At 64.5% G+C, this 56,568-nt stretch carries 50 protein-coding genes (2 of these 50 running past the window's edge); 32 read left to right on the top strand and 18 right to left on the bottom strand.

Annotated elements, in window-relative coordinates; translation table 11 throughout:
• Positions 1-436, top strand: partial view of an MmcB family DNA repair protein gene (locus tag AB7290_RS42225; RefSeq protein ID WP_085404069.1) — the 3' portion only. Its footprint begins 56 nt before the window's first position; the window shows 436 of its 492 coding nt (coding positions 57-492); its start codon lies beyond the left edge, outside the window; its stop codon occupies positions 434-436.
• A 126-nt stretch (positions 437-562) separates the two neighbouring features.
• On the opposite strand, the gene AB7290_RS42220 is transcribed toward AB7290_RS42225, so the two are convergent.
• Positions 563-1,117, bottom strand: coding sequence for an ActR/PrrA/RegA family redox response regulator transcription factor (locus AB7290_RS42220; RefSeq protein ID WP_014491094.1), 555 nt, complete (start codon positions 1,115-1,117; stop codon positions 563-565).
• 102 nt (positions 1,118-1,219) lie between these two features.
• Positions 1,220-2,542 (bottom strand): ActS/PrrB/RegB family redox-sensitive histidine kinase, encoded by a 1,323-nt coding sequence (locus AB7290_RS42215; RefSeq protein ID WP_085404068.1) that lies wholly within the window; start codon positions 2,540-2,542, stop codon positions 1,220-1,222.
• A 106-nt stretch (positions 2,543-2,648) separates the two neighbouring features.
• Between AB7290_RS42215 and AB7290_RS42210 the strand changes: the two genes are divergently transcribed.
• The 4 genes from AB7290_RS42210 to AB7290_RS42195 all read left to right on the top strand — a co-directional run bounded on the left by AB7290_RS42210 (position 2,649) and on the right by AB7290_RS42195 (position 6,774).
• On the top strand, positions 2,649-3,452 hold the full coding sequence (locus AB7290_RS42210; RefSeq protein ID WP_085404067.1) for an ABC transporter ATP-binding protein: 804 nt from the start codon (positions 2,649-2,651) through the stop codon (positions 3,450-3,452).
• The gene (locus AB7290_RS42205) at positions 3,449-4,267 is read left to right on the top strand and encodes an ABC transporter permease (RefSeq protein ID WP_085404066.1); all 819 of its coding nucleotides are present in this window, start codon (positions 3,449-3,451) and stop codon (positions 4,265-4,267) included. The genes AB7290_RS42210 and AB7290_RS42205 overlap by 4 nt, the downstream gene beginning before the upstream one ends.
• A 121-nt stretch (positions 4,268-4,388) precedes the next feature.
• The gene (locus tag AB7290_RS42200; protein WP_063980052.1) at positions 4,389-5,717 is read left to right on the top strand and encodes a polyhydroxyalkanoate depolymerase; all 1,329 of its coding nucleotides are present in this window, start codon (positions 4,389-4,391) and stop codon (positions 5,715-5,717) included.
• A gap of 217 nt (positions 5,718-5,934) precedes the next feature.
• The gene (locus tag AB7290_RS42195) at positions 5,935-6,774 is read left to right on the top strand and encodes a M48 family metallopeptidase (protein WP_063980051.1); all 840 of its coding nucleotides are present in this window, start codon (positions 5,935-5,937) and stop codon (positions 6,772-6,774) included.
• A 372-nt stretch (positions 6,775-7,146) separates the two neighbouring features.
• Here AB7290_RS42195 and AB7290_RS42190 read toward each other — a convergent pair whose 3' ends face one another.
• On the bottom strand, positions 7,147-7,812 hold the full coding sequence (locus AB7290_RS42190; protein ID WP_085404065.1) for a hypothetical protein: 666 nt from the start codon (positions 7,810-7,812) through the stop codon (positions 7,147-7,149).
• A 414-nt stretch (positions 7,813-8,226) separates the two neighbouring features.
• The gene (locus tag AB7290_RS42185) at positions 8,227-10,443 is read right to left on the bottom strand and encodes a transglycosylase domain-containing protein (RefSeq protein WP_085404064.1); all 2,217 of its coding nucleotides are present in this window, start codon (positions 10,441-10,443) and stop codon (positions 8,227-8,229) included.
• A 168-nt stretch (positions 10,444-10,611) separates the two neighbouring features.
• On the opposite strand from AB7290_RS42185, the gene AB7290_RS42180 reads away from it, so the two are divergent.
• Positions 10,612-11,037 carry a DUF1330 domain-containing protein gene (locus AB7290_RS42180; protein WP_028149366.1) on the top strand — a complete coding sequence of 142 codons (426 nt, stop codon included), beginning with the start codon at positions 10,612-10,614 and terminating at the stop codon, positions 11,035-11,037.
• 177 nt (positions 11,038-11,214) lie between these two features.
• Here AB7290_RS42180 and AB7290_RS42175 read toward each other — a convergent pair whose 3' ends face one another.
• From AB7290_RS42175 to AB7290_RS42165, 3 genes are all read right to left on the bottom strand, one after another.
• Positions 11,215-12,441, bottom strand: coding sequence for an ABC transporter substrate-binding protein (locus AB7290_RS42175; protein WP_085404063.1), 1,227 nt, complete (start codon positions 12,439-12,441; stop codon positions 11,215-11,217).
• Positions 12,442-12,714: 273 nt separating this feature from the next.
• Positions 12,715-13,956 (bottom strand): ABC transporter substrate-binding protein, encoded by a 1,242-nt coding sequence (locus AB7290_RS42170; RefSeq protein WP_085404062.1) that lies wholly within the window; start codon positions 13,954-13,956, stop codon positions 12,715-12,717.
• 147 nt (positions 13,957-14,103) lie between these two features.
• On the bottom strand, positions 14,104-14,460 hold the full coding sequence (locus tag AB7290_RS42165; RefSeq protein ID WP_187388035.1) for a DUF1304 domain-containing protein: 357 nt from the start codon (positions 14,458-14,460) through the stop codon (positions 14,104-14,106).
• A 97-nt stretch (positions 14,461-14,557) separates the two neighbouring features.
• On the opposite strand from AB7290_RS42165, the gene AB7290_RS42160 reads away from it, so the two are divergent.
• On the top strand, positions 14,558-15,088 hold the full coding sequence (locus tag AB7290_RS42160) for a methylated-DNA--[protein]-cysteine S-methyltransferase (RefSeq protein ID WP_085404061.1): 531 nt from the start codon (positions 14,558-14,560) through the stop codon (positions 15,086-15,088).
• An 8-nt stretch (positions 15,089-15,096) separates the two neighbouring features.
• On the opposite strand, the gene AB7290_RS42155 is transcribed toward AB7290_RS42160, so the two are convergent.
• Positions 15,097-17,886: a [protein-PII] uridylyltransferase gene (locus tag AB7290_RS42155; protein WP_071909009.1), complete on the bottom strand. Its 2,790-nt coding sequence runs from the start codon at positions 17,884-17,886 to the stop codon at positions 15,097-15,099.
• 188 nt (positions 17,887-18,074) lie between these two features.
• Here AB7290_RS42155 and AB7290_RS42150 point away from each other — a divergent pair, with 188 nt between their 5' ends.
• The 7 genes from AB7290_RS42150 (at position 18,075) to AB7290_RS42120 (ending at position 25,400) form a co-directional block, all read left to right on the top strand.
• A complete protein-coding gene (locus tag AB7290_RS42150; protein ID WP_014491109.1) occupies positions 18,075-19,046 on the top strand; it encodes an aliphatic sulfonate ABC transporter substrate-binding protein in 972 nt (323 codons plus the stop codon).
• A gap of 226 nt (positions 19,047-19,272) precedes the next feature.
• Positions 19,273-20,118: an ABC transporter permease gene (locus AB7290_RS42145; RefSeq protein ID WP_085404060.1), complete on the top strand. Its 846-nt coding sequence runs from the start codon at positions 19,273-19,275 to the stop codon at positions 20,116-20,118.
• 4 nt (positions 20,119-20,122) lie between these two features.
• Entirely contained in the window at positions 20,123-20,908 is a 786-nt protein-coding gene (locus AB7290_RS42140; RefSeq protein ID WP_085404059.1) for an ABC transporter ATP-binding protein, read from the top strand.
• A 54-nt stretch (positions 20,909-20,962) separates the two neighbouring features.
• The gene (locus tag AB7290_RS42135; protein WP_028149375.1) at positions 20,963-21,472 is read left to right on the top strand and encodes an OsmC family protein; all 510 of its coding nucleotides are present in this window, start codon (positions 20,963-20,965) and stop codon (positions 21,470-21,472) included.
• A gap of 178 nt (positions 21,473-21,650) precedes the next feature.
• Entirely contained in the window at positions 21,651-22,466 is an 816-nt protein-coding gene (locus AB7290_RS42130; RefSeq protein ID WP_085404058.1) for a hypothetical protein, read from the top strand.
• 104 nt (positions 22,467-22,570) lie between these two features.
• Positions 22,571-23,284 carry a GrlR family regulatory protein gene (locus AB7290_RS42125; protein WP_441254483.1) on the top strand — a complete coding sequence of 238 codons (714 nt, stop codon included), beginning with the start codon at positions 22,571-22,573 and terminating at the stop codon, positions 23,282-23,284.
• A gap of 439 nt (positions 23,285-23,723) precedes the next feature.
• Complete coding sequence (locus tag AB7290_RS42120; RefSeq protein ID WP_094184378.1) at positions 23,724-25,400, top strand: methyl-accepting chemotaxis protein; 1,677 nt, start codon at positions 23,724-23,726, stop codon at positions 25,398-25,400.
• A 122-nt stretch (positions 25,401-25,522) separates the two neighbouring features.
• On the opposite strand, the gene mutS is transcribed toward AB7290_RS42120, so the two are convergent.
• Positions 25,523-28,261 (bottom strand): DNA mismatch repair protein MutS, encoded by a 2,739-nt coding sequence (gene mutS, locus AB7290_RS42115; RefSeq protein ID WP_085404055.1) that lies wholly within the window; start codon positions 28,259-28,261, stop codon positions 25,523-25,525.
• A 216-nt stretch (positions 28,262-28,477) separates the two neighbouring features.
• Here mutS and pcaF point away from each other — a divergent pair, with 216 nt between their 5' ends.
• From pcaF to AB7290_RS42085, 6 genes are all read left to right on the top strand, one after another.
• The gene (gene pcaF, locus AB7290_RS42110) at positions 28,478-29,686 is read left to right on the top strand and encodes a 3-oxoadipyl-CoA thiolase (RefSeq protein WP_085404054.1); all 1,209 of its coding nucleotides are present in this window, start codon (positions 28,478-28,480) and stop codon (positions 29,684-29,686) included.
• A gap of 56 nt (positions 29,687-29,742) precedes the next feature.
• Positions 29,743-30,636, top strand: a complete 894-nt coding sequence (locus tag AB7290_RS42105) for a dioxygenase family protein (RefSeq protein WP_085404053.1) — start codon at positions 29,743-29,745, stop codon at positions 30,634-30,636.
• Positions 30,637-30,755: 119 nt separating this feature from the next.
• A complete protein-coding gene (pcaH, locus tag AB7290_RS42100) occupies positions 30,756-31,457 on the top strand; it encodes a protocatechuate 3,4-dioxygenase subunit beta (protein ID WP_071909017.1) in 702 nt (233 codons plus the stop codon).
• Positions 31,458-32,048: a protocatechuate 3,4-dioxygenase subunit alpha gene (gene pcaG, locus AB7290_RS42095; protein ID WP_085404052.1), complete on the top strand. Its 591-nt coding sequence runs from the start codon at positions 31,458-31,460 to the stop codon at positions 32,046-32,048. It begins immediately after the preceding gene.
• 264 nt (positions 32,049-32,312) lie between these two features.
• Entirely contained in the window at positions 32,313-34,004 is a 1,692-nt protein-coding gene (locus AB7290_RS42090; protein ID WP_135215600.1) for a methyl-accepting chemotaxis protein, read from the top strand.
• A gap of 48 nt (positions 34,005-34,052) precedes the next feature.
• Positions 34,053-35,141, top strand: a complete 1,089-nt coding sequence (locus AB7290_RS42085; RefSeq protein ID WP_085404050.1) for a phosphotransferase — start codon at positions 34,053-34,055, stop codon at positions 35,139-35,141.
• A 131-nt stretch (positions 35,142-35,272) separates the two neighbouring features.
• Here the strand turns inward: AB7290_RS42085 and AB7290_RS42080 are convergent, their stop codons facing one another.
• The 3 genes from AB7290_RS42080 to AB7290_RS42070 are packed head-to-tail and all read right to left on the bottom strand — an operon-like array spanning position 35,273 to position 38,484.
• Positions 35,273-36,829 (bottom strand): MDR family MFS transporter, encoded by a 1,557-nt coding sequence (locus tag AB7290_RS42080; RefSeq protein WP_085404049.1) that lies wholly within the window; start codon positions 36,827-36,829, stop codon positions 35,273-35,275.
• 4 nt (positions 36,830-36,833) lie between these two features.
• Positions 36,834-38,009, bottom strand: a complete 1,176-nt coding sequence (locus AB7290_RS42075; RefSeq protein ID WP_085404048.1) for an HlyD family secretion protein — start codon at positions 38,007-38,009, stop codon at positions 36,834-36,836.
• The gene (locus tag AB7290_RS42070) at positions 38,002-38,484 is read right to left on the bottom strand and encodes a MarR family winged helix-turn-helix transcriptional regulator (protein ID WP_014491125.1); all 483 of its coding nucleotides are present in this window, start codon (positions 38,482-38,484) and stop codon (positions 38,002-38,004) included. The genes AB7290_RS42075 and AB7290_RS42070 overlap by 8 nt, the downstream gene beginning before the upstream one ends.
• A 155-nt stretch (positions 38,485-38,639) precedes the next feature.
• Here AB7290_RS42070 and AB7290_RS42065 point away from each other — a divergent pair, with 155 nt between their 5' ends.
• The 7 genes from AB7290_RS42065 to AB7290_RS42035 all read left to right on the top strand — a co-directional run bounded on the left by AB7290_RS42065 (position 38,640) and on the right by AB7290_RS42035 (position 46,908).
• Entirely contained in the window at positions 38,640-39,134 is a 495-nt protein-coding gene (locus tag AB7290_RS42065) for a Fur family transcriptional regulator (protein WP_038943833.1), read from the top strand.
• Positions 39,135-39,168: 34 nt separating this feature from the next.
• The gene (locus AB7290_RS42060) at positions 39,169-40,122 is read left to right on the top strand and encodes a DMT family transporter (protein ID WP_085404047.1); all 954 of its coding nucleotides are present in this window, start codon (positions 39,169-39,171) and stop codon (positions 40,120-40,122) included.
• A 12-nt stretch (positions 40,123-40,134) separates the two neighbouring features.
• Positions 40,135-41,418: a flavodoxin-dependent (E)-4-hydroxy-3-methylbut-2-enyl-diphosphate synthase gene (gene ispG / locus AB7290_RS42055; protein ID WP_085404046.1), complete on the top strand. Its 1,284-nt coding sequence runs from the start codon at positions 40,135-40,137 to the stop codon at positions 41,416-41,418.
• Between the two features lie 193 nt (positions 41,419-41,611).
• Positions 41,612-42,508, top strand: coding sequence for a TauD/TfdA dioxygenase family protein (locus AB7290_RS42050; RefSeq protein ID WP_085404045.1), 897 nt, complete (start codon positions 41,612-41,614; stop codon positions 42,506-42,508).
• A gap of 137 nt (positions 42,509-42,645) precedes the next feature.
• Positions 42,646-45,276, top strand: a complete 2,631-nt coding sequence (locus AB7290_RS42045) for an SUMF1/EgtB/PvdO family nonheme iron enzyme (RefSeq protein ID WP_085404044.1) — start codon at positions 42,646-42,648, stop codon at positions 45,274-45,276.
• 81 nt (positions 45,277-45,357) lie between these two features.
• Complete coding sequence (locus tag AB7290_RS42040) at positions 45,358-45,789, top strand: hypothetical protein (protein WP_063980026.1); 432 nt, start codon at positions 45,358-45,360, stop codon at positions 45,787-45,789.
• 303 nt (positions 45,790-46,092) lie between these two features.
• Positions 46,093-46,908 carry an N-acetylmuramoyl-L-alanine amidase gene (locus AB7290_RS42035; RefSeq protein ID WP_354077347.1) on the top strand — a complete coding sequence of 272 codons (816 nt, stop codon included), beginning with the start codon at positions 46,093-46,095 and terminating at the stop codon, positions 46,906-46,908.
• A gap of 96 nt (positions 46,909-47,004) precedes the next feature.
• On the opposite strand, the gene AB7290_RS42030 is transcribed toward AB7290_RS42035, so the two are convergent.
• From AB7290_RS42030 to AB7290_RS42020, 3 genes are all read right to left on the bottom strand, one after another.
• Complete coding sequence (locus tag AB7290_RS42030; protein WP_094184376.1) at positions 47,005-48,615, bottom strand: Na+/H+ antiporter; 1,611 nt, start codon at positions 48,613-48,615, stop codon at positions 47,005-47,007.
• 46 nt (positions 48,616-48,661) lie between these two features.
• Complete coding sequence (gene bla, locus AB7290_RS42025; protein ID WP_085404042.1) at positions 48,662-49,531, bottom strand: class A beta-lactamase; 870 nt, start codon at positions 49,529-49,531, stop codon at positions 48,662-48,664.
• A gap of 149 nt (positions 49,532-49,680) precedes the next feature.
• The gene (locus AB7290_RS42020) at positions 49,681-50,055 is read right to left on the bottom strand and encodes a nuclear transport factor 2 family protein (protein WP_007598116.1); all 375 of its coding nucleotides are present in this window, start codon (positions 50,053-50,055) and stop codon (positions 49,681-49,683) included.
• A gap of 94 nt (positions 50,056-50,149) precedes the next feature.
• Here AB7290_RS42020 and AB7290_RS42015 point away from each other — a divergent pair, with 94 nt between their 5' ends.
• Together AB7290_RS42015 and AB7290_RS42010 are read left to right on the top strand one after the other, a co-directional pair.
• Positions 50,150-50,578, top strand: coding sequence for a GFA family protein (locus AB7290_RS42015; protein ID WP_085404041.1), 429 nt, complete (start codon positions 50,150-50,152; stop codon positions 50,576-50,578).
• Positions 50,579-50,750: 172 nt separating this feature from the next.
• Positions 50,751-52,559, top strand: a complete 1,809-nt coding sequence (locus AB7290_RS42010) for a caspase family protein (protein ID WP_085404040.1) — start codon at positions 50,751-50,753, stop codon at positions 52,557-52,559.
• Positions 52,560-52,604: 45 nt separating this feature from the next.
• Here the strand turns inward: AB7290_RS42010 and AB7290_RS42005 are convergent, their stop codons facing one another.
• Together AB7290_RS42005 and AB7290_RS42000 are read right to left on the bottom strand one after the other, a co-directional pair.
• Entirely contained in the window at positions 52,605-53,291 is a 687-nt protein-coding gene (locus AB7290_RS42005) for a DUF1345 domain-containing protein (RefSeq protein ID WP_063980020.1), read from the bottom strand.
• A 214-nt stretch (positions 53,292-53,505) separates the two neighbouring features.
• Entirely contained in the window at positions 53,506-54,429 is a 924-nt protein-coding gene (locus AB7290_RS42000) for a polyprenyl synthetase family protein (RefSeq protein ID WP_085404039.1), read from the bottom strand.
• A gap of 161 nt (positions 54,430-54,590) precedes the next feature.
• Between AB7290_RS42000 and mtgA the strand changes: the two genes are divergently transcribed.
• From mtgA to AB7290_RS41985, 3 genes are all read left to right on the top strand, one after another.
• Positions 54,591-55,265 (top strand): monofunctional biosynthetic peptidoglycan transglycosylase, encoded by a 675-nt coding sequence (gene mtgA / locus AB7290_RS41995; protein WP_085404038.1) that lies wholly within the window; start codon positions 54,591-54,593, stop codon positions 55,263-55,265.
• A gap of 169 nt (positions 55,266-55,434) precedes the next feature.
• Positions 55,435-55,617 carry a 50S ribosomal protein L32 gene (gene rpmF / locus AB7290_RS41990; RefSeq protein WP_028149139.1) on the top strand — a complete coding sequence of 61 codons (183 nt, stop codon included), beginning with the start codon at positions 55,435-55,437 and terminating at the stop codon, positions 55,615-55,617.
• Between the two features lie 143 nt (positions 55,618-55,760).
• A complete protein-coding gene (locus tag AB7290_RS41985) occupies positions 55,761-56,396 on the top strand; it encodes a hypothetical protein (protein WP_085404093.1) in 636 nt (211 codons plus the stop codon).
• A 4-nt stretch (positions 56,397-56,400) separates the two neighbouring features.
• Here AB7290_RS41985 and AB7290_RS41980 read toward each other — a convergent pair whose 3' ends face one another.
• Positions 56,401-56,568: the 3' portion of a hypothetical protein gene (locus tag AB7290_RS41980; protein ID WP_085404037.1), read on the bottom strand. The gene runs 93 nt beyond the window's last position; the window shows 168 of its 261 coding nt (coding positions 94-261); the start codon falls outside the window, past its right edge — the gene reads right to left on this strand; its stop codon occupies positions 56,401-56,403.

Here is a 56,568-nt window from a genome sequence, read left to right as displayed (position 1 = left end):
CGAGACGGCGCTTGCGATCGCGCGCGGCACGGCGCGGCTGCTGCGCTCGCTCGGCTTTACCTGCATCAGCGAACTGCCGCTGCCGTCGGGCCGGCGCGCCGATCTGGTGGCGCTCAACGAGCGCGGCGAGATCTGGATCGTGGAGATCAAATCGTCGGTCGAGGATTTGCGTGCCGACCAGAAATGGCACGAATACCGCGCCCATTGCGACCGGCTATTCTTCGCCTTCACGCAGGATTTGCCGTGCGAGATCTTTCCGCAAGACACCGGCCTGATCATTGCGGACGCCTATGGCGCGCATCTGCACTGCGAGGCGCCCGAGCACAAGCTTCAGGCCGCCACGCGCAAGCAGATGACGGTGCGTTTCGCGATGGCGGCAGCGCTCCGGATCAACCGTCTGGTCGACCCGCAGGGCCACGCGGATTTTTGGGAGTAGCGGCGCGGCGAACGCGGACGCCGTAGGGTGGGCAAAGCGAAAGCGGGCCCACCATCCAAGCCGATCAGGATTGAAGTAGAAGCGGTGGGCACGGCGCTACGCGCCTTTGCCCACCCTACGAGACCGCTACCGCGGCGCGCGCTTGGCCAGAATCCGCTGCAACGTACGACGGTGCATATTCAGCCGCCGCGCCGTCTCCGAGACGTTGCGGTTACACATCTCGTAGATGCGCTGGATGTGCTCCCAGCGGACGCGGTCGGCGGACATCGGGTTCGTCGGCAACTCGGATTTCTCCGAGCTGGTCGAGAGCAGGGCGGCGACGACGTCGTCGGCATCCGCGGGCTTCGACAGATAATCGATCGCACCCATCTTCACGGCGGTCACGGCGGTGGCGATGTTGCCATAGCCGGTCAGCACGATGGCGCGGGCTTCGGGGCGCTTCTTCTTCAGCGCGGAGACGACGTCGAGACCATTGCCGTCGCCGAGCCGCAGATCCACCACGGCGAATGCGGGCGCGGCCTTGCCGATCTGCGCGAGGCCATCCGAGACGGTGTCACACGACGTCACCGCAAAGCCACGGGTCTCCATCGCGCGCGACAACCGCTCCAGGAACGGCTTGTCGTCCTCCACGATGAGAAGCGAGCGGTCGGTCTGTTCGTTCAGTTCGGCGATGGCGTTCAAGGTGTTGTCCTCTCTCTGCACATCTACATATGGCGTCGCAATCAGGCGGTGCCAAGGCCGCAAATAGTCGATCGGCCCTGCTGTGCGACGCAAGGTCGCGGCCTATCCTATTGTTTCTTCGAGCGTCTCGATAGTCTCAAAACGCTCTCTCGGCCAATTGATGTGAACCACAGCACCGTGTTCCGGAAAGGTCCGGTTGGTAAACGAGACCTTGGCCCCGGTGCGTTCCAGCAAGGTGCGCGCGATGAACACGCCAAGCCCGAGCCCACGCTGCTCGCCGCCGCCGTCATCCAGATTGCGCCGCCGCGACAAATAGGGCTCGCCGATCCGGTTAAGGATATCGGGCGGAATGCCCGGGCCGTCGTCGGAGATCACGAGCTCGATCGTGTCCTTGTTCCACCATGCATTCACCTCGACGGTGGTGCGGGCGAAATCGACCGCGTTCTCGACGATGTTGCCGACGCCGTAGAGGATCGCGGGGTTGCGCGAGCCGATCGGCTCGGCGAAGGCCGCCACCGCGATCCGCACCTTGATGTCGACGCCGAAATCGCGGTGCGGCGCCACCACCTCCTCGATCAGCTCAGACATTTTCATGCGGTCGAACGGCGCGCCTTCGGAGGAAAGCTGGGTGATCTTGCTCAAGATGTCGCGGCAGCGCTGGGTCTGCTCGCGCAGGGTTTTCAGGTCGGCGGCGAAACTTGGATCCTTCACCGTCTTTTCCAGCTCGCGCGAGATCAGGAAGATGGTCGCGAGCGGCGTACCGAGCTCGTGCGCGGCTGCGGCAGCCAGGCCGTCGAGCTGGGTCAGATGCTGCTCGCGTGTCAGCACCAGCTCGGTCGCAGCCAGCGCGTCGGCGAGCTTGCGCGCCTCCTCCGTCACCTGGAACGAGTAGAGGCTGGTGACGCCGATCGCGAGCACGATCGAGAGCCAGATGCCGATGAGATAAATCGGCGGCAGCACCAGGGGATCGTCGGAATCCCAGGGCAGCGGCAGATGGAAGAAGAACAGGACCGAGGCACAGGCCACCGCGAGCAGGCCGAGGCCGAAGGTGAGGCGGGCCGGCAGCGCCGTGGCCGAGATCAGCACGGGCGCGAGGAACAGGAACGAGAACGGGTTCTGCAGTCCGCCGGTGAAGAACAAGAGCCCCGCCAGCTCCACGATGTTCAGCGCCAGCAGTCCGGCCGCCTGCATCGGCTCCAGCCGTTGCAGCGGATTGGACACGGTCTGGAGTGCCAGGTTGAGCGCCGCCGACAGCGCGATGATGCTGACGCAGGGGACGATCTCGACGTTGAACTCAAGCCCCTGCGCCACGATGAAGATCGCCGCGAGCTGGCCGAGCACCGCCAGCCAGCGCAGCCGCAGGATCGTGTCCAAGCGGATATGCCGCTGTGCGTGGCGGAAGTCGGTATCGGCAGTCTCAGTCATCTCGGCCAATGTGGCGGTGCCTTCTCGGTCACAAACGCGGGGCTCGCGGAACCACCCGGATTACAAGCCTTGCGCTATCCGCTGCAATAGCAGAAGAACGGCTAGCATGACCGGGAACGACAAAGCTTCAAGTCCGCCGACTGTCGCGGAGCGCGGCTCCTCTGCGGCCATTGCGGTCGATCACCTCGTCAAGGTCTACAAGCAGACCCGCGCCGTCGACGATATCTCCTTTTCGCTGCCGCGTGGCAGCATCACCGGGCTTCTGGGCGGCAACGGCGCCGGCAAGACCACGACCATCGCGATGATCATGGGCCTGGTGCTGCCGACCTCCGGCCGCGTGCAGGTGCTCGGGCATCGGATGCCGGAGCAGAGCGCGGCGGTGCTGGGGCGGATGAATTTCGAGAGCCCCTATGTCGACATGCCGATGCGCCTCACGGTGCGGCAGAACCTCACCGTGTTCGGCAAGCTCTATGCGGTGAAGAACGTCTCCGATCGCATCGCCAGGCTGGCCGACGAGCTTGATCTCACCGAATTCATCGACCGCGCCAACGGCAAGCTCTCCGCCGGGCAGAAGACCCGCGTCGCGCTGGCGAAGGCGCTGATCAACCAGCCCGAGCTGCTGCTGCTGGACGAGCCTACCGCCTCGCTCGACCCGGATACGGCCGACTGGGTGCGGGCGCATATGGAGCGCTATCGCAAGGAGAACAACGCGACCATCCTTCTGGCTTCGCACAACATGCTCGAGGTCGAGCGTCTGTGCGACCGCGTCATCATCATGAAGCGCGGCCGCATCGAGGACGACGACACGCCGGAGGCCATCATGGCGCGCTACAACCGCACCACGCTGGAGGAGGTGTTCCTGGACGTCGCGCGCGGGCGGGTGAACGGTGCGAAGGAGGCGGCGCGATGACCGAGCTCTCCCTTCACCTCGGCATTTCCATCCATCGCATCGGCGCAATGATCCTGCGCTACTGGTACCTGTTGATGTCGTCCTGGCCGCGGCTGCTCGAGCTGCTTTATTGGCCCGCGCTCCAGGTCATCACCTGGGGCTTTCTCCAGCTCTACATCGCCGAGAACGCCAATTTCTTCGCGCGCGCCGGCGGCACGCTGATCGGCGCCGTCATCCTCTGGGACATCCTGTTCCGCGGCCAGCTCGGCTTCTCGATCTCGTTCCTGGAGGAGATGTGGGCGCGCAACATCGGCAACCTCATGATGAGCCCCTTGAAGCCGATCGAGTTTCTGCTGTCGCTGATGATCATGAGCATGATCCGGCTCGCGATCGGCGTCATCCCGATGACGCTGCTCGCGCTGTTCCTGTTTCACTTCAACGTCTACGCCCTCGGTCTGCCGCTGATTGCATTCTTCTGCAATCTGATCTTCACGAGCTGGGCGGTCGGCATCTTCGTCTCGGGGCTGGTCTTACGAAACGGCCTTGGCGCCGAGAGCATCGTCTGGACCCTGATGTTCGCGATCATGCCGCTCGCCTGCGTCTACTATCCCGTCAGCGTGCTGCCGGCATGGCTGCAATACGTGGCCTGGTCGCTGCCGCCGACCTATGTGTTCGAGGGAATGCGGGCGCTCCTGATCGAACAGACCCTCCGGATCGATCTGATGTTGCGTGCGTTGGCCATCAATGCGGTGCTGCTGGTTGCATCTTTTGGGGCATTCCTTGCCCTTTTGCGGAGCGCCAAGAAGCACGGCTCGCTGCTCTCGAGCGGTGAATAATCTCACTTTCCCGTGGATTCAGGCTGATTTAGCCGTTCCGGCTCCGTAGATGTACGGAACCATGCATTGACGCAATATTACGCATTCGGCAGTATGTTGCGATGCGAAGAGGATTTTAACGATGCCTATTGGTGAGTTCGGCGGCGCGCCGCCCCTGGCGGCCGAAGGCAGTCCGGTCCTGACGACGCCGATGTACTGGATGTACGAGATGGGGCAGGCCTCTCTCAATCCGGCGCGTGCGGTCACCGATGCGACCAAGCTCCTGTTTCAGAATCCCCTCAATCCGTGGGCGCGCACCGAGGTCGGCAAGTCCGTCGCCGCGGCCTGTGAATTGTTCGAACGCACCACGCGCCGTTACGGCAAGCCGGAATGGGGCCTCAACGACACCGAGGTCAACGGCATCCGCGTTCCCGTCGAGGTCCGCTCGGTCTGGGAAAAGCCGTTCTGCAAGCTGCTCTACTTCGATCGCAAGTTCGCCCGTCCCTTGCGCAGCCCGCAGCCGCGCGTGCTGATCGTGGCGCCGATGTCCGGCCACTACGCGACGCTGCTGCGCGGCACGGTCGAGGCGTTCCTGCCGGCGCATGAGGTCTACATCACCGATTGGGCCGACGCCCGCATGGTGCCCCTGAGCGATGGCCGCTTCGATCTCGACGACTACATCGACTACGTCATCGAGATGCTGCACGTCCTTGGCGGCAACACCCATGTCATGGCGGTGTGCCAGCCCTCCGTTCCCGTCGTTGCCGCCGTCTCGATCATGGAAGCGCGGCGCGACCCCTTCGTGCCGACGTCGATGACGCTGATGGGCGGCCCGATCGACACCCGCCGCAATCCGACCGGGGTGAACAAGCTCGCCCAGGAGCGCGGCATCGACTGGTTCCGCAACACCGTCATCACCAAGGTGCCGTTCCCGCATCCGGGCATGATGCGCGATGTCTATCCGGGCTTCCTGCAGCTCAACGGGTTCATCAGCATGAACCTCGACCGGCATATGGACGCCCACAAGCGCCTGTTCGCCAATCTGGTGAAGGGCGACGGCGACCTCGTCGACAAGCATCGCGACTTCTACGACGAATATCTCGCGGTGATGGATCTCTCCGCCGAGTATTATCTGCAGACGGTCGACACCGTGTTCGTGAAGCACTCGCTGCCGAAGGGCGAGATGACCCATCGCGGAACACGCGTCGACCCCTCGAAGGTCACGCGCGTGGCGCTGATGACGGTCGAAGGCGAGAACGACGACATCTCCGGGCTCGGTCAGACCGAAGCAACACACACATTGTGCAGCTCGATCCCCGATCACCGCCGCGTTCATTACGTCCAGAAGGGCGTCGGGCATTACGGCGTGTTCAACGGCTCGCGCTTCAAGTCGGAAATCGTGCCGCGCATCCATGACTTCATGGTCTCGGCTGCGAATCCGAGCTCGTTGCAGGCCCTCGCGGCCGAATAAGCGCGTTTTTCGGCTTTCCCGCTGAAAATCGGCGCCCTGTCGGAGGTTCCGGCAGGGGCTGGTTCCCTCCAGATTCGCGGTATTTAGGTAGCCTTATAGGAGTGAGTCCCACCTCATCCTTTGGGGGTGCCGCATGCGTCCAGCGGGGGCGAAAAAACCGGGTTCCAACCCCAGTCTGTAGGGTCTCCCGGACGCTAGACCGCTGTATATTGGGCAAATGATTTGTTTTTGCGCCGAGCGCTTTCCCTGGCGGCGGTTATGGCAGAATCCGGGCGCCCTCCTGCCCCCCGGACTGACAGACATGGCCACTCGCGCACTCCTCTATCGACGGCCCCACGAGCCGAAGACCCTGGTCATCACCCATGGATCGCAGTTTTTTGCGATTCGATTGCGTCGGCACCGCCGCGCGCGCCGCTACACGCTCAGAATCCATCCGAGCGATCGCGAAGCCATCCTCACCATCCCGCCGCGCGGCACGCTGGCCGAAGCCAAGGACTTCGCACAACGTCACGGCGCGTGGATCGCTGCACGTCTCGGCCGTTTGCCGAAGGCTGCGCCGTTCCAACCCGGCACAGTGATACCGCTACGCGGCACGGCCCATCGTATCGTTCATCGTGCCGGCACGCGCGGCACGGTATGGACGGAAGTGCGCGACAGCGGTGAACGCATTCTCTGCGTCGCCGGCGGGGTCGAGCATGTCGACCGCCGCGTCAGCGACTTCCTCAAGCGCGAGGCGCGCCACGATCTCCAGCGCTCGGCGGAGGCCTATGCCGTCGAGCTCGGCGTCAGGGTCAAGCGCCTCTCGATCCGCGATCAGTCCAGCCGTTGGGGCTCCTGCACCTCGGCTGGCTCGCTGTCGTTCTCCTGGCGCCTGATCCTCGCGCCGCCCTACGTGCTCGACTACCTCGCCGCGCACGAGGTCGCCCATCTCGTCGAGATGAACCACTCGGCGCGGTTCTGGCGCGTCTGCGGAAAGGCCTGCCCGTCGATGGAGCGCGCCAAGAAGTGGCTCGATACGCACGGCAACGACCTGCACCGCTATGGGGTCGAGGATTGATCCTCGTCGCAGACTAGGCCTCGCTGCTAGCCAACACTCACTGGGTCGCCCGGCTTGACCGGGCGACCCAAGTATTCCAGAGGCGGTTATTGTTAAGCCGAGAAGCCGCAGCGTACTGGATTCCCCGCTTTCGCGGGGAATGACAGCGGAGGACGGGGCGACATCAGTGCGTCTCGTGCCACGCTTTCCGATTTCCCCGAGCGACCGACCCATCGGACTATCCAGGCGAGCAGCTCTCGTCGCGCGACATCGCGGGCGTTGAACGCCGACGATGGCTGCTCGTTGTTCGGCGTTAGCCGGGATGATCTTGCTTGATGTGCTTTGACAAAATTCGTCGCCCGGATGCCGCGCGTCCTCAAACCATCTCTCAGGTCAGGCGCTGATATCTGCGCTTGTCCCCGGCTGCGCGCGCGAGGCGAGATAGGACGATTGCAGTTGCACGGCGGCCTTCTGGCCCTCGGCCAGCATCGCCTGGAAGGCCGCGTCGAGTTGATCGCGACTATAGGTCGCAGAATTGCTCTGACGCGGTGTCCATTGCGATTGCGTGATCGCGGTGGACGCTTTTTCGACGGTGCCGCCAAGCAGCTTGGCGTAATTGTCGGCTCGCCATTGCGCCAGATCAGGTCCACTCAGACCGGGAGGATCCTCGAGCTTGCCGATCTTTGCGGCCGCCGCGTTGGTCATCGTCGAGGACCCGCCATTGTACAGTGTGGCCACCACCTTGCCGTCAACCTTCACCTGGGCATAGGTGTTCTCAGGTGCATCGTCCGAGACGGCCGGTTGAGTCGCGTTCGCGCCGTGGGTCATCAGCCAATTCGTTGCCATCAGGTCGCGCAGGACCGGGTTGTCCGCCACCGAGATCGGCTTGGCGCCTTGCAGCGGCTTGAGTTGCGACACGCTGATTCCTGGGCTGCTGGTCGCAGCGTCAGTTGCAGTCGACGCCTCCGGCTGGAGATCTGATGTCGTTGTCGCATTGGAACCGGACGTTGATGCAGGACGCAGATAGGGCAACGCCGCGCTGGATAGACCTGCAATCATGGAACGCTCCTTCCCACTAAACCCGAGTCTTTGGGACTCAACTCAGCCCGAGCAAACGCTGCTGGCAGTATCCATCACTGTCATCGCCCGCGAAGGCGGGCGATCCAGTACGCCGCGGCAGCTGCTTTGAATCTCGACGTCTCGGCGTACTGGATTCCCCGCTGGAGCCTGTCAAGGGGCTCGCCGAAGGCGAGACCCATTGGCGGGGAATGACAGTTGAGAGCGGGGCGACGTCAGCGCGCTTTGCGCGATCCCCGCCATACTTCGCGACGATTGCGCGGCACGCTCGATTTGTCCCGCCGGATCAAACGTTTCCTACAATCCACCGCGCGGCGCGCCTGAAGTCACCGGCTACTGTGCATGGGGTTGTTTTCGCGTTTTTTGTTTTGAGGCCCTGGGGACCTCAGCTCGAAGCTACCGATTTCCGCCGAACAGCCGGTCCATCAGCCAGCCGTCGAGCCCTGCGGCGGCTTCCGGCCGCACATTGGCGCGCGTCGGAGGCGGGCGATAGCCGCCACTGCTCGCCGGTGCCGGTCCGGGTGCTGTCGTCGCCGTCGGCGGCGATACCTGCGATGCCGCCTGCGCGAGGTTCGACAGACCCCAGCTCGCTTGCGAGTTCGGCAAGGCGGCCACCGGCACGCCCTCGTGCGCCGTGCGCATGAAGCGGGTCCAGACTTCGACGGGCAGGCCGCCGCCGGTCGCCTTCTTGGTCGGCGAGTTGTCGTCATTGCCGAGCCAGACGCCGGTGACGAGGTTGGCGGTGTAGCCGATGAACCAGGCGTCGCGGTAATCCTGGCTGGTGCCGGTCTTGCCTGCTGCCGGCCAACCGGGGATATCCGCCTTCTTGGCGGTGCCTGATATCAGCGTCTCCCGCATCATCGTGTTCATCATGCCGACATAGCGCGGATCGATAACTTGGTTGCGCTCTTCCGCTTGCCGCATGTAGAGCAGCTTGCCACTGAGCGTCCTGATCCGCGTGACGACGTGCGGCGCCACCGCGAAGCCGCCATTGGCGAAGGGGGCATAGGCGCCGACCAGCTCGACGACCGAGACTTCGGAGGTGCCGAGCGCGATCGAGGCATTGGGCTCGAGCTTCGAGGAGATGCCGAGCCGGTGCGCGGTGCGCACCACGTTCTTCGGTCCGACCTCGAGACCGAGGCGGATGGCGACGGTGTTGAGCGACATTGCCAGCGCCTGCGTCAGCGTCACCGCGCCGAAATATTCATGGGTGTAGTTCTCGGGCTTCCAGCCCTTGACCTCGATCGGCGCGTCCTGACGCAAGGTATCAGGCGTCAGCCCCTGCTCGAGCGCGGTCAGGTATACGAACGGCTTGAACGAGGAGCCCGGCTGGCGTTTCGCGGTGACCGCGCGGTTGTACTGGCTGTCGGAATAGTTCCGCCCGCCGACCATGGCGCGTACCGCTCCGTCGGGCGTCATCGCCACCAGCGCGCCTTGGCTGACATTGAACTTGACGCTCTTGGCCGCGAGCTCGTCGATGATGGCGGCTTCCGCCACGCTCTGCAGCTTCGGATCGATCGTGGTCTCGACCTTGATGCTCTCGTCGATCTGGCCGACCAGATCGTCCAGCACCTCGCCGATCCAGTCGGCGACGTAGTTGAGCGTGCCGGCTCCGGCCGGCTTCACGTTGTAGGAGGGGTGGCCGATCGAGGCCTGCGCCTGTGCTTCGGTGATGAGTTTTGCATCCGCCATCGCCGCGAGCACGATCTGCGCGCGCGCTTCAGCGCCTTCCGGATTGCGGTTCGGCGCCAGCCGCGACGGCGATTTGACGAGGCCCGCCAGCATCGCGGCTTCGGCGACGGTGACGTCCTTCGCCGACTTGCCGAAATATTTCTGCGCCGCGGCCTCGACGCCATAGGCGCCCGAGCCGAAATAGACGCGGTTGAGATAGAGCTCCAGGATCTCGTTCTTGGAATGCTTGCGCTCCAGCCAGATCGCGAGCTCCGCCTCCTGCAGCTTGCGCGCCATGGTCCGCTCCTGGGTCAGGAACAGGTTTTTCGCGAGCTGCTGCGTCAAGGTCGAGCCGCCCTGCGAGACGCCGCGATGGAGTACGTTGGTGACGAGGGCCCGCAGGATGCCAATCGGGTCGATGCCGAAATGCGAGTAGAAGCGGCGATCCTCGATGGCGATGAAGGCCTTCGGCAGATAGGGCGGCAGGTCCTTCAGCGAGACGTTGGCGCCCGCCATCTCGCCGCGCTGCGCCAGCATGCTGCCGTCGATGCCGACGATCTGGATCGTCGGTGGCCGCTTGGGAATCTCCAGCGACTGGATCGGCGGCAGATGGGCGCCGACATAGATCACGACGCCGATCACGGCGATCACGCCCCACAGGCCGAGCACCGCACCCCAATAGACGAGGCGGCCGAGGCTGAAGCCTCCGCCCGATTTCGACCGGCGCTTGGCGCCGCTGCGGCCGGCTTGTGCCTTCCGCTCGCGCGGCGGCTCGTCGCCGGCATCCTCGCTCTTGCGCTTGGCGGATGATTTCGTTGATTTCTTCGGCTTGTCCTCGCCGCCGGGGACGCGGTCGGCCGCGGTCAGGCGCAGATCGGCGAGCGCAGCAGGCAAGCCGAACAACGGCTCCTTCCGCCCACCCTTTTTCTTTCCCCACGCCATACGCAAAACGCCCGGTCAGCCCGCCCCGCCGCACGCTACCGGTCGCTGTTTAAGGCCCGGTTACCCAGAGCTTAACGCGCGATTAGGAGGTGCGGCATTCGCCTGCCGCAGTTCCGCTCGCCGGGCGGCAGAGCTAGGATCGCCGACATAAAACAAGAGGGAACCGGCATGGGCCATATCGATCCGAGCAAGGAGATTTTTGCGCAGTTCCGGGACAACGACCGCCCCGGCCCGATCCACATGCTCAATCTGGTGCGTTTGCGCGAAGAGGCGGCCTATCCCGACGGCCGCAAGGCGAGCGGCGCGGAAGCCTATGCGGCCTACGGCCGCGAGAGCGGCCCGGTGTTCGAGCGCCTCGGCGGCCGCATCGTCTGGCAGGGCAAATTCGAGTTGATGCTGATCGGCCCGCAAGAGGAGCGCTGGGACCATTGCTTCATCGCCGAATATCCAAGCGTTGCCGCCTTCGTCGAGATGATCCGCGATCCCGTCTATCGCGAAGCGGTGAAGCATCGCCAGGCCGCGGTGGAGGATTCACGGCTGATACGGCACGCGGTGCTGCCGGTGGGGAAGAATTTTGGGGAGATACCGGAGTAGATGTCTCTGCGCGCATCTCCCTCCGCCGTCATGGCCGGGCTTGACCCGGCCATCCACGCCCTTGCCTTGCCGCTCCAAGAACGTGGATGCCCGGGCCTTCGCCGCGCCGAAGCGGCTTCGGCCGCGCAGGCGGGACAAGCCCGGGCATGACGTCGTTGAGGCAGTTGTTTCCGAGAACTAATCGATCGGGCCCGCGTCCTCCAGGATCGGGCCGAACAGCTCCCAGCGTTCGCCGTTGAACTTCATCATCTGAAGCTGCTTGTTAACGCGGTAGTCGGTCGCCGAGGTGTTGGCCTTGATACCGGGCAGCGCGATATCGCTGGTGACGTCCTTCAGCGACGCCGCCTGCTTCATGACGTTCTCGCGCGTCAGATCGTCACCGCACTGCTTCAACACATGGACCAGGAGCTGGGCTGTGCCATAACCATAGGTGTTGAAGTTCGAGTCCTTGTCGCCGTCCGGATAGTACTTCGCCATGAAGTCAAAATACTTCTTCAGGCCGGCGTCGTCCTTCCAGGTTGGATCGAGCGGTTCTTTGCCGTAGTTGACGCTGATCAGGCCCTTGGCCGCATCAAGGCCTGCCGGCTTCAGCACCGCACCGACCGAGGTGGCGTTGATGTCGACGATCTGGATCGGATGCCAGCCCATTTCGGCGATCTTCTTGATCGCCTGTGCGGCCTGCTTCGGCGTTGTGGCGCTGAAGAACAAATCGGCGCCGGCGTCCTTGATCTTGAGGATCTGCGAATCCACGGTCGGATCGGAGACCTCGTAGGACGCTTCGGTCACGATCATCTTGGCGGCTTTGTCGCCGAGGCCGGCCTTGATGCCGTTCAGATAGTCCTTGCCGAGGTCGTCGTTCTGATAGAGCACGCCGATCTTGGCGTCCGGATGCTGCTTCAGAATGTATTGGCCGTAGATTCGGCCTTCGACGAAGTAGTTGGGATTGTAGCCCATGGTCCACGGAAAGTTCTTTGGATCGGTGAACCTCGAGGCGCCGGTCGCTGCGAACAGCTGCGGCACCTTCTTGGAATTGAGATATTTCTGGACGGCCGCGTTCACAGGCGTGCCAATGATTTGGAAAGTCAGCAGCACCTCGTCGCTCTCGACGAGCTTGCGTATCTGCTCCACGGCTTTCGGCGGCGAATAGGCGTCGTCATACTGGATCAGGTTGATCTTGCGACCATTGATGCCGCCCTGGTCGTTGATCATTTTGAAATAGGCGGCCTGGGTCTTGCCGATCGACGAATAGGCCGACGCCGGTCCCGAAAACGGCATGGTCTGTCCGACCTTGATCTCGGTGTCGCTGGCGCCCGGATCATATTTTTTCTGGGCACTGGCCGCGGTGACCGACAGCGCAATGGTTAGCGCCGTTGCCGTGGCCAGATGCAGCATTCCATTCCTCATTCGCAATTTCCTCAGTTTGTTATTGCCGATGATCTGCCCGGATGCTCTTGCGCACAGGACGTCACCGCTGAGGGCGATTGTGGATGAGGCGTTGCTGCAACGCAAGGTGGGTGGAGACGCGCAGTTCGTAGGGTGGGTTAGCCTTGTGGCTGCGCGAAGCGCAGTCCGCCAGGCGTAACCCACCACTTCTGCTGCCGCGGATGTCGAAGAGGTGGATTACGCCGAGCAGATGCGCTTTGCGCATCTGCAGGGCTAATCCACTCTACGCAGTTACTAACCCGCCGGGCCGTTGTCCTCGATGATCGGGCCGAACAGCTCCCAACGCTCGCCGTTGAACTTCATCATCTGCATCTGCTTGTTGACGCGATAGTCGTTCGGTCCGGTGTTGATCTTGATGCCGGGCAGCGCGAAGCTCGGGGTGAAGTCCTTGATGTTGGCGACCTGCTTCATCACGTTCTCACGCGAAAGGTCGTCGCCGCACTGTTTCAGCACCTGCGTCAGCAACTCGGCGACCGAATAAGCGTAGGTGTTGACCGTGTTGAGCTTGTCGCCTTCGGGGAAATACTTGTCCATGAAGGCGAAGAAGGCCTTCACGCCCGGATCGTCCTTCCACTGCGGATCACTCGGCTCCTTGCCGTATTGGGTCGAGATGATGCCCTTGGAGATGTCGAGGCCGGCCGGCTTCAGCGTCGCCGAGATCGGGCTCGCATTGATGTCGAGGATGTGCACCGGCGTCCAGCCGAGCTCGGCCACCTTCTTGATGGCCTGCGCCGCGAATTTCGGCGTCGAGGCATCGTAGAAAAGATCTGCGCCGAGCGACTTCAGCTTGACCACCTGCGAGTCGACGGTCGGGTCGGTGACCTCGTAGGACACCTCGCCGACGATCATCTTGGCTGCCTTGTCGCCGAGGCCGCTCTTGAGGCCGGCGAGATAGTCGCGGCCCATGTCGTCGTTCTGGTAGAGCACGCCGATCTTGGCATTGGGGTGATTGGCGAGAATGTACTTGGCGTAGATGCGTCCCTCGGACACGTAGTTGGGATTGTAGGCGATGGTCCAGGGATAGTTCTGCGGATCGTTGAAGCGTGCGGCGCCGGTGGAGGCCAGCAGCTGCGGGATCTTCTTGCCGTTGAGATATTTTTGCACGGCGGCGTTCGCGGCCGTGCCGATGATCTGGAAGGTGAACAGCACCTCGTCGCCTTCGACGAGCTTGCGCACCTGCTCGACCGTCTTCGGCGGCGAATAGGCATCGTCATACTGGATCAGATTGATCTTGCGGCCGTTGATGCCGCCCTGATCGTTGATCATCTTGAAGTAGGCGGCCTGGGTCTTGCCGATATTGGCATAGACGGAATAGGCGCCGGAGAACGGCACGGTCTGGCCGATCTTGATCTCGGTGTCGCTCGCGCCGGTGTCGTATTTCTTCTGGGCGAGGGCTTGATTGAAGGGGGCTTGGCTGGCGGAGAACGTGAAGGCGAGCGCCGCCGTGGCAGCTATGAAGGCTCTGCGATTGTTCATCTTGGTTGTTCCTCCTGACGGAATTTCCGGTCGACGGTCTTTTCCCGTTGATTGCAACGGTCGCCATCGCTGCCGGAGAGTGTGGAGGAAGGTCCGGCGCCGCGCAAGGATCGCGACGCTGCGCCGTAGCGTCTCAGGTCACGAGAATCAGGTCAGAAACAGCGCAACCAGCGCGATCGCCGCCGGCAGCGCCTGCACGAGCAGGATGCGGGTGCTGACGGTCGCCGCGCCGTAGGCGCCGGCCACGATCACGCAGAGCAGGAAGAATGCCTTGATCTGGAATGCGAAGGCCGGGTTGCCGTGGACGAGGCCCCAGATCAGGCCGGCGGCGAGGAAGCCGTTATAGAGCCCTTGGTTGGCCGCCAGCACCTTCGTGATCTCGGCCTTTTCAGGCGTATTGCGGAATGTCTTCAAGCCAAGCGGCTTGTCCCAGAGAAACATCTCCAGGATCAGGAAGTAGGCGTGCAGTGCGGCGACCAGCGCCACCAGGACATTGGTGATCAGAATCAAGTTGAGCCCCCCAAAGCGTCAGCTTTCGGGTGGACGTTAGCACGGCCGGCATGGCAAGTGCGATGGCGTGTTTCGATGGCCTGGTGTCGCAATGCCCGCTCGATCAACCAAACCGCCTGAACGATTCGGCCTCGATCGCCTGACGACGCCGATCGGGATCGCGCTGCTCGTCACCGATGCCGAGGGCGCCTTGCGTGCGCTCGACTGGGAAGACTACGAGCACCGCATGCGCGAGCTGTTGCGCCTGCAATACGGCGCCGTGGATCTGAGCGATCTGCCTGCGCCGACGGAGATGCGGACGGCGCTGTCGGGTTATTTCGAAGGCGATCTCGGCCAGCTCTCGGGCGTCGCATGGCGCATCGCCGGCACGCCTTTCCAGCAAAGGGTCTGGACCGCGCTCGCGCAAATCCCTGCCGGTACCACGATGAGCTATGGCGCGATGGCCGCAAGGATCGATATGCCCAAAGCCATTCGTGCCGTCGGCCATGCCAACGGCTCAAACCCGATCAGCGTGGTGCTGCCCTGTCACCGCCTGATCGGCGCGGATGGCTCGCTGGTGAAATATGGCGGCGGGCTCGAGCGGAAGCGCTGGCTGCTGCGGCATGAGGGGGTAGAGATTTAGCTCTCTCCTCACGCCGCCGGCTGCACCGCCTTGTCGCCGGCCATCACGTGGGTCAGCGCGCTCTTGATTGCGGACTGGCGCGTCGGCGCGTTGATCTGCGCGCCCAGGAGGTCGGTGACGTAGAACACGTCGCGGGCGCGCTCGCCGAAGGTCGCGACATGGGCCGAGGCGATGTTGAGGTTGAGCTTCGAGATCGCGGTGGTCAGCTCGTAGAGCAGGCCGGGGCGGTCGAGGCCGGACATCTCGATCACGGTGTAGCGGTCGGACCATTGGTTGTTGATGGTCACTTCCGGCTCGATCGTGAAAGGCCGCGCCTTGCTGCGCACGGTGCGCCGCGCCACCACTTCGGGCAGACGCAGCTTGCCTTCCAGCACGTCCTCGATCATCTCGCCGATGCGCGTGGCGCGCCGGCCCTCGTCCTCGTCACGATCGTATTCCCTGGAGATCGAGATCGTGTCGAGCGCGCGGCCGTCGGTCGTCGTGTAGATCTGCGCGTCGACGATGTTGGCGCCGGCCGAGGCGCAGGCGCCGGCGATGATCGAGAGCAGCCAGGGATGGTCGGCGGCGAAGATGGTGAGCTCGGTGACGCCGCGCACCTCGTCGAAGCCGACATTGATCGCGAGCTTGTGGCCGGCCTGTTCGCTGGAGCGGACGAAGCGGGCATGGCGGATCTTTCGCGGCAGCTCGACCTTGAGCCAATAGGCGGGATAGTGCCGGCCGATATAGGCATCGAGCTCGTCCGCCGGCCACTCGGCGAAGGCCATGCGGAATTCGGCGTAGGCGGCCGTGAGGCGCTTGCCGCGGTCGACTTCCGAGAAGCCGCCGGTCAGCACCGGTTCGGTTTCATAGTAGAGCGAGCGCAGGAGCTGCGCCTTCCAGCCGTTCCACACGCCCGGGCCGACGCCGCGGATGTCGGCGGTGGTCAGGATCGTGAGCAATTTCATCTGCTCGACCGACTGCACCACGGCAGCGAAATTCTCGATCGTCTTGCGGTCGGAGAGATCGCGCGACTGCGCGACCGTGGACATCGTCAGATGTTCCTCGATCAGCCAGGCCACGAGCTCGGTGTCGGCCGCGCTGAAGCCGAGCCGCGGGCACAGCCGGCGCGCCACCTTGGCGCCCGCGATCGAGTGATCCTCCGGCCGTCCCTTGGCGATGTCGTGCAGCAGCGTCGTGATGTAGATCACCGCACGGTGCTCGGGCCGGATCTTGCGGAAGAGATCGCTGGCGAGCGTGAACTCCTCGATGCCGCCGCGCTCGATGTCCTGCAGGAAGCCGACGCAGCGGATCAGATGCTCGTCGACGGTGTAGTGATGATACATGTTGAACTGCATCATCGAGACGATCTTGCCGAAGGCGCGGATGAAATGGCCGAGCACGCCGGTCTCGTTCATCCGCCGCAGCACGATCTCGGCGTTGTCGGAGGTCAGGATCTCCATGAACAGCCGGTTGGCTTCCGGGTTCTCGCGCAGCTGCGCGTTGATCAGTCCGAGCGAGCGCGTCACGTCGCGCATCGCGTCCGGATGGAAGGCGAGGTTGTTCTTCTGCGCCAGGCGGAAGATCCGGATCAAATTGACCGGATCGTGCTTGAACACGTCGGGCGCGGCGACGTTGATGCGGTTGTTGTCGACGAGGAAGTCGTCGCTGTCGGGGACGCGGCGCTTCGCGGGGGCGGGGCGCAGCCGCGCCATCATCCGGCTCAGCACCGGCGCGGGCTTGGCCTGCTGGTCCTCGAGCTTGGCGCAGAGGATGGCGGTGAGGTTGCCGACTTCCTTGGCGACCAGGAAGTAGTGCTTCATGAAGCGCTCGACGTCCTGCATGCCGGGATGCGAGGTGTAGCCGAGCCGGACCGCGATCTCGCGCTGGAGATCGAAGGAGAGGCGCTCCTCCGCGCGGCCGGAGTAGAAGTGCAGATTGCAGCGCACCGACCAGAGGAAGTCGGCGCAGCGGCGAAAGGTGCGGTATTCCTGCGCGTCGAACACGCCGCGCTCGACCAGCTCGTCGGTATCACGGACGCGGTAGACGTATTTGGCGATCCAGAACAGCGTGTGCAGGTCGCGCAGTGCGCCCTTGCCGTCCTTGACGTTGGGCTCGACCAGATAGCGCGACTGGCCGCCGCGGCGGTGGCGCTCCTCGCGCTCGGCGAGCTTTGCGGTGACGAATTCGGACGCCGTGCCCTGCACCACGTCCTTGTCGAAGCGCGCGACCAGTTCGTCATAGAGCGGCTGGTCGCCGGTCAGGAAGCGCGTTTCCAGAATCGCGGTGCGGATGGTCATGTCGCCGCGCGCCTGCCGGATCGATTCATCGACCGAGCGCGTGGCGTGCCCGACCTTCAGCCCCATGTCCCAGAGACAGTAGAGAATGGCCTCAGCCACCTGTTCACCCCAGGCGGTCTGCTTGTAGGGCAGGATAAACAGGAGATCGATATCGGATTCCGGGGCCATCAGGCCGCGGCCATAGCCGCCGGTCGCGACCACCGCCATGCGCTCCGCGCCGCTCGGGATCGGCGAGCGGTAGAGATGCCGGGTCGCCGCCGAATACAGGATGCGGATGATCTCGTCCTGCACGTGGCACAGCCGCTCGGCGCAACGCCTTCCGTGACGGTCCTTCAGCAGGATCGCCTGCGCCGCGGCGCGCGCCGCGATCAGCTCGGCCTTGAGCAATTGCGCCATGGCGGTGCGGAACGTGTCCTCACGTCCCTGATGCTTCTCGGCAAGCGCATCGACCGCGGCGGTGATCCGCGCGGTGTCGAAGCGATCGTCCACCTCGGCCTTGTGCTCAGTCGCGACGCTGTCCATGTCTCACCGGATATAAGAGGTGACAGGCGCTGTCACCCGCCATTCTCTGGCAATAGTCGTTCCATGCTGGAAAAGGCCGGCCTCGGGCAAAATCGTTCTCGGCCGAGGGGCTTTCGGGATAGCGATTTTCTCGTTGACCTCTAGAAATAACTCATTGAAAAACAATGAAGTTTTTGAGGAGGCTGGGCATGACCGGGATTACACGACGCATTCTGTTGGCGGGGGCTGTTGCGCTCGCCATGACCCCCGCGGCACGGGCGGCGGATCCGCTCAAGGAAATCCGCATCGACTGGGCGACCTACAATCCGGTGTCGATGGTCCTGAAGCAGAAGGGTCTGCTGGAGAAGGAGTTCGCCAAGGACGGCATCAGCATCATTTGGGTGCAGTCGGCCGGCTCCAACAAGGCGCTCGAATTCCTCAACGCCGGCTCGATCGATTTCGGCTCGACCGCGGGCTCGGCGGCGCTGGTGGCGAAGATCAACGGGAACCCCATCAAGTCGATCTACGTCTATTCGCGTCCCGAATGGACGGCGCTGGTGACATCAAAGGATTCCAAGATCGCGAGCGTTGCCGATCTCAAGGGCAAGCGCGTCGCGGTGACGCGCGGCACCGATCCGCACATCTTCCTGGTGCGCGCGCTGCTCGGTGCCGGCCTCACCGAAAAGGACATCACGCCGGTCCTGCTCCAGCACGCCGACGGCAAGACCGCGCTGATCCGCGGCGACGTCGACGCCTGGGCCGGCCTCGATCCGATGATGGCGCAGGCCGAGGTCGAGGAAGGTGCAAAACTGTTCTATCGCAAGGCGGATGCCAACACCTGGGGCATCCTCAATGTGCGCGAGCAGTTCTTGAAGGACTATCCGGACGCCGCCCGCCGCGTGCTCGCGGTGTATGAAGAGGCGCGCAAATATTCGCTGGCGAATTACGATGATCTCAAGAAGACCTTCATCGCCGTGACCAAGCTGCCGGACGCGGTCGTCGACAAGCAGCTCAAGGAGCGCACCGAGCTCACCCACAGCCGCATCGGCGCACCCCAGCGCGAGTCGATCCTCGCTGCCGGCCTTGCCCTCCAGCAGGCCGGCGTCGTCGACGCCAAGGTCGATGTGAAGGCGACGCTGGATGCCTTGATCGACGACCAGGTCCCGCTGCCGACGAATTAGTTCGGCAAGCGTGCGTGGCAAACTCCACTGTCGTCCCGGGGCGCGAAGCGAGCCCGGGACCCTTAACCACAGGGCGTGGTTTGGCGCGAAGGCCGTCACTCCGGGTCCCCGTAACCATATCGCCCTGTGGTTATGGGCCCCGGATCTGCGCTTCGCTTGTCCGGGGCGACAACCGAGATTGCCGCGCGCCCTTGCATTCCCCGATCAGACGCGCTTCCTACCGGCCATGATCTCCGACGCGCCAGTCCTGCAACAGACCTCGGAACCGGCCGAAAGCGCCGCCGCGCCCTCGCGGCTGTCGCGTTATGCGCGGCCGTTGCTTGGAATATTGCTGCCGCTCATCCTCGCGCTCGGCTGGGAGCTGGTGGTGTGGTCCGGCTGGTCCAACGGCCGTCTGGTGCCGCCCCCCTCGCGCGTCTTTGCGACCATCACCGAGCTCGCCCGCTCCGGAGAGCTGGTCCGCCACATCGCCGCGACGCTATGGCGGGTCGGCCTCGGCTTCGCTTTCGGCGTGATCGCGGGCACCGTGCTCGGCGCCATCTCCGGCTACTGGTCGCTGGCGCGGCGGCTGCTCGATCCGACCGTGCAGGCGCTGCGTGCGATCCCTTCACTCGCCTGGGTGCCGTTGTTCATTCTCTGGCTCGGCATCTTCGAGACCTCCAAGATCGCGCTGATCGCGGTCGGCGTGTTCTTCCCGGTCTATCTCGGCGTGATGGGCGCGATCCTTTCCGTCGATCGCAAGATCGTCGAGGTCGGTCGCACCTTCCGCCTCTCCGGGTTCGCCATGATCCGCCGCATCCTGCTGCCCGCGGTGCTGCCGGCCTATGTGGTGTCCTTGCGTGTCGGCCTTGGTCTGGGCTGGATGTTCGTGGTGGCGGCCGAGCTGATCGGCGCTTCCGAAGGCCTTGGCTATCTCCTGCTCGACGGCCAGCAGCTCGGCAAGCCCGCGCAGATTTTGGCCGCGATCGTCATCTTCGCCATTCTCGGCAAGCTCACCGACTGGCTGATCGAGGTCGGGGCCGCGCCGTTCCTGCGCTGGCAGGACGCCTTCGGGCGCGCGAAGGGAGCGTAACGCGATGCTGGCGCTCGACCGGGTCAGCAAGACCTATCCCAACGGCGTGCAGGCGCTGGCGCGATTCTCCGCTGAGATCAAACAGGGCGAGATCGTCGCCATCATCGGCGGCTCCGGCTGCGGCAAGTCCACGCTGCTGCGTGCCATCGCCGGCCTCGATCGCGCGAGCGCAGGCATGGTGACGCTCGACAGCGAGGCGATCAGTTCGCCGCACGCAAAAATCGGCATCATCTTCCAAGAGCCGCGGCTTCTGCCCTGGCTCAGCGTCGCGGACAATATCGGCTTCGGCCTTGCCGACCTGCCCGCGGCCGAGCGGCGCGAGAAGGTGGCGCGCGCGCTCGCCCGCGTCGGGCTCACTGATAAGGCGCAGGCCTGGCCGCGCGAGCTCTCGGGCGGGCAGGCGCAGCGCGTCGCGATCGCGCGTGCGCTGGTGCCGCAGCCGGAAGTGCTGCTGCTCGACGAGCCGTTCTCGGCGCTCGACGCCTTCACCCGCAGGGATCTCCAGGATCATCTGCTCGACCTCTGGGCCGACACCCGGCCGACACTCATCCTCGTCACACATGACGTCGACGAGGCCGTGGTGCTGGCTGATCGCGTTTTGGTGATGCGGCCGCGGCCGGGCCGGCTGTTCGACCAGATCGAGATCAATCTGGGCCGGCCGCGCGACCGCAATTCGCCGCTGTTCGAGAATTTCAAGCGAAGTGTGCTGACGTCACTCGACCGTTCGCTCGACCGCAACGTGCCCGACCGTGACGCAACCCAGGGTCCCGGTCAGGCCATGTGGTGGTGACATTTTCTCTCTGAGCCGGTACATCGAGGGACGATTTTTCCGGGAGAGAACAAGATGGACGCCGCAGCACTGCGCCAGATGCAGGCCCCGATCAAGGAACGCTACAAGACCGATCCCAAGACCGCGATGATCACGCTGAAGGCCAAGGGCTCGACCGACAGCGAAGGCATCGCCTGCAAGGTCGAGACCGGCCGCGCCATCGCGATGGCGGGCCTGCATCCGGCCACCGGCGGCTCCGGCCTCGAGCTCTGCTCCGGCGACATGCTGCTGGAAGCGCTGGTTGCCTGTGCCGGCGTCACGCTGAAATCGGTCGCGACCGCCATCGAGATCCCGCTCAAGACCGGCAATGTCTATGCCGAGGGCGATCTCGATTTCCGCGGCACGCTCGGCGTCGACAAGGAGACTCCGGTCGGCTTCGCCGAGATCCGCCTGCGCTTCGAGGTCGACACCGACGCGCCGCAGGACAAGCTTGATCTGCTCCTGAAACTCACCGAGCGCTATTGCGTGGTCTACCAGACCATCAAGAACGGCCCGAAGGTTTCGGTGTCGATGCAGCGGATGTGACTTCCTGACCCTCCCCTTGAGGGGGAGGGTCGATCGCGCGCAGCGCGAGCGGGGTGGGGTGATCTCTCCACTCGGGCGCCGTATCCGTCGAGAGACTGTCACCCGACCCCGTCTCATATTTCGCTACGCTCCATATGAGCCGACCCTCCCCCTCAAGGGCAGGGTAAGAAGCAAAAAAATGCCCCCCGAGCTCCACTTCATCATCCTCCTCGTCCTGCGCATGGCGATCGCCGCGGCGTTCGTCGTGTCCGCGTCGTTCATTGCCGAGCGCACCGGTCCGGTGATCGGCGGACTGGTGGCGACCTTGCCGATCTCGGCCGGTCCTTCCTACGTCTTCCTCGCGCTCGACCATGATGCCGCCTTCATCGCGCAAGGCGCGCTGTCGAGCCTTCCGGTCAACGCGGCGACGATCGTCCTTGGGCTCACCTATGTCGTGCTGGCGCAGCGGAACAATCTGCTGGTGAGCGCGGGCAGCGCGGTCGCGGTGTGGATCGTGCTGGCCTCCATCATCCGCCTGTTCGACTGGACGTTGACCGCCGGGCTCGCCGTCAACCTGGTCGCCTTCGGCATCTGCATTCCGCTGCTCGCACGATACCGCCATGTGAAGATGCCGCTGGTGACGCGTCGCTGGTACGACATTCCATTCCGCGCCTCGCTGGTCGCGACGCTGGTTGCGATCGTGGTCTCGACCTCGGGATGGGTCGGCCCGCGGGTGAGCGGCGTCATCGCACTCTACCCGATCGTGTTCACCAGCATGATGGTGATCCTGCATCCGCGCATCGGCGGCCCGCCGACCGCTGCCGTGCTCGCCAACTCCGCCTGGGGCCTGCTCGGCTTCGGTCTGGCAATTGCGGTGCTGCACGTCGCCGTCACGCAGTTCGGCTCGCCGATCGGCTTGAGTTGCGCACTCGCCACCTGCATCGGCTGGAACCTGACGCTGTGGTGGATGGGACGACGGAAGAGGCCGATGCATCAGCCGCGCCGCGCTTCGTAAGGCGAGATACGCTACGCTTGGGACCTCAACCCTGCGTCAGGATAGTTAGTTACCCGGGCTGGCAGACCCGCTAAACTGGCAACAGAGCAAGATCGGGGCGTGCGGTGGAGGGATTGTACAAGGTCGAATACGATATCAACGACGGCTCCGGCCGCAGCGTGCTGTACGCCCATGCCGGGAAAATGCTTGGCGGCAACACGGCCTTCGCCCACTTCGGCACCTACGAGATTGTGGAAGGCGAAATCGTCGCCAGGCTCCGGACGAAGCGCCACAGCCGGTCGCCGCAGCACAGGTCGCTGGTCAGTTCCGACGCCGTCACAATCAGCATTCGCGGTCGACCGCAGGGCAAGCTCTACCGCTTCGAGGGAGAAGTGGTCGAGGACGCCTCGGTGTTTCGCGCCGTGATGACGCCGCTCGGCGACGAGGACGTTCCCCCGCCCGGTGCGGTCGGCGAGGGCGGCATCGTCAGCGGACTCTATTCGATCGACATCCGGATGCTGGATGGAATTACCGGTGGCCATACCGGCGTGATGTTGCTGCGCGACGGCCGCATCCTCGGCGGCGATGCCTTCTTCTATTATCTTGGCGCCTATTCTTCGGCGAACGGTCGCTGGAAAGGCGAATTCGTCAATCAGGAACACACGCCGGCGAAGAGCGAGCATCCCTTGTTCGGTGGCTATGAGGTGGGCATCGGCTTCTCCGGCCACTGCGATGACAAGGGCGCCGACATGGAAGCGATCGCGCTCGCCGGCAAGCGCAGCATCCGCCTCGCCGCCACCTTGAAGCTGATCGAGCCGTTTGCCAGGGCGAGCCGCTGACGGCCGCCGGAAGGCGTTGCGTTAATGGGGCAGCATCCTGGACGGTAGTCGCGCGGAAAAGTGCGCGCGGGGCCGCAATCCGTTCATGTCGCGACGTCGCTAAGTATCGATTTGATCGTTGCTAATTCGCGTTTCGGCCGTTTCTTCCGCCGGCCATTTTCGGTTCCATCACTCCGTATTTCTTCGGAGATGGGCTGCCCGATTCCGATAGGTGCATTAATCTAAATTTGGTGCATTCCCCGTAAAGCTACTCGTCGGTTGTCGTTTCCGCGTTTGGGCGGACATGGGCATCAAGGCGGGTCCTCTGTACGCGTGAACGGACCCACATAGTTCACAGCTAGTCATATTCCAACGCTCGGTCTGTCCGAGGGCGTCCGCTCGCCTGTCTTTGAGGCGCGTTGCGCTGCGGCACCATGCGATCCATTCTGGAGATGTTTTGATGTTTGGTCGTAATCCCCATGGAAATGCCCAGGCACAGCTCGACGCCATCGGCCGTTCGCAGGCGACGATCGAATTTGCACTGGATGGCACCATCCTCACCGCGAACGAGAATTTCCTGAAGGCCCTGGGCTATGGGCTGGGGGAGATCAAGGGAAAGCATCACTCCATGTTCGTGCCCGCCGATCAGCGAGGCGGCGCGGCGTACAAGGCGTTCTGGTCCGCGTTGAAGAGCGGCGAGTTCCAGGCCGCGGAGTTCAAGCGGATTGCAAAGGGTGGTCGCGAGATTTGGATCGAGGCGTCGTATAATCCCGTGCTTGACGGCGACGGCAAGCCGATCAAGGTCGTGAAGATCGCGACCGATATCACCGCGAGGAAGATCAATGCCATGACGGAAGCCTCCAAGGTGTCCGCCATCGGCCGCGCCCAGGCCGTCATCGAGTTCAAGCTCGACGGCACTATCGTGACTGCGAACCAGAATTTCTGCCAGGCGCTCGGCTATTCGCTGGCCGAGATCGAGGGCAAGCATCACAGCCTGTTCGTAGGCCCCGCTGAGCGCGACAGCGCGGCCTATCGCGAATTCTGGGCCAGGCTCAACCGCGGTGAATTCCAGGCGGGCGAATACAAACGCATCGGCAAGGGCGGCCGCGAGGTCTGGATCCTCGCCTCTTATAACCCGCTGCTCGACGAGAACGGCAAGCCGTTCGGCGTTGCCAAATTTGCGACCGACGTCACCGCGGAGAAGCTGAAGAACGCCGACCTCGCTGGTCAGATCTCGGCGATCGACAAGGCGCAGGCCGTGATCGAATTCAACATGGACGGCACGATCATCACCGCCAATGCCAATTTTCTCGGCACGCTCGGCTATTCGCTGGCCGAGATCAAGGGCAAGCATCACAGCATGTTCGTCGAGCCATTGGAGCGCGACGGCGCTGCCTATCGCGAGTTCTGGGCCACGCTCAATCGCGGCCAGTACCAGGCGGCTGAATACAAGCGCATCGGCAAGGGCGGCAAGGAGGTCTACATCCAGGCCTCCTACAACCCGATCCTCGATCTCAACGGCAAGCCGTTCAAGGTCGTGAAATACGCCACTGACACCACGCGGCAGGTGCTGGTCCGCATGGGCAATGAGCGCGTCCGCGGCATGATGGAATCGGTCGCCGCAGGCTCGGAGGAGCTGAACGCGTCGGTGCGCGAGATCTCCGAAGCGATGACCAAGTCCCGCGAGACCGCGATGAGCGCGGTGGAGCAGGTTGCCTCTGCCGACGCGCAGGCGCAGCGGCTGACCGAGGCAGCGAAGGCGATGAGCGGCATCATCGAGATGATCAACAGCATTACCAGTCAGATCAACCTGCTCGCGCTCAACGCCACGATCGAATCGGCGCGCGCCGGCGAGGCTGGCCGCGGCTTCGCGGTGGTCGCTTCCGAGGTGAAGAGCCTCGCCAATCAGGCGAGACAGGCGACCGACAAGATCGGCCAGGAGATCGGCAGCCTCAACGGCATCTCCGGCGACGTCGTCAGTGCGCTCGGCTCGATCAAGCAGGCCATCAACAACGTCAGCGAATACGTCACTTCGACAGCCGCTGCCGTCGAGGAGCAGAGCACGGTCACGAACGAGATGTCGACGAGCATGCAGCGCGCCGCCGCGGAAGCTGCTGCGATGGCGGCAAGGGCGTAGCCAAGCGCGCAGAAGTCGTAGGGTGGGCAAAGGCGCGCTCTTCGCGCGCCGTGCCCACCATCTTCCCGCGAATTGGTCGTTGAATGGTGGGCACGCTGCGCTTTGCCCACTCTACGGCATCGTCACTGCTTCGGCAGCTTGGCCTTCAACGCATACAGCGCATCCAGCGCCTCGCGCGGGGACATCTCGTCCGGATGCAGCGCCTTCACCGCGTCCATCAATAGCTCCGCCTCGCTCGGCGGCGCGGCTTCGGCGGCGGCGCGCGAGGGCACCGCGAACAGCGGCAGATCGTCGGCCAGCGCCCGGGCGGTTTGACCGCGGTCCTGGGCTTCCAACTTCGCCAGCACCGATTTGGCGCGCGTGATCACGGCCGGCGGCAGGCCGGCGAGCTTGGCGACCTGGATGCCGTAGGAGCGGTCGGCCGAGCCCGGCAGCACCTCGTGCAGGAACACGACATTGCCCTGCCATTCCTTCACCCGCACCGTCGCGTTGAACATCCGCGGCAGTTTTGCCGAGAGCGCGGTCAGCTCGTGATAATGCGTGGCGAACAGCGTGCGGCAGCGGTTGCTCTCGTGCAGATGCTCGATCGCGGCCCAGGCGATGGAGAGGCCGTCGAACGTCGCGGTGCCGCGGCCGATCTCGTCGAGGATCACGAGCGCGCGCTCGCCGGCCTGGTTCAGGATCGCTGCGGTCTCGACCATCTCCACCATGAAGGTGGAGCGGCCGCGGGCGAGGTCGTCGGCGGCGCCGACGCGCGAGAACAGGCGGTCGATGATGCCGATCCGCGCGCGCGTCGCCGGCACGAAGCTGCCGATCTGCGCCAGCAGCGCGATCAATGCGTTCTGGCGCAGGAAGGTCGATTTACCGGCCATGTTGGGACCGGTCAGCAGCCACAGCTGGCCGGATTTTTGCGCCGGTGTTGGCGAGAGATCGCAGGCATTGGCAATGAATGGCTCGCCATTGCGCTTCAAGGCCTGTTCCACGACGGGATGGCGGCCAGCTTCGATCGCGAAGCCGAGGGAGCCATCGACCTCGGGCCGCACATAATTGTCGTCGACCGCGAGCTTGGCCAGCGAGGTCGCGACGTCGAGCAGCGCAAAGGCATGGGCAGCGGCGCGCAGATCGTCGCTGATATCGAGCGCCTTCGCGGACAGCCGCTCGAAGATCTCGAGCTCGAGCCCGAGCGCGCGGTCGCCGGCATTGGCGATCTTGGCCTCGATCTCGCCGAGCTCCGAGGTGGTGAAGCGCACCTGGCCCGCCAGCGTCTGGCGATGGATGAAGGTCGCATTCAGCGGCGCCGACATCAGCTTGTCGCCGTGTTGCGCGGTGACCTCGACGAAATAGCCGAGCACGTTGTTGTGCCGGATCTTGAGGCCCTTCACACCGGTATGATCGGCGTAGCGCGCCTGCATCGAGGCGACCACAAGACGCGAAGCGTCGCGCAGGTTTCGCGTTTCGTCGAGCGCGGGCTCGTAGCCCTGACGCACGAAGCCGCCGTCGCGCTTGATCAGCGGCAGCTGCTCATCAAGGGCGCTGGCAAATTCGGATGCGAGCTCGCGCGACGGACGCTGCAGGGCCGCCATCACCACCGCGATCTCCTGCGGCGGCTGGTCGAGCTCGGAAAGCCGCGCCAGCACCTGGTCGGCGGCGATGATGCCGTCGCGCAGGCCGGAGAGGTCGCGCGGTCCGCCGCGGCCGACCGAAAGGCGGGCCAGCGCCCGCGACATGTCGGGCGCGCCGCGCAGGATGCTGCGGATGTCTTCACGCGCAGCGGAGTCCGCAACGAAGGCGCTGACGGCATCGAGCCGCCGCGCGATTGCGGGCGCGTCCGTCAGTGGCGCGGCCAGCCGCTGCGCCAGCAGGCGCGAGCCGGCCGAGGTCACGGTGCGGTCGATGGCGTCGAGCAGCGAGCCGCGGCGTTCGCCCGCGAGCGTTCGCGTCAGTTCGAGATTGGCGCGGGTGGCCGGATCGATCGCCATGGTCGCGCCCGAGGCCTCGCGCGCGGGTGGCGACAACGGCGGATGCTTGCCGACCTGGGTGCGGTCGACATAGGTGACGGCGGCGGCTGCGGCGGTCGCTTCGAGCCGCGTCAGTTGCGCCAGCCCGTCCATGGTCGCGACGGCGAAATAATCACACAGGCGTTTTTCCGCGGTGGCGCCATCGAAGACGTCGCGGGTCAGCGGCGTCACCGCCGGCAGCTCGCGCAAGGTCTGTCCGAGCTCGCTGTCATTGTAGAGTGCGTCGGTGACGATCGCCTCGTTCGGATTGATGCGCGCCAGCGTTGCGGCGAGCTCGCCGCTAGAGCATTCCATCACCGTGAATTCGGCGGTCGAGATGTCGATCCAGGCGAGGCCAAAACGGTCGCCGCCACCGGAGGCGCGGGCGCGCGCGATCGCCAGCAGATAATTGTTGGCGCGCGCGTCTAACAGCGTGTCCTCGGTCAGCGTGCCCGGCGTGACCAGCCGCACCACGCCACGGCGTACCACGCTCTTGTTGCCGCGCGCTTTGGCGGCGGCGGGATCCTCGGTCTGCTCGCACACGGCGACCCGGTGGCCGGCGCTGATCAGGCGATGCAGATAATCCTCGGAACGCTCGACCGGCACGCCGCACATCGGGATGTCGGCGCCCTGATGCTTGCCGCGCTTGGTCAAGACGATGCCGAGCGTCTTCGAGGCGATCTCGGCGTCCTCGAAGAACAGCTCGTAGAAGTCGCCCATCCGGTAGAACAGCAGCAGGCCCTGATGCGCCGCCTTGATTTCAAGGTACTGTTCCATCATCGGCGTGACGCGCGCGATGGCTTCCGCCGGCAGCGTGGGCGCTTCGTCAGGGGGCGGCACAGGTATCGGCTGTTGCATTGTCATGGGCGGCGCAACCTACAAAATTTCGCCTCCTGCTCCTACCGGTTTGGCCGGCGAGCGGAGGTTTTCCACGTTGTCCGCACCACGGCATGCATTGGCAGCGTGCGCCCCCCTCGGAACAAGCAAGAAACCGTCAATTGACCTGCCGCGGGCGCCCTCCTAAAACTCCGCGGACATTGAAGAATTTGGGCCGGACCGCGGCATTCAGGGAGAACAACGATGCGTGACGTCTTTATCTGCGATGCCGTGCGGACCCCGATCGGCCGTTTCGGCGGCTCGCTCGCCAAGGTGCGCGCCGACGACCTCGCGGCGGCCCCGATCAAGGCGCTGATGGCCAAGCATCCCAATCTCGACTGGGCACAGGTCGACGAAGTCTTCTTCGGCTGCGCCAACCAGGCCGGCGAGGACAACCGCAACGTCGCGCGCATGGCGCTGCTGCTTGCGGGCCTGCCGGATTCGGTTCCCGGGCAGACCCTGAACCGGCTCTGCGCCTCCGGCCTCGACGCGGTCGGTGCGGCTGGCCGCGCCATCCGTTCCGGCGAGATCGAGCTTGCGATCGCCGGCGGCGTCGAATCCATGACCCGCGCGCCCTTCGTGATGGGCAAGGCGCAGGAAGCCTTCTCGCGCTCCGCCGAGATTTTTGACACCACCATCGGCTGGCGTTTCATCAATCCGCTGTTGAAGGCGCAGTATGGCGTCGACGCCATGCCGGAGACCGGCGAGAACGTCGCCGAGGAATTCCAGGTCTCGCGCGCCGACCAGGACGCCTTCGCGATCCGTTCGCAGCAGCGCGCGGGCGCGGCGATCGCGGCGGGTTATTTCGCCGAGGAGATCACGCCGATCACCGTTCCCGGCGGCAAGGCCGGCCCGATCACCGTGGACAAGGACGAGCATCCGCGCCCGGAGACGACGCTGGAAGGCCTGGCAAAACTGAAGCCGATCGTGCGCAATCCCGGCACCGTGACCGCCGGCAACGCCTCCGGCGTCAATGACGGCGCGGCCGCGATGATCCTGGCTTCTGAAGCCGCCGTGAAGAAGCATGGCCTCACCCCGCGCGCACGCATCCTCGGCCTCGCCTCGGCCGGCGTGCCGCCGCGCATCATGGGCATCGGCCCGGTGCCGGCGACCCGCAAGCTGATGGAACGCCTCGGCAAGAAGATCAGCGATTTCGACCTGATCGAGCTCAACGAGGCCTTCGCCTCGCAAGGCATCGCCTGCATGCGCCAGCTCGGCGTCGCTGACGACGCCGATTTCGTCAATCCGCATGGCGGCGCCATCGCGCTCGGCCATCCCCTCGGCATGAGCGGCGCGCGCCTCGCGCTCACCGCCGTCCACGGCATGGAAAAGCGCGGCGGCAAGCTGGCGCTGGCCACCATGTGCGTCGGCGTCGGCCAGGGCGTTGCCGTTGCGATCGAGAAGCTGAATTAAGCTTTCTCTTCTCCCTCTCCCCGCAAACGGGGAGAGGGCCTTTCGAGGGCCGTGTCATGATCATCGAGCGCGAGCAGGATGTCACGGCCGCCGCACTGGCGGTTATGGAGCGGACGTCCGACCCGCGGATGCGGCAGATCATGGTCTCGCTGGTCAAGCATCTTCACGGCTTCGTCCGCGACGTGCGCCTGACCGAGAAGGAATTCCGCGACGCCACCGCTGTTATCGCCGAACTCGGCAAGCTGACCACCGACACGCACAACGAAGTCGTGCTGATGGCGGGCTCGCTCGGCGTCTCGCCGCTGGTGTGCCTGCTCAACAACGGCGATCAGGGCAATACCGAAACCGATCAGTCGCTGCTCGGCCCGTTCTGGCGGTTGAACTCGCCGCGGGTCGAGAATGGCGGCTCGATCGTCCGCTCGGAAACGCCCGGCGCGCCGCTGTTCGTCAGCGGCCGCGTCGTCGACAGGGACGGCCGTCCCGTCACGGGTGCGGAGGTCGATGTCTGGCACGCCTCGCCGGTCGGTCTCTACGAGAACCAGGACCCCGATCAGGCCGACATGAACCTGCGCGGCAAGTTCACGACCGACCAGGACGGACGCTTCGCCTTCCGCTCGGTGATGATGGTCGGCTACCCCATCCCGACCGACGGCGTGGTCGGCCGCCTCCTGGAGGCGCAGAGCCGGCATCCCTATCGTCCCGCGCATCTGCACGCGCTGATCTTCAAGCCCGGATTCAAGGTGCTGATCTCGCAGGTCTACGACCCCGCCGACCCCCATATCGACAGCGACGTGCAGTTCGGGGTGACGCAGGCACTGATCGGCAAGTTCCAGCGCCACGACACGCCGCATCCGACCGCACGAGACGTCCCGACCCCCTGGTATTCGCTCGACCACACCTACCGGCTGGAGGCCGGTGAGGCCGTGTTACCGCGTCCGCCGATCAAATAGCGTGGCCCTGCCGGGCGCAGGACGCCCGCCAAACCCGCTTCCCTAGATTAGTTATGTTCTATAATGATCGGGGGGAGCGTTGACCGGCTGGAGCAAAATGGCCGGGGAGGAGTTCGCCAATGACATTCATCTATCCCGTCGACAGCAACAAGGCGCATCCGCTGCCGCTGTCGCCCGAATACAAGAGCTCGATCAAGCGCGCGCCGAACAAGCCCTTGATCCCGATGCGCCACACGCTGTCGGAATTGACCGGCCCGGTCTACGGCCACGAGACCGTGCGCGAGGGCGATGCCGATCTCACCACCCAGCATACCGGCGAGCCGATCGGCGAGCGCATCATCGTGCACGGCCATGTGCGCGACGAGGACGGCCGCGGCGTGCCGAACTCGCTGGTCGAGATCTGGCAGGCCAATTCCTGCGGCCGCTACGTCCATGTCCGCGACCAGCATCCGGCGCCGCTCGATCCGAACTTCACCGGCGCGGGCCGCACCGTGAGCGATGCCGCCGGCTACTACCGTTTCGTCACCATCAAGCCTGGCGCCTATCCCTGGGGCAATCACCACAACGCCTGGCGTCCCGCGCATATCCATCTGTCGGTGTTCGGCCATTCCTTCGTAACGCGCCTCGTGACGCAGATGTATTTCCCTGCTGACCCGCTGTTCCCGTTCGACCCGATCTTCAATTCGGTGCCGGACGAGAAGGCGCGGGCGCGGATGGTGTCGTCTTTCGACCTCGAGAACACGCAGCCCGAATGGGCGCTGTGCTACCGCTTTGACATCGTGCTGCGCGGCAAGAACGCCACGCCAATGGAGAACACTTAAGTGCAGGACAACGGTATTACCCCATCGCAGACCGTCGGTCCGTTCTTCAAATACGGCCTGACACCGACCGGCGAATACGCCTGGAACGACGCGTTCACCAACTCGACGCTGACGCCCGACGTCACCGGCGACCGCGTCCGCATCGAAGGCCGCGTGTTCGACGGCGACGGCGTCGTCGTGCCCGACGTCATGCTGGAGATCTGGCAGGCGGATGCGAAGGGCCGCTTCGCCGACCCCCAGGACAAGCGCGCGCTGCCCAATGCCAGCTTCCGCGGCTTTGCCCGCTGCGGCACCGACAAGGACGGCAATTATTCCTTCGACACCGTCAAGCCGGGCGCGGTGCCCGATCCCGACGGAAAGCCACAGGCGCCGCACATCGTCCTTGCGGTGTTCGGTCGCGGCATGCTGCGGCATCTCTACACCCGTATCTATTTCAGCGACGAGGCCGGCAATGTCGCCGATCCCGTGCTGGGACTGGTGCCGGCCGATCGCCGCGCGACGCTGATCGCGACGCGCGAGGCGGGGAAGGCGGTCTATCGGCTCGACCTGCGGCTTCAGGGCGACGACGAGACGGTGTTCTTCGACATGTGAGGCAGCAACGCGTGGCGGCGATATCGACAGCCGCCACGCGTTTCTCATCCAGCGCAACTGAGCTGGTTGCTGCGTTTCATCGGGCCTGAGACGTTTCTGTTCGTGCCCCGAGTCGGTCTCGCTGACGCAAAAACGACCGACTGACGTCCTCTTTTCGTAATTTTCCGGTGCCCGCGGGATACAATTTCCGCGCGAAGCAATCCCGTGTTTACCGCAGTTGTTTAGGGTCCGTTCGGATTTCGACCTGCGCCATTGGATTGTTTCATGAAAATTCGTCTCTCGCTTTCTTCTGCAGTCATTGCATTCGGGATCGTGCTCGCCATCGGCTTTACTGCCGTCGTCTCGACCAGCCTTTACGCCCTGCGCGAGCTCAAGGTCGGCGGTCCGCTTTACTCCGACATCAAGCTCGGCAACGACCTCATCGCGGACATCCTGCCGCCGCCCGAATATGTGATCGAAGCCTATCTCGAGGCCACGCTCGCCATGCGTGAGCCGGACCAGCTGTCGGCCCATGGCGAACGCCTGGTCCAGCTCCGCAAGGATTACGATGAGCGCAAGGCATTCTGGACCACCTCCAACCTCTCCACCGATCTGAAGACGGCGTTGGTGTCGAAATCCGACGCCGAGGTGCAGAAGTTCTGGAAGCTTCTGTCCGACCAGCTCCTGCCAGCCCTCAAAGCCAAGGACGTGGCCGGCGCCGAACGCGCCTATGCGCAGCTCAAGGACGCCTACACCGCGCACCGCGCCGTCATCGACAGCATCGTCGAGAGCGCCAACAAGCAGAATGCCGACATGGAGAAGCTGGCCGCCGAGCGCGACAGCTCGATCCTCTACATTCTCCTCGGCGTCTCCGCAGCCGTCCTGGCCTTCATTGCCGCAGGCCTGCTCGGCGTCGCGCTTGGCGTGGTACGCCCGATCGTGCGCATGACGGACACGATGCAGAAGCTCGCGACCGGCGATCTCGCCGCCGACATCCCCTTCGCGCACCGCCAGGACGAGGTCGGCTCGATGGCGGGTGCGCTCCAGGTGTTCAAGCAGGGGGCGATCGAGAATTCGCGCCTGCGCGAGGAGCAGTTGCGGAAGGAGCAGGAGGCCGCGACGGCCAAGCGCGGTGCCCTGCACCAGATGGCCGAGACCGTCGAGCGCGAGACCGGCCGCTCGGTCGATTCCGCGAGCGTGGCGAGCCAGGGTGTCGAACGGGCCGCCTCCAGCCTGTCCGAGATCGCCCGGTCGCTGTCTGCGGAGTCGCAGGCGGTGGCCTCGGCGTCCACCCAGGCGCTGGGCAGCTCGCAGACGGTCTCGGCCGCGGCCGAAGAACTGAGCGCCTCGATCCGGGACATCGCAACGCAGGTGGCGCGGACCAGCACGGTCACGAAATCGGCGGTCGCGGGCCGCGAGCAGGCGCGTTCGACCATCCAGGCGCTGGCGGGCGCGGTGAAGAAGATTGCGGAGGTCTCCGACCTCATTGGCGGCATCGCCGGCCAGACCAACCTCCTGGCGCTCAATGCCACGATCGAGGCCGCGCGGGCCGGCGAGGCCGGCCGCGGCTTTGCGGTGGTTGCGGCCGAAGTGAAATCGCTGTCCGACCAGACCGCCAAATCCACCGAAGAGATCGGGCGCCTGATCGCCGAGGTGCAGGCCTCGACCCAGGCCGCGGTCGATGCGGTCGAGACGATGGGAGGCCACATCGTCGAGATCGACGGCGTGGCGACCTCGGTCGCGGCGGCGATGGAGGAGCAGGACTCCGCAACGCGGGAGATCGCGCGGTCGATTTCCGAATCGGCATCCGCTGCGAAGGAGGTCTCGGCCAAGATCGCCAATGTCAGCCGCGACGCCGCCTCGGTGGACGAGCGCGCCACGGAGGTGAGGCAGGCGATTGCGGGCATGGCGGCCAATCTGGAATCGCTGCGGTCGGTCGTCGTCCGGACCGTGCGCGACTCGACCGCCGCGGCTTGAGCCGGGCGCCGGGTCTGCAACTGGTGTGTGGGGTCGTGATCGCGCAGTATGGCGCGGGACAGGGGCATCGTGGTCATGACACCTCCACAACTGCCGGCGGTCGTTGAGCCCGCCCAACTGACGGCTGCGCTGCGCAGGGGTGGCGTGCTGGACGCTGGCGCGGTGCGCGAGGTGAAGGTGCTGCATCAGCGTGACACCGTCGTGTCACACATCGTCCGCCTCGGCCTGCGCTATGTCGGGGAATCCGCCGGTGCGCCGCAATCACTGATCCTGAAGACCGCCAATTCCGCGTTTGCGCAGACGCTCGCCAATGCCGGCCGGCACGAGGTGGCGTACTACACGCAGCCTGCGCCGAAGATGCCGCTGGGATTGGTGCCGCGCTGCTTCGACGCGCATTTCGACGAAGAAAGCCTCGCCTGGCACCTGCTGCTCGAGGATCTCACCGACAGCCACGAGGTCGCAACGCAATGGCCGCTGCCGCCGTCACGCGAGCAGGCGATCGCGATCGTCACGACGCTGGCGCGCTGGCATGCGGCCTGGTGGGACCATCCCGATCTCGGCGAGACCGTCGGCAGCTGGGCGAGCACCGAAGACAGCACGCAGCACATGGAGGCGTTTGCAGGTCATTACGACCGCTTTGCCGATTTGCTCGGTGACCGCCTCAGCGAGGAGCGACGCCTCATCTACCGTCGCCTCATCGATCAGTCGGCCCGGCTATCCGAGCGCTATCATTCGCGCCGTCATCTCAGCATCACCCATGGTGATGCCCATAGCTGGAATTTCCTGCTGCCCCGCACCGGTGTCGCCGATACCGCGCGCATCTTCGACTTCGACCTGTGGGGCATCGACGTCCCGACCAACGATCTCGCCTACATGATGGCGATGCAATGGTACCCGGAGCGACGGCAGGCGCTCGAACGCTCGCTGCTCAATTTCTATCATGACACGCTGATCGAAAGCGGCATCACGGGCTACACGCGAGGTGCGCTCGATCGCGACTACCGTTGGTCCGTGCTCTGGCACATCACCAAGCCGGTCTGGCAGTGGAGCATCAACATCCCGCCGGTGATCTGGTGGAACAATCTGGAGCGGGTGATGATGGCGGTCGAGGATTTGGGCTGCGAGGAGTTACTGTAGTAACTCGTGCCGCCTGCTCGCTGTCGTCGCCCGGCTTGACCGGGCGACCCAGTATTCCAGAGACGTTTGTGGGCTTCGGAGAAGCCGCGGCGTACTGGATGCCCCGCCTTCGCGGGGCATGACGCCAGTGGCTACTCCATCACCGCATGTTCCGGCCCCGCGGCCTGCTTGCGCAGCGTGGCCTTGGTCGAGCCGATCAGCAAGGCGAGCGGGATGGTGCAGAGGATGAAGATCATCACCAGCATATAGTCGTGTGCGAAGGCGATGATCTGCGCCTGCACGCTGACCATCCTGTCGGCCATGGCGCGGCCGGCGTCGGTGGAGAGATTGATCATGCCGCTGACGCTGGGCATCTGGAGCGCGTGGTTGAACGGGTTGATGTACTCGGACAGGATCGCGTAGGTCCTCCGCGTTCCCTGCGTCAGTTCGGCGATGACGACGGAGATGCCGACCGAGCTCGCGACGTTGCGCATCAGGGTCAGCATCGCGGTGCCGTCAGTACGCAGCTCGTTCGACAGGGTCAGGAATGCCACCGTCGAGAGCGGCACGAAGACGAGGCCGAAGCCAAAGCCCTGGATGACACTGACGGTGACGATCTCCGGCACCTGGGTCAGGTCGGTCCACCCGGTCATCTGGAACAGCGAGCCCGCGGTCAGCGTCAGGCCGGTGATGATCAGTGTGCGTGCCTCGAAATAACGCATCATGCGGCCAACCAGCATCATGGCGAAGAAGGTGCCGAAGCCGCGGCTCGCCAGCAGCAGGCCGGCGGTGATGATGGGATAGCCGATCACGTTCTGCATGTAGGGCGAGGCCAGCGCCATGGTCGAGAACAGCACGAGCCCCATCACGACCATGAACATGCAGCCGGTGACGAAGTTGCGATCCTTGAACAGCGCGAAGCGGATGAACGGCGACGACGTCGTGAAGGAGTGCGCGAGGAAGAAGTAGAAGGCGACGGCCGAGACGATGAACTCTGCGATGATCTCATTGGATTCGAGCCAGCCCAATTGCTCGCCCCTGTCCAGCGCGAGTTGAAGCGAGCCGATCGCGACCGCCAGCGCGGCGAAACCGAACCAGTCGAATTTGAGGCTGATATCCTTCCGGGTCTCGTCCATGAAGACGATCAGGCCGAGCACGGTGATGGCGCCGAACGGCAGGTTGACGAAGAACACCCAGTGCCAGGAATAGGTCTCGGTCAGCCAGGCGCCGAGCGAGGGGCCCATGATCGGGCCCATCATCACGCCCATGCCCCAGATCGACATCGCCTTGGCGCGTTCCTGGAGCGTGTAATAATCGAGCATGACTGATTGCGACAGCGGCACCAGGGCCGCGCCGAACACGCCTTGCAGCAGACGGAACAGCACCATCTGGTTGATGTCCTGCGCCAAGCCGCACAGCACGGATGCGAAGGTGAAGCCGGCGGCGCAGATGATGAAGATGCGCTTGCGGCCGAAGCGGTTGGCGATCCAGCCGACCGGCGCCGTCATGATCGCGGCGGCGACGATGTAGGACGTCAAGACCCAGTTGATCTGGTCCTGCGAGGCCGACAGTGAGCCCTGCATGTAGGGCAAGGCGACGTTGGCGATGGTGGTGTCCAGCGCCTGCATGATGGTCGCGGTCATGGCGCAGATCGTCACCATGTTCCTGCGCAGGCCGGGGACCATCAGGCTGGCATTGGGGCCGGACATCGGATCAGTCCTTGTCCTGGTCTTTGTCCTGGTTCGCCGTCGCCGACAATCCGAACAGGCCGGCGAGCGAGCGCTTGTGGCCGGTGTCGATGGTGGCGTAGACGCTCATGCCGGCCTTCAGCTTCCGCACGTATTTGTCGGTCTCGTCGAAATAGATCCGGATCGGCACGCGCTGTACCACCTTGACGAAATTGCCGGTGGCGTTCTGCGGCGGTAGGATCGCGAATTGCGCGCCGGTGCCGGGCGAGAGCGAACCGATCTTGCCCTTGAAGACGTGGTTCGGGAACGCGTCGACCTCGAGGGTCACAGGCTGTCCCTCGGTGACGTGGGTGAGGTCGCTCTCCTTCGGATTGGCGTCGACCCAGGGGTGGGCGACGTCGATGATGGAGAACACCGGCGTGCCGGCGGTGACGTAGCGGCCGAGCTGAATCTGCTCGACCTGCGTCGCAACGCCGCCCATCGATGCCCGCACCACGGCGTGGTCGAGATTGCGCTCGGCATTGTCGAGCTTGGACTTGGCCTGCGCGTAAGGCGGGAATTTCTCCAGCGGCAGGTCGGTGTCGCCGAGCAGCTGCGTCTTGGCCGCCGAGATCTGCTGCTTGACGTATTGCGCGATCGAACCTGATGTGACCAGCGCGTTCGCGGAGTTGTCGAGGTCGAGTTGCGAGCCGTAGCTGTTCTTCACCAGCGCCTGCTTGCGCTCGACGTCGCGCTGCTTCAGGTCGACGCCCTGTTGCGCAAGGTTAAGCATGTCGCCGTAGATCTTGATGTTGGCGCGGAGGTTGTCATAGGTCGACTGCGCCTGCATCAGCTGCGCCCTGGCCTCGTCCACCGCGAGGCGGAACGGCACGGGATCGATCTCGAACAGCTCGTCGCCTTGCTTGACGATCTGGCCTTCCCTCACGACGACCTTCTGGATCTTGCCGGAGATGTCGGGCGTCACCAGGACCTTCTGCGCGCCGACATAGGCATCGTCAGTGCCGACGTAGCGGCCGCCGTTCAGATAGAAGGTGAGGCCGCCGACGGCGACGACGAGCGGCAGCACGACCAGGAGCAGGAAGCGGCGATAGCGGCGCAGGCCCGCCACCAGGCGGCGGCGCGGATCGGTGCCGGCTTTCTTGGTGGGCTTGCCGCTGTCGCTCTTCTGCTCGGGCTGGAACTTGAGGACCTGATCAGCCATAGCGCTGCTCCTTACGCGCTTGTTCCGCGCCGGATGTCTGGATCGCGTTACGCACGTTTTCCTTGATGGATTCGAGTTGGGTGAGGAGACGGTGGGCGTCCGCCGGGCTGATGCCGTCGAGTGCGTTCGCCGTGAGTTCCGATTTCAGGCCGCTCATCTTGCCGAGCAGCGCACGGCCGGCCTTCTTGAGATAGAGGCGCTTGACGCGGCGGTCCGAGGCGTCGCTGCGGCGCTCGATCCAGTCGCTGTCGCAGAGCTTGTCGATCAGGCGCGTCAGCGTGATCGGCTGCATCTCCAGCAACTCGGCGAGTTCCGACTGCTTCATGCCCTCGCTGCGCTCGACCTTGGCCAGGACCGCCCATTGCGCGCGGGTGATGCCGAAGCGCGATGCCTCCTTGTCGGCATAGACCCGCAAGAGGCGGTAGAGTTCACCGAGCGTGAACAGGAAGTTCTGGTCGACGGACCCGCGGGTCATAAGGTTATCTCCAATGAGCTTGACTATAATAAGCAAGCTTATGATTATTTCGTGGCGGATTAGCGGGACGCTGTCCCGCAGCAAGAGCATGGCTGGCAGGCGCATTCCCGGTCGCGCTTTGGGTTCCACGGCCGAAATGCTAGAAGGCAGGCCACATGACCCTCGCAAAGCCGGCATTTCCGACGCCCGACCACGATCACGGCCGCTGCACCGCGGACGCGCTGGCGCACGCCGAGACGGTTTGCGAGGCTCGCGCGCAGAAATTCACGCCGATCCGCCGCCAGGTGCTGGGGGCGCTGCTCTCCAGCCACCGGCCGCTCGGCGCCTATGAGATCATCGACGAATTGGCAAAGTCGATGCCGCGGCCGGCGCCGATCACGGTCTACCGTGCGCTCGATTTCCTGATGGCCAACGGCCTCGTGCACCGCATCGAAAGCCGCAACGCCTACCTCGCCTGCGCCGCCCACGACCACGACGCGACCTCGGCGGTGGCGTTCCTGATCTGCGAGCGCTGCGGCCTGGTCGGCGAGATCCCGTCGGCGTCCTTCGCCAAGGACCTCAATGCCGCGGCGCGCAGCTCAGGCTTCGCACCAAAACTGTCCGTGGTGGAGATTACGGGCGTCTGCGCCCATTGTCAGAAAGCTGCATAAAGCAACAACGGCGCAAGCCGGTATTCGGGAAGAAATGTCCGCACCACAAGCCATACCGTCCGCCGGTCGCCCCCTCAGTGCCGGCGCCATCGCCCTGATGCTCATGCTGTGCCTGACCTGGGGCTTCAATCAGATCGCAGTGAAGCTGGTGCTGCCGGAGGTGCCGGCGATGCTCCAGGCGATGATCCGTTCGATGGGTGCGCTGCCGGTGCTGTTCATCGTCGGCAGTTTGCGCGGCGTCAAATTCTTCGAGCGCGACGGCACGTGGAAGGCCGGCCTGGTCGCCGGGCTGATGTTCGGCGTCGAGTTCGTGCTGATTTTCCAGGGCCTGCGCCTGACCTCGGCCTCGCGCGCGGTGGTGTTCCTCTACACGGCGCCGTTCTTCGTCGCGCTCGGGTCCTACCAGGTGCTCGGCGAGCGGCTCGGCGGCACCCAATGGCTGGGGCTGGCTGTGAGCTTTGCCGGAGTTGCGCTCGCGATCGGCGTGCCGCAGCCCAATGTGGATTCGCACATCCTGCTCGGCGACCTCCTGATCGTGGCCGGCGCAGGGCTTTGGGCGGCGACCACGCTGGTCGCCAAGGGCACCCGGCTGCGCTTCGCGGCGCCGGAAAAAGCACTCGGCTATCAGGTCGCGACCTCGATCCCGATCCTGGGCACCGCCGCCTGGCTGTTTGGGGAGACCATCACCCAGACCCCGTCGCCGCTGTCGCTCGGCCTGATGGCCTTCCAGGCGATCTGGGTGGTTGGAACCACGTTCACGCTTTGGTTCGCGCTGGTCAAGACCTATTCGGCCAGCAAATTGTCGGCTTTTACCTTCATCACCCCTTTGTTTGGCGTGGTGGGTAGCTATTTCATCATGCACGACACCTTGAGCCTGACATTCGGGGCCGCTGCGATCCTTGTAATTGCTGGGCTTTTTCTGGTTAACCGTCCCAGCTCAACGGCTGCGGCGCCGCGCGATGCATTGCTCAACGTCACCAAAACCTGATATTTGGATCCCATGAACAAGCTCGAAAACCCCATTGATTCCGACATTGCGGGCCCGGCGCCCCGGCACCGGACCACCCAGGTCAAGGTCGGCGACGTCGCCGTTGGCGGCGGTGCGCCGATCGTCGTGCAGTCGATGACCAACACCGACACCGCCGACATCGACGGCACCATCGCCCAGGTCGCAGCGCTTGCGCGCGCCGGCTCCGAAATGGTCCGCATCACCGTGGACCGCGAGGAGGCCGCTGCTGCCGTTCCGCATATCCGCGACGGCCTGGCCAAGCGTGGCATCACCACGCCGCTGATCGGCGACTTCCACTATATCGGCCACAAGCTGCTCGCGGCCTATCCGGCCTGCGCCGAGGCGCTCGCGAAATATCGCATCAATCCCGGCAATGTCGGCTTCAAGGACAAGCGCGACACCCAGTTCGCCGACATCATCGAGATCGCGAACAAGAACGGCAAGCCGGTCCGCATCGGCGCCAATTGGGGTTCGCTCGACCAAGAGCTGCTGACCAAGCTGATGGACGAGAACGCCGCGTCCGCCAATCCGCGCGACGTGCGCGCGGTGACGCGCGAGGCCATGGTGCAGTCGGCGCTGCTCTCGGCCGCACGCGCCGAAGAACTCGGCATGCCCAAGAACCGCATCATCCTGTCGGCCAAGGTTTCGGCCGTGCAGGATCTGATCGCGGTCTATCAGGATCTCGCGGCGCGTTCCGATTACGCCATCCATCTCGGTCTCACCGAGGCCGGCATGGGCACCAAGGGCATCGTGGCCTCGTCGGCCGCGCTCGGCATCCTGCTTCAGCAGGGCATCGGCGACACCATCCGCATCTCGCTGACGCCGGAGCCCGGCGGCGACCGCACCCGCGAAGTGCAGGTCGGCCAGGAATTGCTGCAGACCATGGGCTTCCGCACCTTCGTGCCGCTGGTTGCGGCGTGCCCCGGCTGCGGCCGCACCACATCGACCACGTTCCAGGAGCTGGCGAGCTCGATCCAGGCGTTCATCCGCGACGAGATGCCGGGCTGGAAGACGAAATATCCGGGCGTCGAAGAGCTCAACGTCGCGGTGATGGGCTGCATCGTCAACGGCCCCGGCGAATCCAAGCACGCCAATATCGGCATCTCGCTGCCGGGCACCGGCGAAGCGCCGGCCGCGCCCGTCTTCGTCGATGGCAAGAAATTCCGCACGCTGCGCGGCCCGACCATCTCCGCCGACTTCAAGGCGCTGGTGATCGACTACATCGACCAGCGCTACGGCCAGGGCGCCAAGGTGCCGGTGACCGCGGCGGAGTAAGCGTCTCCCAAACATTGGAATCGTAGGGCGGGTTTGCCAAAAGCAACCCGCCTTATTTTTTGCGCGACCGTAGCCTGGATGGAGCGCAGCGAAATCCGGGGCATTGCCCACCGTGGAACGACCCGTTCCCGGATTGCGCTTCGCTCCATCCGGGCTACGATGTCTTCCAATCAAAATGATCGGGAGACATGCCATGAGCTCACTCGCCGGCAAGCAGGGCCCGCGCTACCGCCACACGGCCGAAGACGGCGCGGCTTACGAGACCATCGCGGTCGAAAAGCTCACCCCCATCATCGGCGCGGAAATATCCGGCGTCGACCTCGGCAGCCTCGTCGATGGCGATGCCCGCTCCAACCGACAGATGGACGAGATCCACCGCGCGCTCGCCGAAAACCTCGTCATCTTCTTCCGCGATCAAAACATCACGCCAAAACAGCATCTCGCGTTCGGCCGCAAGTTCGGCGAGCTGCATTTCCATCCCGCCGCGCCGCACGAGGACGAGGATCCCGCGCTGATGAAGATCTACGCCGACAAGAACTCGCCGCGGGCGAACGGCGAGGGCTGGCATTCGGACGTGTCCTGCGATCTCGAGCCGCCGATGGGCTCGATCCTCTACATCAAGCAGTGCCCGCCGCGCGGCGGCGACACGCTGTTCGCCAACATGTACGCGGCCTATGAGGCGCTGTCGGATCGGATGAAGGCCTATCTCGACGGGCTGACCGCGCTGCATGACGGCGAGCCGATCTATCGCGGGCTTTACGCCAATTACGGCGTCGCCGATCGTCCGTCCTATCCGAGCGCCGAGCATCCGGTGGTGCGCACGCATCCGGTGACGGGCAGGAAGGCGCTCTACGTCAACCGCGGCTTCACCCATCACATCAACGGCATCCCGCGCGACGAGAGCGATGCGATGCTGGCCTATCTCTACCAGCACGCCGAGAACCCGCTGTTCCAGTGCCGCTTCCGCTGGACCGGGAATGCCATCGCGTTCTGGGACAACCGCTGCACCCAGCACCGCGCGATGTGGGACTACTGGCCGCATACGCGTTCAGGCACGCGCGTGACGGTGAAGGGGGAAAGGCCGGTCTAAGTCGCCGCCGTCGCCAATCGCTCAGTGACCTGAATCACGGACTTGGTATTGCCCCCGTCGAATGATGTGGGCTCGTGGTGCTGCTTGCAGGGGCTACAACCAGCGATATACTCGCAAAGGGCGATTTGGGGGGAATTATGCGCTGGGTGGCGGCTACCATTCTTGCGCTCGTTTTTTACGGGTTCGCGGGTCAGGCGCTGGCCGAGAAGCGCGTCGCTCTGGTGATTGGCAATTCGTCGTACCGGAATGTCCCGAGCCTTCCGAATCCCCGGAATGACGCCGCCGAGATTGCCTCCCTGTTCAGATCTGCAGGATTTTCCGCGGTCGATGCCCGCCGTGATCTTGGGATTTCAGACATGCGGCGCGCGATCAGCGATTTCGCCGAGATGGCAAGCGATGCCGACGTGGCCGTCGTCTATTTCGCCGGCCATGGCATCGAGGTCGATGGTGCAAACTACGTCATCCCCGTCGACGCGAAGTTGTCCCGCGATTTCGACATCGAGGATGAGGCTATTTCCCTCGATCGCATTCTGAAATCGATCGAGCCCACCAAGCGGCTTCGCCTCGTCATCCTGGATGCGTGCCGGGACAACCCGTTCTTGAAGACCATGAAGCGAACCATAGCGTCCCGATCGATCGGTCGCGGGTTGGCGAAGGTCGAGCCCGCGATATCCGATACGCTGATTGCCTTCGCGGCCAAGGCCGGATCGGTTGCGCTGGACGGCGATGCCAAAAACAGTCCCTTCACGGCCGCGCTGCTGCACAACATCGCCGCTCCCGGCTTGGACTTGAGGATTGCGCTCGGCCGAGTTCGCGACGAAGTGCTGAAGGTCACCAATCGTCACCAGGAGCCGTTCGTCTATGGATCATTGGGCGGCTCTGTCATCTCGATCGTCGATGCACCGAAACTGCCGCCACCGCCAACGACGGATGACATCGTCTGGAACGCCGTGAAGGATTCGACCTATCCGGCCGTGTTCGAGGAGTTCATCGCGAAGTTTCCGACGACGCCACATCTGAAGGCGGCCCAATCACGGCGTGATGAGCTCAAGCAGGCGCAAGCTGCGGCTGCCGCGCGCATACCCCCGCCGCCGACCGCCGACGAAATCGTCTGGACGGCGATCAGGGATTCGAACTATCCCGCGATCTTCGATGATTTCGTCAGCAAGTTTCCCACCAGCAAGCATCGAGCCGAGGCGCAATCGCGTGCCGACGAGCTGCAAAAGCAGATCGCCGCCGCTGCCGCCCGCGTTCCACCGCCTCCGACCGCCGACGAGGTCGTCTGGGATGCCATCAAAGGCTCGACGTATCCGGCAATCTTCGATGATTTCGCCAGCAAGTTTCCGGCAAGCCCGCATCTGGCGGACGCCCAGAGGCGCAGGGATGAGCTGAAAAAGCAGATTGCCGCCACGCAAGCTCCGCCACCTCCAGCCGCCGAGGACATCGTCTGGGCCGCGATCAAGGGATCGCGCGATCCCGCGATCTTCGATGAGTTCGTGAGTAAATATACGGCGAGCCCGCACATCGCGGACGCGCGACAGCGCGGGAATGATCTGAGGAAGGAGATCGCGGCCGCTCAAGCGCCGCCACCTCCGCCTGCAGATGAGATCGTCTGGAACGCGATCAAGGAGTCGCACGATCCCGCGATCTTCGAGGAGTATTCCGCAAAATATTCCAGCAGTTCGCACGTCTCTGCCGCGCTGTCGCGTCGTGACGAGCTGTGGAAGGAACGCGCGGCGGCAGCTGCACCGCCGCCGGCCCCGCCCGCGACCGATGAGATCGTCTGGAATGCGATCAAGGATGGGCGCTCGCCGGCGATGTTCGAAGAGTTTCTGAGCAAATTTCCCGAAAGCGCGCGCTCCGCAGAGGCGCGCGAACGGTTCAAGGCGTTACAGGCGGTGCAGGTGGCCTCCACCAACGCCACGCTTCCGGCTCCAGACACGACCCCGCAGCGCGAAGGACTGACTGCGATTGGCATCAAGGTGTTGTCCGATTCGGAAGAGGCGGCTCTGAAGCAGAAGGCCAGCTTCAAGGAATGTGAAAAGTGTCCGGAGATGGTTGTGGTCCCGCCGGGCGCGTTCATGATGGGGACGTCGGAGAGTGCATCGAAACGCACCGCGGAATCGTCTCGCCACAAGGTGACGTTCGCCCATTCATTCGCGGTTGGCCGTTACGCTGTCACGTTTGCGGAATGGGACGCCTGCGTCGCCGATGGGGGATGCAATGGGTACAAGCCCTGGGACAACGGTTGGGGCCGCGGGAGACGACCGGCGATCAACATTTCCTGGTCGGATGCCAAGAGCTATGCAGCCTGGTTGTCGGCCCGCACCGGCAAGACGTACCGCCTCCTGAGCGAAGCCGAGCGGGAATATGTGACGCGCGCGGGAACGACGTCATCGTTCTGGTGGGGAGTCTCCGTGTCTCGGGGCCAGGCCAACTACGATGACAGGGCCAGCCAGGACAAGAATGCAAAGGGTGCCTCCGGGCAAAAGACGGCTCCTGTCGATTCCTTCCAGCCGAATCCGTGGGGCCTCTATCAGGTGCACGGCAATATTTGGGAATGGGTCGAGGATTGCGTCAACGACACTTATGAGGGCGTGCCTGTGGACGGGAGTCCTTGGCTGAAAGGCCGATGCGAGCAGCGTGTCCTCAGGGGAGGCTCCTGGGTCAGCAAGGCGGATGCAGTCGAAGCGGGGAGCCGTTACGGCGTGCAGTCCGAAGGACGCGTGAGCAACGTTGGATTTCGAGTCGCGAGAACCTTGAGATAGCCGGGCACGAGTGCATCGGCCTCGCCAGCCGGAACAATCCCATACAATAACTCTAAGATTTTTTCATTGGAGACTTATGAAATGACAACCTACCCGGTACGCCTACCGTCGGCCCTCTTGATCAAAATCACCGCGGGGCTCGTCCTGTTCTTCGGAATCCTCTGTGGCGCACATGCGGGCGGGGGGAACACGTCGCTCGTCGTGAAATCGGGCGAGGCAAAGGAAATCTGCAAATGCGGCGGACACTGGCGCGTCGACAGCAGTGGCAAGGTCTGGCCCGTCAGCATTGAAGTCGTGACTCCGCCGAAGAGCGGTGCCGTGACGACGCGAGCGAGCACCGGGCAACGCAAATTGAGAAGCGGAGAGGCCAAGACCGTGCGGCTGACCAGCGTGGTGTACCAATCCAAGAAGGGTTATGTCGGTGAAGACTCCTTCACGTATCGGCGCGTGACGGCGGACCCTACCGACCCGGATAATGGCAAGGTATACACAGTCGCCGTCACCGTCAGGTAATTGCGATGGGGGCGGATAGGAGCCCTAAGATCTGCCCCCTTCGGCCTGCCATAAAGGCGGCGATTACGCTGCGCCAACCCACTTCACGAAGCCGTGCTTGCGTTGACGTCTTCCCGCGTCCGCGCCAATCTTCCCGAAAATCAAATCGGGAGGATCCGCCATGCTCCGCGCCGAGGACAACAAGTTCCTGACCGAGTCCGGCTCGGGGACGGGAATGGGCGAGTTGTTGCGATCGTCGTGCAGCGCTTCGGCGACGTCGCCGACTTCGTCGGCAGGCCGAGGATCGCGGCAGCGGAGTAGGACTTGTCGTTAGGGCGGGGCATCGTCGCAATTCTCCTCGTGTCGCTGGTCGCACTGTTGCTTCCGTCGATCGACGCGGGCCGTGCTGCCCCGGCCCGGAAGGTTGCGAAAGCCAGACCTAAGCCTGCGCCCGCACCAGCCAAATGTGAGATGCCGAAATTCCGGATCGTCGTCGACGTCGGGCACACCCCGGACTCCTACGGCGCGTTGAGCGCGCGCAATGATCCGGAATTCGGCTTCAACTTCCGGCTCGCAAGGCTGGTCACGGCAAAACTCAAATCCGAAGGCTTTACCGCAACCCGGCTGCTCGTCACGGACGGCAAGGCGCGGCCGAGCCTGTTCAAGCGCGTCAGTGCCGCGAATGACGGCCGGGCCGATCTCGTGCTATCGATCCATCACGATTCGGTGCCGGATAAGCTGCTCGAGACCTGGGAATTCGACGGCGCAAAGAGCTATTTCAGCGACCGCTTCTCGGGTCACTCGCTGTTCGTGTCCGAGCGCAATCCGCACTTCACCAGCAGCCTGAAGCTGGCCCGGATGATCGGCAGACAGTTGAAGGAGCAGGGGCTGCACTACGCCAGCCAATACACCCTGCCGGTGATGGGCCGCTACCGGCGCCAGCTGCTCGACAAGGATGTCGGCGTCTACCGCTATGACGGGCTCGTCGTGCTGTCACGGACGCGGAGTGCCGCCGTGCTGCTCGAAGCCGGCTCGATCATCAACCGCGACGAGGAGATGGAGATGAATTCGTCGGAGCGGCAGGAGATGATTGCGGGCGCCGTTGCGGCGGGGGTCGGGGAATTTTGCGAGAGGCGATAGTTGGTGCTGCCGTCATTGCGAGCGAAGCGAAGCAATCCAGAGTCTTTCCACGGCAGCAGTCCGGATTGCTTCGCTTCGCTCGCAATGACGAAAAGACTACAACGGCACCCCCCGATACTCCCTGTTCGCCAGGCTTGCCTCTTCCAGGTCCAGGTCGCGCTCGATCCGGCGCCGCGTCTCGTCGGTGATCTGACCGTCGCGCAGGAGGTCGTGGATGAACTTTCGCTCGGCGACGATCAGGTCGCGGGTCAGGGCGGTGCCGGCGGCGGAGACGTCGTGATGGTTGGGGTCGAGGGAATCCGGAAGCTGGTTGACACGAATCTCGTGACGCGCGCGCAGGAGCCGCATCACCTCGTCCGACACATCCTTTTCCTCGGTCATTGCGTCGAGCGACTTCAGCGCCGCCTCGAGCGCCTGGCGGCGTGCCGCGATCTCGGCCTCGTGCTCGGCGACATGCTCGTTGCGGCCGGCCTCGGCGACACCGAGCCAGCGCACCACCGGCGGAAGCGTCAGGCCGACGCCGATCAGCGTCACGAAGATGACTCCGAAGGCGACGAACAGGATCAGGTCGCGATACGGGAAGGCCTCGCCGCCCGGCAACGTGAACGGCAGCGCCAGCGCGGCCGCCAGCGACACCGCGCCGCGCACGCCGGTGAAGGCGAGCACGAACGGCCATTGCCATGGCGGCGATGGGTCGCGCTTGCGCAGGCTCTTGCTCAATATCCGCGGCAGATAGATCGCAGGATACAGCCAGACGAAGCGTGCGATGACGATGACCGCCAGGACCACCGCGGTCGCGATCATGATATCGTCGAGCGGAAACGCCTTCGACTTCTCGTAGAGTGCCCGCATCTGGAAGCCGGTGAGCAGGAACAGCAGGCCCTCGATCAGGTAGATGATGAGATCCCAGAAGAAGATGCCTTGCAGGCGCGTTGACGCCGAGATCAGCAGCGGGCCGTTCCAGCTCACATAGAGGCCGCAGGCCACGGTCGCGATCACGCCGGAGCCGCCGAGATGCTCGGGCAGCCAGTAGGACACGTAGGGCGTGATCAGCGACAGCGTCAGCTCGACCTGCGGATCCCTGGACCATTTGCGGAAGCGAAGGGAGAGCCAGCCAATGCCGATGCCAAAGGCGATCTCGCTGGCGACGATGAGGACAAACTCGCCGGCCGCCAGCGGCAGTGAGAAATGGCCGACCATGATGGCCGCAAGCGCGAAGCGGTAGAGGATCAGCGCGGTCGCGTCGTTCGCGAGTCCCTCGCCCTCGAGGATGACCAGGAGCCGGCGCGGTATGTTCAGACGGCGCGCGATCGCGAGCGGCGCCACCACGTCCGGCGGAGCGACGATGGCGCCCAGCAGGAATCCGATGGTCCAGGGCAGGCCGATCACATAATGCGTGGCCGCAGCCACCAGCGCCGCGGTGAAGATCACCGCGCCGACAGCGAGCAGCACGATCGGCCGCAGATTGTTCCTGAACTCGCGCCAGCTCATCGCGACGCTCGCCGAGTAGATCAGCGGCGGCAACACCATCAGCAGCACCAGTTCCGGCGGCAGTTCCACCGGCGGCATGCCCGGCACGAAGGCGAGGCCGACGCCGGACAGCATCAGGAGAATGGCGGGTGCGATGTTGAAGCGGCGGGCGACCAGCGCGGTGCCGGCCAGCACCGTGAGCAGGATGAGAAAGGTCTGAAATTTCGCTGCGATCATGGCCTGTCTTGGCCCGGAAGCGGCCAAAAGGTCAATGCGTCGCGGCTCACGCCAGCCGTTCGGCCACCATGCGTCCGACGCGCGCGAACACGGCTTCGATCTGCGCGGCGTTGGGCCTGCCGCCCTGGGTATAGGCCGCGATCAGGATTGGTACATCCGCCTTGTTGTCGAGCTTGGGCCAGACGACCGCGATATCGCCCGACGCATCCTTGCCGTTGTTGCCGGTCTTGTCGCCGATCTTCCAGCCTGCCGGCAGGCCGCCGCGCAGCCGGTTGGCGCCGGTCTTGCAGCCCACCATCCATTCGGTGAGCTGGGTCCGCGAGGCCGGCGACAGTGCTTCGCCCACCACCAGCCGCTTCAGGTTGCCGGCCATCGCCGCCGGCGTCGTGGTGTCCCGGGGATCGCCGGGCGGTGAGCGGTTGAGCTCGGGCTCGTTGTGGTCGAGCCGCGAGGTGGTGTCGCCGAGCGATCGCCAGAAGGCCGTGAGCGCGGCGGGGCCGCCGATCCGCGCCAAGAGCAGGTTGGCGCAGGTGTTGTCGCTGAGCTCGACGATCGCCTTGCACATGTCGGTGACCGACATCGCGCCGGCGGCGAGATTTTGTTTGGCGACCGGCGCGTAGTCGAGCAGGTCGGCCTTGCCGTAGGGGATCATGGCCGCAAGCTGCTCCTCGCCGCGATCGGCCCGCGCCAGCACGCAGGCCGCGAGCGAAGCCTTGAATGTCGAGCACATGACGAAGCGCTCGTCGGCGCGCCATGCGAGCTTCGCGCCAGTCGCGAGGTTCTCGGCATAGACCCCGATCCGCCCGCCGCTCTCGCGCTCGTAGGATTCGAGCTCCGGCGGTGCGTCTACGGCGAGCGCGGGGGAGGCGGCCATCCAGCACAGCGAGGCAAACAGGGTACGGCGGTCGAGAGGCATAGGGGACTTTCAGACATCGTCATTGCGAGCGCAGCGAAGCAATCCAGAATCTTTCCGCGGAGACAGACTGGATTGCTTCGCTTCGCTCGCAATGACGGAAAATCAAAGGCGAGTTCGTCAGAATTCGGGCAGCGGAAGGGTCGTCCCCCTCACTCCCTCAGGTCATACCGGTACGATTTCGACACGATCTGCCAGCCGTCGGCGAGCTTCATCGCCACCAGATAGTCCGTGAAAAAGCGTGGCGGCAGCTGGCACCTGACCTTGATGAAGGCGGTCTTGTCGTCCGAGCGGTCGATGGTGACGATGAAATCCTCGCGCGGCTTGCCTTCGGCCTTGCCGGAAGGGCGCTTGCGGACGCGATCGAGCCAGTCGGGCACGGTCAGCACCTGAAGCTCGCCCTTCTCGACCCAGCGCAAATCGGCGGAGGGATGGAAGATGGCGCCGAGTTTTTCGGCATCGCCCTCGTAAAGTCCGTCGAAATAGGATTGCACGACGGCTTCGACGCTCGAACGGTTCTGGCTCATGGGACATCCCTTTGAATGATGGCTTGGGGCGAACTTAGTCGTACACATCAAAATGCGCTATGGGTGTCTGCGCCAATTGAGCGAGGACGCTGGAATGACCGGATCAGAAAATTCGAACGCTCGTATCCTCACCGGTGAATGCTATTGCCGTGCCGTGCGCTGCGAGGTCGCGGACGCGTTCTCTTACGCACTGAACTGCCATTGCTCGAACTGCCGCCGCACCACCGGCTCCGCCTTCAAGCCGTTCGCCGGGATCGTGCAGGACAAGCTCCGCATCGTCCGTGGCGAGGACCAGCGCCTCATCTATGGCGACGACACAACCCATGACGCGCACTGCGCGCGCTGCGGCTCGCTGCTTTATTCCCGGGTGCGCGAGGGAAAATGGGTCCATGTCGCCATGGGAACCCTGGTTGACGCCCCCTCGATTCGGCCGAGCGCCCACATCTTCGTGGGCTCGAAAGCGCCCTGGCATGAGATCACGGACGAGCTGCCGCAATACCGGGGACACATCGGGGCTGACTGAGCGCATACTTGGCCTGCGCCAGCGAACCGCTATCGCTCTGGCGAGACTAAAGAGTTCCTTGGCAGTTTGCAGGCGTCGTCTTCGTGATCTCCATCACAAATGCGATGGCGGATTCTGCTAAGGCAATCCCCAAAGGGCGACCGAATTGCTCCCGATCTCTGGAAGTTCTGTCATGCGTAGCCTGCTCGGACTTTGTCCGCTTTTCCTGGCTCTCTTGTTCGGCGCTGCGCCCGCTCTCGCCGGAAAGCGCGTGGCGCTGGTCCTTGCCAACTCGTCGTATCAGTACGCGCCGTCGCTCGCGAACCCCGTCAATGACGGTGCAGTGATGGCGAAGACGCTGAAGGACGCCGGCTTCGAAATTGTGGAGTCCCGGCATGATCTGTCCGCGCTGGAGACGCGGCGCGTGCTGCGCGATTTTGCCGATGTGACGCGCGATGCCGACATCGCCGTGATCTACTATGCCGGCCACGGCATCGAGGTCGAGGGCTCGAACTATCTGATCCCTGTTGACGCCAAGCTCGAACGCGACACCGATGTCTACGACCAGGGGCTGTCGCTCGACCGCGTCCTGGTCACGGTCGAGCCCGCCAGGCAGCTTCGCCTGGTGATCCTCGACGCCTGCCGCGATAATCCGTTCGGCAAGACCATGAAGCGCACGGTTGTCTCGCGCGGCATCGGCCGCGGCCTGGCCCAGGTCGAGCCGAACAGCCCCAACACGCTGATCGCGTATTCGGCCAAGGCCGGCTTCACGGCGCAGGACGGCGACGGCGCCAACAGCCCGTTTACGGTCGCGCTGTCGAAGCATCTGACGACGCCGGGCCTCGACGTCCGCCGCGCCTTCGGCTTCGTGCGCGACGACGTGCTCAAATCGACCGGCAACAAGCAGGAGCCGTTCGTGTACGGTTCGCTCGGTGGCGAGGACGTGCCGCTGGTGCCGGTCAAGGTGGTCACGGCCGCTCCGGTGGCGAACCCGCAGGCGGCCGATATCCGCCGCGACTACGAGCTCGCGCTCCAGGTTGGCAACAGGCCGGCCTGGGAGGCATTCCTGGCCCAGCATCCTGACGGCTTCTATGCGAATCTCGCCAAGCTTCAGGTCGAAAAAATCGGTGCCGAGCAGGCCCATGCGGCGGCCACCGAGAAGGCGAAGCAGGCCGAGGCCGAACGCGATCGTCTTGCCGCCCTCGGCGCGCAGAAGGATGCGCAGGCCAAGGCTGCGGCTGATGCGAATGCCGCCGAGCAGGCGCAGCTCGCCGCGCAGAAGGCCAAGGAGCAGGTGCAGCAGCAGGCGGCCGCGGCCGAGCAGCAGCGCGTCAACCTCGCCGCCGTGGCACCAGGTGCTGCACCCGCCAGCACGGCGAGCCCCGCCGGCAGCAGCGTCGCTTCGCTGACGCCGACGACCACGCCGGTCGACCTCAGCCGCTTGGTGCAGACCGAGCTCGGCCGCGTCGGCTGCTTCTCCGGGCAGGCTGATGGCAACTGGAATACGATTTCGCGGCGCTCGCTGTCGCAGTTCAACCGTTACGCCGGCACCAAGCTCGACGTGAAAGTGGCGAGCACCGATGCGCTCGATACCGTCAAGTCAAAGCCGTCGCGCGTCTGCCCGCTGGTCTGCGAGCACGGCTTCAAGGCCGACGGCGACAAGTGCACGAAGATCGTTTGCCGTGAGGGCTATGCGATCAACGACGACAATGCGTGCGAGAAGCAGCGCATCGCCAAGCCTGCGACGGCCAAGCCTGCAACCGCCAAGCGCGACGACGGCGATGAGCGTTCCGCACGGCAGCGCCGTCAGGCCGGTGGCGCGGCGGGCGGCTATGGTGCCGCCGCGGGCATTGCGGCTGCCGCGAGCGCCGGCCGCGCCTCGGGTGGCGGGCAGATTTTCTGCAATGGCGGCAGTTGCCGCCCGGTCAACCGCGGCTGTCATCTCGAATATCGCGGCGGCGGCGGCCCCGGCAACGACGCCAATGCCGAGGTGTGCAACTAGGACCGCGCCATCGACGCCGTCGTCTCGGCACTTGCCGGGATGACGTCAGTTCGAGATCGCGCTTGCCGCGATGTTCACTGTCAGCGCCAGCAGCGCCGTGTTGTAGATGAACGACACGATGCCATGCGCGGTCGCGGTGCGGCGGATGGTCTTGTCGGTGATGCCGACGTCGGAGACCTGCGCGGTCATGCCGATCACGAACGAGAAATAAACGAAGTCCCAATAATCGGCGTGATCTTCCTTATCGCCGCTCGGAAACTGCAATCCGCCCGGCGGGTGCCGGTAATAATCATGGGCGTAATGCAGCGCGAAGGTCGTGTGCACGGCGGCCCATGAGAGCGCGATGGTGGCGATCGCGATGGTCAACTCCCACGCCCCGCGATGCGGGGTGCCGAGCTCAGACATGATCGCTGCGATGCTTGCGAAGGCGCCGATCGCCGTCACCAGCAGGATCACGAAGCGGCCGTCGTCCTGCATTGCGGCACTACGGCGGATGTGCTGCTGGTCGTTGCACAGCATCATCGCGTAGACCAGCACGAGATAAACCGCGATCAACGCATCCCAGCCGAACAGCAGCCGCGTCACCAGCCGGTGCGATCCCGGCAGCAGCAAGCAGACCAGGATGCCGGCAGCGAGCGCGATAAAGGTACGCGGCCGCGCGTAAATCAGCCGCATCGGCCGCGACATCTTGCGGAAGCGGACGAGGACGGGATCGTCTTTGTCGGTGGCCATGATGGCTCCAGCCCTCTCGCTCAACTCTCGTTGTCGCCGCGGCGGCGGCCTGCTCCCTCGCCCCGCTTGTGGGGAAAGGGTCGGGGTGAGGGGGAGCCTCCGCAAGGACGGTGAGAGCTGGATTCGCGGAGGCTCCCTCTCATCCGATATTCAAGCCGCGCCTGAATATCGACCTCTCCCCGCAAGCGGGGCGAGGTGAAGATCGTGCACTACATCAGTTCTTTCGCTCGGCGACGAAGCGCGCGGCGGCTTGCAGCACGGCGGCGCGGTCGCCGAAGATCGACACGGCGCCGTCGGCCCGCGCGAGCAGGTCGCGCACGCGCTGCTTGGCGCCTTCGATGCCGAGCTGGGTGACGAAGGTGGTCTTGCCGAGCGCTGCATCGGCGCCGGCCGGCTTGCCGAGGGCCGCCGCATCGCCTTCGACGTCGAGCAGATCGTCGGCGATCTGGAAGGCTTCGCCGAGCGCGCGGCCGTAATCGTCGAGCGCCTGATATTCCTTTTGCGAGGCCTGGCCGAGGATCGCGCCCGCGATGCAGCCGTAGCGCAGCAGCGCACCGGTCTTCATCTGCTGAATGCGGGCGACATCGATCGGCTCGTTGCCGCCAAAACGGCCTTCGCCGGCGAGATCGAGAATCTGGCCGCCGACCATGCCGCCGATGCCGGCGCAGCGCGCCAGCGCGCGCGTCAGCAGGAGGCGCACATTGGCGTCGCGGTGGATCTCATCGCGGGTGATGATGTCGAAGGCGAGCGTCAACAGGCCGTCGCCGGCGAGGATCGCGGTCGCGTCGTCGGTCTTCTTGTGCAGGGTGGGACGGCCGCGGCGCAGGTCCGAATTGTCCATCGCCGGCAAATCGTCATGGATCAGCGAATAGCAGTGGATGCATTCGAGCGCGGCGCCGGCGAGCAGGGCGGCCTCGCGGGGAACGCCGAACACGGCGGCGCTCTCGACCACCAGGAACGGCCGCAGACGCTTGCCGCCGTTGAGGCTCGAATAGCGCATTGCGTCCATCAGTCGCTTGGGACGAGCGATCTCATCGTGCAGGATGTCGTGCGCCAGCAGGCGTCCAAGCAGGGCTTCGGTGTCATCAGCGGTCTTGTCCAGGCGTTTGGCGAAATCGGACGGGGACGTGCCGGTCATCAAGAAGGGCTCCAGAACTAAAATTCGGCGGGACAATCCTTTATGCGCCCGCCCCAGTCAATCGTTTGGAAGGCCTAAAAAGTGCTGGAAAAGGCCCGAATTATCACAGACTTAATGGCGGGATCCGTGGCCGCGTTTCATTTTGCGCCGGAAAGGTCGATTTGCGCATCGTCAAGATCCTGCTGGTAGCGCTCATGGTCGTGGCTCTCGCGCCCTACGTGATCGCGCCGTTCTACCGCACCGGCCATCCGGTTTCGACGCTGATGGCCTGGCGGTCGCTCCGGGGTGCGCCGATGCATCGGGAGTGGATTGATCTGGCCGCGATGTCTCCCTCGCTGCTGCGATCGGTGGTGGCGGCCGAGGACGCCCATTTCTGCAAGCATCACGGCATCGATTGGGGCGCGCTGCGCGAGGCGATCGACGATGCGAAGGAGGACGGGACGCCCTTCCGGGGCGCCTCCACCATCACCCAGCAGGTGGCAAAAAATCTGTTCCTCTGGCAGGGGCGGGATTTTGTCCGCAAGGCGCTGGAATTCCCGCTGGCGCTGTGGATCGATTTTGTCCTGCCCAAGGCGCGAATCCTGGAGATTTACCTCAACATCGCCGAGCTCGGCCCGCAGGGCCAGTTTGGGGTCGAGGCGGCCAGCGCCTATGCCTTTGGCAAATCGGCGGCCAACCTCTCGCCCCGGGAGGCGGCACTTCTGGCCTCGATCCTGCCCAATCCGGTCAAACGGAGCGCCCGGACCCCCGGGCCTGGCGTCCGGCGGCTGGCGGGGACCTATGTGGCGAGGGCGCAGGCGAACTCGCTTTTGACCTGCTGGCGGGAAAATCGCTGATTTTGGGCCCTTTTCGGACGTATTTTCCGGTCCAAAAGCCTAGATTTACGGCCAGCCTTCCTCTATAAGCCCGGCCTTGATCGGCATTCAGCTCGCCTCGGTTTGCGGGTGCTGAGCCGTCCCCTCGCGGACGATGCCCTGACAACACCAATCCCTAGAGGATATTGAAATGGCCGTTCCGAGAAGAAAAACCTCGCCGTCGCGTCGTGGCATGCGCCGCTCGGCAGACGCCATCAAGAAGCCGACCTATGCGGAAGACAAGGACTCCGGCGAGCTCCGTCGTCCGCACCATCTCGACCTCAAGACCGGCATGTACAAGGGCCGTCAGGTCCTGAAGAAGAAAGAGTCCTGAATTTAGGACCTTTCTCCGGGCAGGATCATTTCGCCTGCCTGATTTCGGCCACCCAATGAGATATGACAATGACGGCGGCGGAGCTAATGCTTCGCGGCCGCATTGTCCTGTCCGGATATCTTGATCGAGAAGGCATTTCGCCGATGGTCGGTTTCCCGCTGCTCCTGATCCCGCTCGCGGTCTACAACATCATCGCCTTCCTGATGCCGTCCGTGTCCTTCACGGACGTGCTGTTCAAGGTGCCGATGATCACGGGCGAGACCTGGCCGGTCACGCTTGCCGACGTGATGCTCGCGCTCGGTATCGTGTTGCTGCTGTTAGAGGTGGTCAAAGGCGCGCGGCCCGGCTCGAAATTCCTGATGGATCATCTGCTGTCGCTGATCGTGTTCGGTGCTGCCGCGGCCGAGTTCGTGATGTGGCCCAAGTTCGGCAACTCCACCTATTTCCTGCTGGTGCTGCTCGCGATGGCCGATTTCCTCGGCGGTATCGCCCAGCGCACGCGCCGCCGCGTCACCTATGTCGCGGAGACGACAGTGCCGGCGCCGCGCAAGGCCAAGCGCCAGGTCGAAGCGGCAACGGACGATGTGGCGTCCGAACCCAAGTTCGAGCCGGTGTCTGCGCCGGCGGTGCCACCCGCGCCTTCAGCGCAGTCGGTCGCCGAATCCGTGCTGAAGGATCACCCCGCGCCGAAGCCGGTGAACCCGCCCTCGCCGGAAATTCCCTCGCCGGATTTGCAACCGGGCAACGGCACGCCGCCGTCTCCCGACGCGCCGCGCTGATCCTTCAAACCACCTGCCGCGTGCGCGCGGTGACGCTCGGAAGCGGGCGCTTGCTGCCATAGGCCGTCTGCGCATCTTCGGAAGAGGCGCGGCGGAGCCGGCTGGACTGGGGCAGGTGCTCGGCATTGGCAATGAGTTGGGTGACGAAGCTCGGATCGGGACGGGGCAGCGG

Source organism: Bradyrhizobium sp. 613_E4_N2_2 (assembly GCF_052075995.1).
Lineage (GTDB): Bacteria > Pseudomonadota > Alphaproteobacteria > Rhizobiales > Xanthobacteraceae > Bradyrhizobium > Bradyrhizobium barranii.
The sequence above is the reverse complement of the archived record's forward strand: the minus strand, read 5'-3'. Positions and strand labels throughout refer to the sequence as shown.

What these genes read in the sequence shown, in the direction of transcription:
- AB7290_RS42215 (WP_085404068.1), bottom strand. Translation starts at nt 2,542, where the DNA reads ATGACTGAGACTGCCGATACCGACTTCCGCCACGCACAGCGGCATATC.
- AB7290_RS42210 (WP_085404067.1), top strand. Translation starts at nt 2,649, where the DNA reads ATGACCGGGAACGACAAAGCTTCAAGTCCGCCGACTGTCGCGGAGCGC.
- AB7290_RS42205 (WP_085404066.1), top strand. Translation starts at nt 3,449, where the DNA reads ATGACCGAGCTCTCCCTTCACCTCGGCATTTCCATCCATCGCATCGGC.
- AB7290_RS42200 (WP_063980052.1), top strand. Translation starts at nt 4,389, where the DNA reads ATGCCTATTGGTGAGTTCGGCGGCGCGCCGCCCCTGGCGGCCGAAGGC.
- AB7290_RS42195 (WP_063980051.1), top strand. Translation starts at nt 5,935, where the DNA reads ATGATTTGTTTTTGCGCCGAGCGCTTTCCCTGGCGGCGGTTATGGCAG.
- AB7290_RS42190 (WP_085404065.1), bottom strand. Translation starts at nt 7,812, where the DNA reads ATGATTGCAGGTCTATCCAGCGCGGCGTTGCCCTATCTGCGTCCTGCA.
- AB7290_RS42185 (WP_085404064.1), bottom strand. Translation starts at nt 10,443, where the DNA reads ATGGCGTGGGGAAAGAAAAAGGGTGGGCGGAAGGAGCCGTTGTTCGGC.
- AB7290_RS42180 (WP_028149366.1), top strand. Translation starts at nt 10,612, where the DNA reads ATGGGCCATATCGATCCGAGCAAGGAGATTTTTGCGCAGTTCCGGGAC.
- AB7290_RS42175 (WP_085404063.1), bottom strand. Translation starts at nt 12,441, where the DNA reads ATGAGGAATGGAATGCTGCATCTGGCCACGGCAACGGCGCTAACCATT.
- AB7290_RS42170 (WP_085404062.1), bottom strand. Translation starts at nt 13,956, where the DNA reads ATGAACAATCGCAGAGCCTTCATAGCTGCCACGGCGGCGCTCGCCTTC.
- AB7290_RS42160 (WP_085404061.1), top strand. Translation starts at nt 14,558, where the DNA reads ATGCCCGCTCGATCAACCAAACCGCCTGAACGATTCGGCCTCGATCGC.
- AB7290_RS42155 (WP_071909009.1), bottom strand. Translation starts at nt 17,886, where the DNA reads ATGGACAGCGTCGCGACTGAGCACAAGGCCGAGGTGGACGATCGCTTC.
- AB7290_RS42150 (WP_014491109.1), top strand. Translation starts at nt 18,075, where the DNA reads ATGACCGGGATTACACGACGCATTCTGTTGGCGGGGGCTGTTGCGCTC.
- AB7290_RS42145 (WP_085404060.1), top strand. Translation starts at nt 19,273, where the DNA reads ATGATCTCCGACGCGCCAGTCCTGCAACAGACCTCGGAACCGGCCGAA.
- AB7290_RS42140 (WP_085404059.1), top strand. Translation starts at nt 20,123, where the DNA reads ATGCTGGCGCTCGACCGGGTCAGCAAGACCTATCCCAACGGCGTGCAG.
- AB7290_RS42135 (WP_028149375.1), top strand. Translation starts at nt 20,963, where the DNA reads ATGGACGCCGCAGCACTGCGCCAGATGCAGGCCCCGATCAAGGAACGC.
- AB7290_RS42130 (WP_085404058.1), top strand. Translation starts at nt 21,651, where the DNA reads ATGCCCCCCGAGCTCCACTTCATCATCCTCCTCGTCCTGCGCATGGCG.
- AB7290_RS42120 (WP_094184378.1), top strand. Translation starts at nt 23,724, where the DNA reads ATGTTTGGTCGTAATCCCCATGGAAATGCCCAGGCACAGCTCGACGCC.
- mutS (WP_085404055.1), bottom strand. Translation starts at nt 28,261, where the DNA reads ATGACAATGCAACAGCCGATACCTGTGCCGCCCCCTGACGAAGCGCCC.
- pcaF (WP_085404054.1), top strand. Translation starts at nt 28,478, where the DNA reads ATGCGTGACGTCTTTATCTGCGATGCCGTGCGGACCCCGATCGGCCGT.
- AB7290_RS42105 (WP_085404053.1), top strand. Translation starts at nt 29,743, where the DNA reads ATGATCATCGAGCGCGAGCAGGATGTCACGGCCGCCGCACTGGCGGTT.
- pcaH (WP_071909017.1), top strand. Translation starts at nt 30,756, where the DNA reads ATGACATTCATCTATCCCGTCGACAGCAACAAGGCGCATCCGCTGCCG.
- AB7290_RS42090 (WP_135215600.1), top strand. Translation starts at nt 32,313, where the DNA reads ATGAAAATTCGTCTCTCGCTTTCTTCTGCAGTCATTGCATTCGGGATC.
- AB7290_RS42085 (WP_085404050.1), top strand. Translation starts at nt 34,053, where the DNA reads ATGGCGCGGGACAGGGGCATCGTGGTCATGACACCTCCACAACTGCCG.
- AB7290_RS42080 (WP_085404049.1), bottom strand. Translation starts at nt 36,829, where the DNA reads ATGTCCGGCCCCAATGCCAGCCTGATGGTCCCCGGCCTGCGCAGGAAC.
- AB7290_RS42075 (WP_085404048.1), bottom strand. Translation starts at nt 38,009, where the DNA reads ATGGCTGATCAGGTCCTCAAGTTCCAGCCCGAGCAGAAGAGCGACAGC.
- AB7290_RS42070 (WP_014491125.1), bottom strand. Translation starts at nt 38,484, where the DNA reads ATGACCCGCGGGTCCGTCGACCAGAACTTCCTGTTCACGCTCGGTGAA.
- AB7290_RS42065 (WP_038943833.1), top strand. Translation starts at nt 38,640, where the DNA reads ATGACCCTCGCAAAGCCGGCATTTCCGACGCCCGACCACGATCACGGC.
- AB7290_RS42060 (WP_085404047.1), top strand. Translation starts at nt 39,169, where the DNA reads ATGTCCGCACCACAAGCCATACCGTCCGCCGGTCGCCCCCTCAGTGCC.
- ispG (WP_085404046.1), top strand. Translation starts at nt 40,135, where the DNA reads ATGAACAAGCTCGAAAACCCCATTGATTCCGACATTGCGGGCCCGGCG.
- AB7290_RS42050 (WP_085404045.1), top strand. Translation starts at nt 41,612, where the DNA reads ATGAGCTCACTCGCCGGCAAGCAGGGCCCGCGCTACCGCCACACGGCC.
- AB7290_RS42045 (WP_085404044.1), top strand. Translation starts at nt 42,646, where the DNA reads ATGCGCTGGGTGGCGGCTACCATTCTTGCGCTCGTTTTTTACGGGTTC.
- AB7290_RS42040 (WP_063980026.1), top strand. Translation starts at nt 45,358, where the DNA reads ATGACAACCTACCCGGTACGCCTACCGTCGGCCCTCTTGATCAAAATC.
- AB7290_RS42030 (WP_094184376.1), bottom strand. Translation starts at nt 48,615, where the DNA reads ATGATCGCAGCGAAATTTCAGACCTTTCTCATCCTGCTCACGGTGCTG.
- bla (WP_085404042.1), bottom strand. Translation starts at nt 49,531, where the DNA reads ATGCCTCTCGACCGCCGTACCCTGTTTGCCTCGCTGTGCTGGATGGCC.
- AB7290_RS42020 (WP_007598116.1), bottom strand. Translation starts at nt 50,055, where the DNA reads ATGAGCCAGAACCGTTCGAGCGTCGAAGCCGTCGTGCAATCCTATTTC.
- AB7290_RS42015 (WP_085404041.1), top strand. Translation starts at nt 50,150, where the DNA reads ATGACCGGATCAGAAAATTCGAACGCTCGTATCCTCACCGGTGAATGC.
- AB7290_RS42010 (WP_085404040.1), top strand. Translation starts at nt 50,751, where the DNA reads ATGCGTAGCCTGCTCGGACTTTGTCCGCTTTTCCTGGCTCTCTTGTTC.
- AB7290_RS42005 (WP_063980020.1), bottom strand. Translation starts at nt 53,291, where the DNA reads ATGGCCACCGACAAAGACGATCCCGTCCTCGTCCGCTTCCGCAAGATG.
- AB7290_RS42000 (WP_085404039.1), bottom strand. Translation starts at nt 54,429, where the DNA reads ATGACCGGCACGTCCCCGTCCGATTTCGCCAAACGCCTGGACAAGACC.
- rpmF (WP_028149139.1), top strand. Translation starts at nt 55,435, where the DNA reads ATGGCCGTTCCGAGAAGAAAAACCTCGCCGTCGCGTCGTGGCATGCGC.
- AB7290_RS41985 (WP_085404093.1), top strand. Translation starts at nt 55,761, where the DNA reads ATGGTCGGTTTCCCGCTGCTCCTGATCCCGCTCGCGGTCTACAACATC.